The organism is Mesorhizobium sp. B2-5-11 (assembly GCF_006440835.1).
In the GTDB taxonomy this organism is placed as follows: Bacteria; Pseudomonadota; Alphaproteobacteria; order Rhizobiales; family Rhizobiaceae; genus Mesorhizobium.
On record NZ_VFUK01000008.1, the window covers coordinates 222,586 to 278,392 of the forward strand.

Annotated in this window: 58 protein-coding genes and 3 pseudogenes (3 of these 61 only partly in view); 30 read left to right on the plus strand and 31 right to left on the minus strand. The window is 59.8% G+C overall.

Annotated elements, in window-relative coordinates:
- From FJ490_RS24135 to FJ490_RS24195, 12 genes are all read left to right on the plus strand, one after another.
- Positions 1-967: the 3' portion of a cation-translocating P-type ATPase gene (locus tag FJ490_RS24135; RefSeq protein ID WP_140522806.1), read on the plus strand. 1,319 nt of this gene lie to the left of the window's left edge; only the last 967 of its 2,286 coding nucleotides appear in the window; its start codon lies beyond the left edge, outside the window; the stop codon is at positions 965-967.
- Entirely contained in the window at positions 967-1,122 is a 156-nt protein-coding gene (gene ccoS / locus FJ490_RS24140; protein WP_140522808.1) for a cbb3-type cytochrome oxidase assembly protein CcoS, read from the plus strand. The genes FJ490_RS24135 and ccoS overlap by 1 nt, the downstream gene beginning before the upstream one ends.
- A 207-nt stretch (positions 1,123-1,329) precedes the next feature.
- A complete protein-coding gene (nirK, locus tag FJ490_RS24145) occupies positions 1,330-2,436 on the plus strand; it encodes a copper-containing nitrite reductase (protein ID WP_140522810.1) in 1,107 nt (368 codons plus the stop codon).
- 53 nt (positions 2,437-2,489) lie between these two features.
- Positions 2,490-3,359: an SUMF1/EgtB/PvdO family nonheme iron enzyme gene (locus FJ490_RS24150; protein ID WP_140522812.1), complete on the plus strand. Its 870-nt coding sequence runs from the start codon at positions 2,490-2,492 to the stop codon at positions 3,357-3,359.
- Positions 3,360-4,244: 885 nt separating this feature from the next.
- A complete protein-coding gene (locus FJ490_RS24155) occupies positions 4,245-4,622 on the plus strand; it encodes a hypothetical protein (RefSeq protein ID WP_140522814.1) in 378 nt (125 codons plus the stop codon).
- A gap of 122 nt (positions 4,623-4,744) precedes the next feature.
- On the plus strand, positions 4,745-5,002 hold the full coding sequence (locus FJ490_RS32805; protein ID WP_181165394.1) for a hypothetical protein: 258 nt from the start codon (positions 4,745-4,747) through the stop codon (positions 5,000-5,002).
- A gap of 186 nt (positions 5,003-5,188) precedes the next feature.
- On the plus strand, positions 5,189-5,521 hold the full coding sequence (locus tag FJ490_RS24170; protein ID WP_224684583.1) for a DUF982 domain-containing protein: 333 nt from the start codon (positions 5,189-5,191) through the stop codon (positions 5,519-5,521).
- A 308-nt stretch (positions 5,522-5,829) separates the two neighbouring features.
- Positions 5,830-6,540 (plus strand): c-type cytochrome, encoded by a 711-nt coding sequence (locus tag FJ490_RS24175; protein ID WP_140522820.1) that lies wholly within the window; start codon positions 5,830-5,832, stop codon positions 6,538-6,540.
- Positions 6,541-6,549: 9 nt separating this feature from the next.
- A complete protein-coding gene (locus FJ490_RS24180; protein ID WP_140522822.1) occupies positions 6,550-7,827 on the plus strand; it encodes a cytochrome c in 1,278 nt (425 codons plus the stop codon).
- A 202-nt stretch (positions 7,828-8,029) separates the two neighbouring features.
- The gene (locus tag FJ490_RS24185; protein ID WP_140522824.1) at positions 8,030-8,587 is read left to right on the plus strand and encodes a cytochrome C oxidase subunit II; all 558 of its coding nucleotides are present in this window, start codon (positions 8,030-8,032) and stop codon (positions 8,585-8,587) included.
- Positions 8,577-10,199: a b(o/a)3-type cytochrome-c oxidase subunit 1 gene (locus FJ490_RS24190; protein WP_140522826.1), complete on the plus strand. Its 1,623-nt coding sequence runs from the start codon at positions 8,577-8,579 to the stop codon at positions 10,197-10,199. Before FJ490_RS24185 ends, FJ490_RS24190 begins: the two co-directional genes overlap by 11 nt.
- Positions 10,199-11,014, plus strand: a complete 816-nt coding sequence (locus FJ490_RS24195) for a c-type cytochrome (RefSeq protein ID WP_140522828.1) — start codon at positions 10,199-10,201, stop codon at positions 11,012-11,014. The genes FJ490_RS24190 and FJ490_RS24195 overlap by 1 nt, the downstream gene beginning before the upstream one ends.
- Positions 11,015-11,174: 160 nt before the next feature.
- Here the strand turns inward: FJ490_RS24195 and FJ490_RS24200 are convergent, their stop codons facing one another.
- Complete coding sequence (locus FJ490_RS24200; RefSeq protein ID WP_140522830.1) at positions 11,175-12,365, minus strand: NnrS family protein; 1,191 nt, start codon at positions 12,363-12,365, stop codon at positions 11,175-11,177.
- A gap of 262 nt (positions 12,366-12,627) precedes the next feature.
- Here FJ490_RS24200 and FJ490_RS24205 point away from each other — a divergent pair, with 262 nt between their 5' ends.
- Entirely contained in the window at positions 12,628-13,020 is a 393-nt protein-coding gene (locus FJ490_RS24205; protein ID WP_140522832.1) for a hypothetical protein, read from the plus strand.
- A 143-nt stretch (positions 13,021-13,163) separates the two neighbouring features.
- Positions 13,164-13,475, plus strand: a complete 312-nt coding sequence (locus FJ490_RS24210; protein ID WP_140522834.1) for a hypothetical protein — start codon at positions 13,164-13,166, stop codon at positions 13,473-13,475.
- Positions 13,476-13,532: 57 nt separating this feature from the next.
- Here FJ490_RS24210 and FJ490_RS24215 read toward each other — a convergent pair whose 3' ends face one another.
- The 3 genes from FJ490_RS24215 to FJ490_RS24225 are packed head-to-tail and all read right to left on the minus strand — an operon-like array spanning position 13,533 to position 15,959.
- The gene (locus FJ490_RS24215) at positions 13,533-13,787 is read right to left on the minus strand and encodes a DUF2249 domain-containing protein (protein ID WP_140522836.1); all 255 of its coding nucleotides are present in this window, start codon (positions 13,785-13,787) and stop codon (positions 13,533-13,535) included.
- A gap of 37 nt (positions 13,788-13,824) precedes the next feature.
- The gene (locus tag FJ490_RS24220; protein ID WP_140522838.1) at positions 13,825-14,409 is read right to left on the minus strand and encodes a UbiX family flavin prenyltransferase; all 585 of its coding nucleotides are present in this window, start codon (positions 14,407-14,409) and stop codon (positions 13,825-13,827) included.
- Positions 14,406-15,959, minus strand: a complete 1,554-nt coding sequence (locus tag FJ490_RS24225; protein ID WP_348641018.1) for a UbiD family decarboxylase — start codon at positions 15,957-15,959, stop codon at positions 14,406-14,408. The genes FJ490_RS24220 and FJ490_RS24225 overlap by 4 nt, the downstream gene beginning before the upstream one ends.
- Positions 15,960-16,070: 111 nt before the next feature.
- Here FJ490_RS24225 and FJ490_RS24230 point away from each other — a divergent pair, with 111 nt between their 5' ends.
- From FJ490_RS24230 to ric, 7 genes and pseudogenes are all read left to right on the plus strand, one after another.
- Positions 16,071-16,511 carry a hypothetical protein gene (locus tag FJ490_RS24230; protein WP_140522840.1) on the plus strand — a complete coding sequence of 147 codons (441 nt, stop codon included), beginning with the start codon at positions 16,071-16,073 and terminating at the stop codon, positions 16,509-16,511.
- Positions 16,512-16,539: 28 nt separating this feature from the next.
- Positions 16,540-17,088, plus strand: coding sequence for an SCP2 sterol-binding domain-containing protein (locus FJ490_RS24235; protein WP_140522842.1), 549 nt, complete (start codon positions 16,540-16,542; stop codon positions 17,086-17,088).
- An 11-nt stretch (positions 17,089-17,099) separates the two neighbouring features.
- A pseudogene (locus tag FJ490_RS24240) lies at positions 17,100-18,083 on the plus strand (peptidase U32 family protein).
- A gap of 4 nt (positions 18,084-18,087) precedes the next feature.
- Positions 18,088-18,690: a U32 family peptidase gene (locus FJ490_RS24245; RefSeq protein WP_224656235.1), complete on the plus strand. Its 603-nt coding sequence runs from the start codon at positions 18,088-18,090 to the stop codon at positions 18,688-18,690.
- 38 nt (positions 18,691-18,728) lie between these two features.
- The gene (locus tag FJ490_RS33225; protein WP_224656234.1) at positions 18,729-18,986 is read left to right on the plus strand and encodes a hypothetical protein; all 258 of its coding nucleotides are present in this window, start codon (positions 18,729-18,731) and stop codon (positions 18,984-18,986) included.
- Between the two features lie 22 nt (positions 18,987-19,008).
- Positions 19,009-19,538, plus strand: a pseudogene (gene mog, locus FJ490_RS24250) (molybdopterin adenylyltransferase).
- A 647-nt stretch (positions 19,539-20,185) separates the two neighbouring features.
- On the plus strand, positions 20,186-20,881 hold the full coding sequence (ric, locus tag FJ490_RS24255; protein ID WP_140523391.1) for an iron-sulfur cluster repair di-iron protein: 696 nt from the start codon (positions 20,186-20,188) through the stop codon (positions 20,879-20,881).
- Positions 20,882-21,115: 234 nt separating this feature from the next.
- Here ric and FJ490_RS24260 read toward each other — a convergent pair whose 3' ends face one another.
- The 11 genes from FJ490_RS24260 to FJ490_RS24310 all read right to left on the minus strand — a co-directional run bounded on the left by FJ490_RS24260 (position 21,116) and on the right by FJ490_RS24310 (position 34,865).
- Positions 21,116-21,475 (minus strand): hypothetical protein, encoded by a 360-nt coding sequence (locus FJ490_RS24260; protein ID WP_140522844.1) that lies wholly within the window; start codon positions 21,473-21,475, stop codon positions 21,116-21,118.
- A gap of 186 nt (positions 21,476-21,661) precedes the next feature.
- Positions 21,662-24,775: a molybdopterin cofactor-binding domain-containing protein gene (locus tag FJ490_RS24265; RefSeq protein ID WP_140522846.1), complete on the minus strand. Its 3,114-nt coding sequence runs from the start codon at positions 24,773-24,775 to the stop codon at positions 21,662-21,664.
- The gene (locus FJ490_RS24270) at positions 24,772-25,242 is read right to left on the minus strand and encodes a (2Fe-2S)-binding protein (RefSeq protein ID WP_140522848.1); all 471 of its coding nucleotides are present in this window, start codon (positions 25,240-25,242) and stop codon (positions 24,772-24,774) included. The genes FJ490_RS24265 and FJ490_RS24270 overlap by 4 nt, the downstream gene beginning before the upstream one ends.
- 117 nt (positions 25,243-25,359) lie before the next feature.
- On the minus strand, positions 25,360-25,638 hold the full coding sequence (locus FJ490_RS24275; RefSeq protein WP_140522850.1) for a DUF2249 domain-containing protein: 279 nt from the start codon (positions 25,636-25,638) through the stop codon (positions 25,360-25,362).
- A 465-nt stretch (positions 25,639-26,103) separates the two neighbouring features.
- A complete protein-coding gene (locus FJ490_RS24280; protein WP_224656233.1) occupies positions 26,104-26,976 on the minus strand; it encodes an FAD:protein FMN transferase in 873 nt (290 codons plus the stop codon).
- Between the two features lie 133 nt (positions 26,977-27,109).
- Entirely contained in the window at positions 27,110-27,670 is a 561-nt protein-coding gene (locus FJ490_RS24285) for a nitrous oxide reductase accessory protein NosL (RefSeq protein ID WP_224656242.1), read from the minus strand.
- Positions 27,667-28,497, minus strand: a complete 831-nt coding sequence (locus FJ490_RS24290) for an ABC transporter permease (RefSeq protein WP_140522856.1) — start codon at positions 28,495-28,497, stop codon at positions 27,667-27,669. Before FJ490_RS24290 ends, FJ490_RS24285 begins: the two co-directional genes overlap by 4 nt.
- Positions 28,494-29,411 carry an ABC transporter ATP-binding protein gene (locus FJ490_RS24295; protein ID WP_140522858.1) on the minus strand — a complete coding sequence of 306 codons (918 nt, stop codon included), beginning with the start codon at positions 29,409-29,411 and terminating at the stop codon, positions 28,494-28,496. The genes FJ490_RS24290 and FJ490_RS24295 overlap by 4 nt, the downstream gene beginning before the upstream one ends.
- Positions 29,408-30,757, minus strand: coding sequence for a nitrous oxide reductase family maturation protein NosD (locus tag FJ490_RS24300; protein ID WP_140522860.1), 1,350 nt, complete (start codon positions 30,755-30,757; stop codon positions 29,408-29,410). Before FJ490_RS24300 ends, FJ490_RS24295 begins: the two co-directional genes overlap by 4 nt.
- A 37-nt stretch (positions 30,758-30,794) precedes the next feature.
- A complete protein-coding gene (gene nosZ / locus FJ490_RS24305) occupies positions 30,795-32,720 on the minus strand; it encodes a TAT-dependent nitrous-oxide reductase (protein WP_140522862.1) in 1,926 nt (641 codons plus the stop codon).
- A 24-nt stretch (positions 32,721-32,744) separates the two neighbouring features.
- Positions 32,745-34,865: a NosR/NirI family protein gene (locus tag FJ490_RS24310; protein ID WP_224656232.1), complete on the minus strand. Its 2,121-nt coding sequence runs from the start codon at positions 34,863-34,865 to the stop codon at positions 32,745-32,747.
- 339 nt (positions 34,866-35,204) lie between these two features.
- Between FJ490_RS24310 and FJ490_RS24315 the strand changes: the two genes are divergently transcribed.
- The gene (locus FJ490_RS24315; protein WP_140522864.1) at positions 35,205-36,098 is read left to right on the plus strand and encodes a ferritin family protein; all 894 of its coding nucleotides are present in this window, start codon (positions 35,205-35,207) and stop codon (positions 36,096-36,098) included.
- A 143-nt stretch (positions 36,099-36,241) separates the two neighbouring features.
- On the opposite strand, the gene FJ490_RS24320 is transcribed toward FJ490_RS24315, so the two are convergent.
- The gene (locus tag FJ490_RS24320) at positions 36,242-37,447 is read right to left on the minus strand and encodes an NnrS family protein (protein WP_140523397.1); all 1,206 of its coding nucleotides are present in this window, start codon (positions 37,445-37,447) and stop codon (positions 36,242-36,244) included.
- An 84-nt stretch (positions 37,448-37,531) separates the two neighbouring features.
- The gene (locus FJ490_RS24325) at positions 37,532-37,978 is read right to left on the minus strand and encodes a pseudoazurin (protein WP_140522866.1); all 447 of its coding nucleotides are present in this window, start codon (positions 37,976-37,978) and stop codon (positions 37,532-37,534) included.
- Between the two features lie 218 nt (positions 37,979-38,196).
- On the opposite strand from FJ490_RS24325, the gene FJ490_RS24330 reads away from it, so the two are divergent.
- Positions 38,197-38,901, plus strand: a complete 705-nt coding sequence (locus FJ490_RS24330; protein ID WP_140522868.1) for a Crp/Fnr family transcriptional regulator — start codon at positions 38,197-38,199, stop codon at positions 38,899-38,901.
- On the opposite strand, the gene FJ490_RS24335 is transcribed toward FJ490_RS24330, so the two are convergent.
- The 5 genes from FJ490_RS24335 to FJ490_RS32810 form a co-directional block, all read right to left on the minus strand.
- On the minus strand, positions 38,898-39,113 hold the full coding sequence (locus FJ490_RS24335; RefSeq protein WP_140522870.1) for a DUF1858 domain-containing protein: 216 nt from the start codon (positions 39,111-39,113) through the stop codon (positions 38,898-38,900). The two genes, FJ490_RS24330 and FJ490_RS24335, sit on opposite strands and share 4 nt — an antisense overlap.
- Positions 39,114-39,638: 525 nt before the next feature.
- Complete coding sequence (locus tag FJ490_RS24340; protein WP_140522872.1) at positions 39,639-39,965, minus strand: metal-sulfur cluster assembly factor; 327 nt, start codon at positions 39,963-39,965, stop codon at positions 39,639-39,641.
- Positions 39,962-40,501 (minus strand): DUF2249 domain-containing protein, encoded by a 540-nt coding sequence (locus tag FJ490_RS24345; protein ID WP_140522874.1) that lies wholly within the window; start codon positions 40,499-40,501, stop codon positions 39,962-39,964. Before FJ490_RS24345 ends, FJ490_RS24340 begins: the two co-directional genes overlap by 4 nt.
- Positions 40,502-40,512: 11 nt before the next feature.
- A complete protein-coding gene (locus tag FJ490_RS24350) occupies positions 40,513-41,895 on the minus strand; it encodes a hypothetical protein (RefSeq protein ID WP_318013165.1) in 1,383 nt (460 codons plus the stop codon).
- 54 nt (positions 41,896-41,949) lie between these two features.
- Positions 41,950-42,123, minus strand: a complete 174-nt coding sequence (locus FJ490_RS32810; protein WP_181165392.1) for a hypothetical protein — start codon at positions 42,121-42,123, stop codon at positions 41,950-41,952.
- A 744-nt stretch (positions 42,124-42,867) separates the two neighbouring features.
- On the opposite strand from FJ490_RS32810, the gene FJ490_RS24355 reads away from it, so the two are divergent.
- The gene (locus tag FJ490_RS24355) at positions 42,868-43,143 is read left to right on the plus strand and encodes a DUF6522 family protein (protein WP_140522876.1); all 276 of its coding nucleotides are present in this window, start codon (positions 42,868-42,870) and stop codon (positions 43,141-43,143) included.
- 230 nt (positions 43,144-43,373) lie between these two features.
- Here the strand turns inward: FJ490_RS24355 and FJ490_RS24360 are convergent, their stop codons facing one another.
- Both FJ490_RS24360 and FJ490_RS24365 read right to left on the minus strand, forming a co-directional pair.
- Complete coding sequence (locus FJ490_RS24360; RefSeq protein ID WP_140522878.1) at positions 43,374-44,069, minus strand: VIT family protein; 696 nt, start codon at positions 44,067-44,069, stop codon at positions 43,374-43,376.
- A gap of 4 nt (positions 44,070-44,073) precedes the next feature.
- Positions 44,074-44,592 carry a cytochrome b/b6 domain-containing protein gene (locus FJ490_RS24365; RefSeq protein WP_140522880.1) on the minus strand — a complete coding sequence of 173 codons (519 nt, stop codon included), beginning with the start codon at positions 44,590-44,592 and terminating at the stop codon, positions 44,074-44,076.
- Positions 44,593-44,703: 111 nt separating this feature from the next.
- Here FJ490_RS24365 and FJ490_RS24370 point away from each other — a divergent pair, with 111 nt between their 5' ends.
- The 3 genes from FJ490_RS24370 to FJ490_RS24380 are packed head-to-tail and all read left to right on the plus strand — an operon-like array spanning position 44,704 to position 47,805.
- Complete coding sequence (locus FJ490_RS24370) at positions 44,704-45,549, plus strand: FMN-binding protein (RefSeq protein WP_224656231.1); 846 nt, start codon at positions 44,704-44,706, stop codon at positions 45,547-45,549.
- A 25-nt stretch (positions 45,550-45,574) separates the two neighbouring features.
- Positions 45,575-46,297, plus strand: a complete 723-nt coding sequence (locus FJ490_RS24375) for an FAD:protein FMN transferase (RefSeq protein WP_224656230.1) — start codon at positions 45,575-45,577, stop codon at positions 46,295-46,297.
- Positions 46,294-47,805 carry an RnfABCDGE type electron transport complex subunit D gene (locus FJ490_RS24380; protein WP_140522883.1) on the plus strand — a complete coding sequence of 504 codons (1,512 nt, stop codon included), beginning with the start codon at positions 46,294-46,296 and terminating at the stop codon, positions 47,803-47,805. The genes FJ490_RS24375 and FJ490_RS24380 overlap by 4 nt, the downstream gene beginning before the upstream one ends.
- 7 nt (positions 47,806-47,812) lie before the next feature.
- Here FJ490_RS24380 and FJ490_RS24385 read toward each other — a convergent pair whose 3' ends face one another.
- Genes FJ490_RS24385 through FJ490_RS24395 form a run of 3 tightly spaced genes read right to left on the minus strand, consistent with a single transcriptional unit; the run spans position 47,813 to position 50,147 of the window.
- Positions 47,813-49,156 (minus strand): HAMP domain-containing sensor histidine kinase, encoded by a 1,344-nt coding sequence (locus tag FJ490_RS24385; protein WP_140522885.1) that lies wholly within the window; start codon positions 49,154-49,156, stop codon positions 47,813-47,815.
- Positions 49,156-49,821, minus strand: a complete 666-nt coding sequence (locus FJ490_RS24390) for a response regulator transcription factor (protein ID WP_140522887.1) — start codon at positions 49,819-49,821, stop codon at positions 49,156-49,158. The genes FJ490_RS24385 and FJ490_RS24390 overlap by 1 nt, the downstream gene beginning before the upstream one ends.
- Positions 49,821-50,147, minus strand: a complete 327-nt coding sequence (locus FJ490_RS24395; protein ID WP_140522889.1) for a PepSY domain-containing protein — start codon at positions 50,145-50,147, stop codon at positions 49,821-49,823. The genes FJ490_RS24390 and FJ490_RS24395 overlap by 1 nt, the downstream gene beginning before the upstream one ends.
- Positions 50,148-50,278: 131 nt before the next feature.
- Here FJ490_RS24395 and FJ490_RS24400 point away from each other — a divergent pair, with 131 nt between their 5' ends.
- From FJ490_RS24400 to FJ490_RS24410, 3 genes are all read left to right on the plus strand, one after another.
- Positions 50,279-50,557, plus strand: coding sequence for a hypothetical protein (locus FJ490_RS24400; protein WP_140522891.1), 279 nt, complete (start codon positions 50,279-50,281; stop codon positions 50,555-50,557).
- Positions 50,558-50,674: 117 nt separating this feature from the next.
- Complete coding sequence (locus FJ490_RS24405) at positions 50,675-51,142, plus strand: DUF2231 domain-containing protein (protein ID WP_140522893.1); 468 nt, start codon at positions 50,675-50,677, stop codon at positions 51,140-51,142.
- A 130-nt stretch (positions 51,143-51,272) separates the two neighbouring features.
- Positions 51,273-51,971: a CBS domain-containing protein gene (locus tag FJ490_RS24410; protein WP_140522895.1), complete on the plus strand. Its 699-nt coding sequence runs from the start codon at positions 51,273-51,275 to the stop codon at positions 51,969-51,971.
- Between the two features lie 289 nt (positions 51,972-52,260).
- Here the strand turns inward: FJ490_RS24410 and FJ490_RS24415 are convergent, their stop codons facing one another.
- A complete protein-coding gene (locus tag FJ490_RS24415) occupies positions 52,261-52,530 on the minus strand; it encodes a DUF6455 family protein (RefSeq protein WP_140522897.1) in 270 nt (89 codons plus the stop codon).
- A gap of 94 nt (positions 52,531-52,624) precedes the next feature.
- A pseudogene (locus FJ490_RS33230) lies at positions 52,625-53,057 on the minus strand (NUDIX hydrolase).
- A gap of 43 nt (positions 53,058-53,100) precedes the next feature.
- Positions 53,101-55,807, minus strand: partial view of a magnesium-translocating P-type ATPase gene (gene mgtA, locus FJ490_RS24425; RefSeq protein ID WP_140522899.1) — the 3' portion only. 8 nt of this gene lie beyond the right edge of the window; the window shows 2,707 of its 2,715 coding nt (coding positions 9-2,715); its start codon lies beyond the right edge, outside the window — the gene reads right to left on this strand; it ends in the stop codon at positions 53,101-53,103.
- Positions 55,746-55,807 carry the end of a universal stress protein gene (locus FJ490_RS24430; RefSeq protein WP_140522901.1) on the minus strand. It continues 751 nt past the right edge of the window, so only the last 62 of its 813 coding nucleotides appear in the window; its start codon lies beyond the right edge, outside the window; it ends in the stop codon at positions 55,746-55,748. Before FJ490_RS24430 ends, mgtA begins: the two co-directional genes overlap by 70 nt.

Here is a 55,807-nt window from a genome sequence, read left to right on the forward strand (position 1 = left end):
CCTGGCGACAATCGACACGACGGTGTTCGACAAGACCGGCACGTTGACCCTTGGCCGGCCCCGGCTGGTCAACGCTTCGTCGATCGATCCAGGCATGCTGGCGATCGCAGCCGACTTGGCCGCACATTCCCGTCATCCATTTTCAAAGGCCATAGCCGGCTTTGCCATTTCGAGCCGGCAGCACAAATTCGATGCGGTGACCGAGCAACCAGGTTTCGGGATCGAAGCCACCGACGCCGGAACCATCTGGCGTTTGGGTCGACGCGGATGGGCCGGCTGGAAGGCTCGCACTGGCGGCGAAGGCAAATACGGCTACGGCGGAACGGTGCTGACGAAAAATGGCATGATTGCCGCATCCTTCGTTTTCGAGGATGCGCTGCGCGCCCACGCCAGAGCGGCCGTCCAACGGTTGGACGATGCCGGGGTATCGGTGGAAATGCTGTCGGGCGATACCGCTAAAGCCTGCGCCGAGGTTGCGGACGTGCTGGGTGTCGATAACTTCGTTCCCTGCCTGCTGCCGTCCGGCAAGGTCGAACGCATCGAGAGTCTGGCGAGAGATGGGCACAAGGTTCTGATGGTTGGCGACGGGCTCAACGATACGCCGGCGCTGAGCGCGGCCCATGTCTCGATCGCACCGGCCAGCGCCGCCGATATCGGCCGGAATGCAGCGGATTTCGTTTTCCTGCGCGAAAGTCTTCTGGCCGTGCCTCTCGCGCTGGACATCTCGCGGAAGGCAGGAAGCCTGATCCGGCAAAACATCGCCATCGCGATCGTCTATAATGCGGTCGCGGTACCGATCGCCATCCTTGGCCACGTTACGCCCTTGATAGCGGCGATCGCCATGTCCGCCTCATCGCTGCTTGTCATCGGCAATGCGCTGCGACTGCGATCGTCGAAACCAATCTCACCGGCCAGCGATATTCGCCACGATAGGCTGTCCAACTCCAACGAACGGGTCGGACCGTAATGACCACACTGACCTACCTCATACCTGTCGCGCTGTTTCTTGGAGCGCTTGGCCTGGGGGGCTTCCTGTGGGCTTTGAAAACTGGCCAGTACGAAGATCTCGACGGAGCCGCCGAACGGATTCTGATCGATACGGAAGATAAAAGCGGCCGCTGATATTCAAGAAGTGGCCCGTGACGGCGCATCCTTGCAGAAAACGGCGACGCCAAAATTCTCCACTTCAAATAGTGACACATAAGATCGCTGCGTTCCGAGCTGTTGTTTCCGCGATTAACATCACCAATTTGCGCCAACGCAAAGAAACGCTAGGTCAGGTCAGGTAGTTTCTCCTCATCCACAATGGTCGAGAGACAGGAGATTGACATGATTACGCGACGCGAAGCCCTCTTCGGAGCAGCGTTTGGCGCTGCCGCCGTTGCGGCGCTGCCCGCATTGTCGGCAACGGTTACAAAGGCAGAGGTGCGGGGGCTGCCCCGCGAAAAGATCATGCTCGTTGCGCCGCCTTTTGTGCATTCGCATGACCAGATTGCCAAGGGCGGACCGAAGATCGTCGAGTTCACCATGACAATCGAAGAAAAGCCGATCGTCATTGATGCCGACGGCACAAAGCTCAACGCGATGACCTACAACGGCTCGATCCCCGGCCCGCTGATGGTCGTGCACCAGGACGACTACCTCGAGCTGACGCTCATCAATCCTGAAACCAATTCGCTTGCCCACAACATCGACTTCCACGCCGCAACCGGCGCTCTGGGTGGCGGCGAGCTCACGCTGATCAACCCCGGCGAACAGGTGACCCTGCGCTTCAAGGCGACGCGGACGGGAACGTTTATCTATCACTGCGCCCCTGGCGGCGCGATGATCCCCTGGCATGTCGTGTCTGGGATGAACGGCGCGGTCATGGTGCTGCCGCGCGACGGCTTGAGGAACGACAAGGGCGAACCGGTCAAGTACGACAAGATCTTCTACGTGGGCGAGAGTGACTTCTATATCCCGCGCGACGAGAAGGGCAACTTCAAGAGCTACGAATCCGCCGGCGACGCCTACGATGACACCGTCAAGGTGATGCGCGGGCTCATTCCCACGCATGTGGTGTTCAACGGCAAGGTCGGATCGCTCACCGGCGACAACGCCATGAAGTCGAAGGTCGGCGAAACCGTGCTGATCGTCCACTCACAGGCCAACCGCGATACGCGGCCGCATCTGATCGGCGGCCATGGCGATTACGTCTGGGAACAGGGTAAATTCGCCAACCCGCCGGCCAAGGATCTGGAAACCTGGTTCATTCGTGGTGGTTCCGCGGGCTCGGCGCTCTACACCTTCCTGCAGCCGGGCGTCTACGCCTACGTCAATCACAATCTGATCGAGGCCGTGGAGCTCGGAGCGACCGCTCACTTCAAGGTCGAGGGCGATTGGAACGACGACCTCATGACGCAGGTGGAAGCGCCCAAACCCGTCGCCATGAACTGAACGGCCCTCGCATTTGCCCGGACAGTGATCCTGTCCGGGCTTGGACAAGAACTATGTCGGCTTTCATCCTGAAGCTCGTGCCAATGGCCGTGGTGGCCGCAGCGGTAGCGGTAGGACTCTCGATACAGGCCGCCGATGGCCAGCGACAGCCCCACGCCATTGCCACAACGGTTAGCCTGTTCCCCGGTTCGATCACCTATCCGATGCCCGGCGAGTTCCTGAAGAACGGACGACCGCAAACCAATCCCAAGGTCGAGCAGCAACTCAACGGTCCGCTTGAGATCATGACTTATCAGGTCAGCGCAGCCGACTATACGGATTGCGTGTCGGCTGGGGCCTGTCGGCCGGCGGAGGAGACCCGCTCAATCCCGCATGACGCACCCGCAACGACAGTGAGCTATCTCGACGCCGTTGCCTACGCCCGGTGGTATTCAGAAGCAACAGGTGACCAATGGCGGCTGCCCACCGACGAGGAATGGGCATTTGCGGCAGCTGAGCGGTTTGCAGGCGAATTCGAAGGTGTCGAAAACGATGCCAACAACCCTGCCAGGCGTTGGCTCACCAGCTACCAGGCAGAGCTTGACCTCAATCGCAAACCGGACCCGTTGCCCAGGAGCCGGGGTTCCTTTGGTGTGAATTCGCGTGGCTTGGCCGACTTTTCCGGCAACGTGTGGGAGTGGACTTCGACCTGTTATGTCCGCACGACGCTGGCCGAAGACGGAAGCGGGGTTGTGAGCGCGGTCGACAATTGTGGCGTCCATGTCCTTGAAGGCCTTCACAGAGCCTATATGTCGAATTTCGTAAGTGACGGAAAAAGCGGAGGCTGCGCCGTCGGCTTGCCCCCCGACAATCTGGGATTCAGACTGGTGCGAGGGCATCGTGGATGGGCCAACCGTTTCCTTAGCTATCTCGGCATTACCTGACAGTCAGGAGCAAGTGCTGCGTTCTGGTTTCGTCGGTCGATTGCTGCTCCGGGCTCACGGTGTCTTTGGCCTCATCTATGCTGTTCGATAGATCAGGATAAAGCCGGCAAAAGCCGCCATCCGGCCAGCACCCGCCGCTCCAGTTGGGGACGAAGGCGATCAGAATTCCCAGTGATCCCGCAAGAAGGACGGCTACGAAGATGAACAAAGGCGCCATTTCCAGCTTTGAACTCTCGCCCAGTGTGCCCGAGCGCTGGTCATCAGAGCAGGTGTCAAAGCGCCCACCGCACCCGTTCCGAGCGCGCATAGCCCGGCAGCGGTCGGCACCATGGCAGGAAAGAAGATCGGCGCCGAAATGAAGGCAACTTCAACCGGCACGAGGCCCATGCAAGATGGAGGACCAGCGCAGCCCACGGTCGCCACGCCTGGCGGATAGCGGCCACGGCCATAAACAGTCCTGAGGCGCTGTCGTCATGAGCGGTCGACCACGTGCCCAGCGCGACGGCCGAGATGACTATTGCCACGATGTCGAGTTGGGCAAATTGTGTCGGCAGCCGGTCGTGTCTTGGCGGACGAGCCAGTTGCGCGTGAAACTCGGAACGATCCTTCCGCCGATGAACGAGGGTGGTTCACCTTGCGTCAATAGGTGAAAAGCTCGTCCTCTTCGACCTCCATGAGTAAGGAACCACATAAGCGTCCCGAAATTTGCCGAGGATTTGGTGGCCGTCTTGAACGCGGTTGATCGCAAGCGAACGCTTGGCAACGCTTGATTGATCCTTCGCGCTCAAACATTCCCGGCCGCTTTGGTTCGGGTGTTGATTTGCTTTGTGGGGTCCGTTCAACAGGGAGTAAATAAATCCTTTCGAGGGGGAGGAAGCCCCATGCTTGCAGCGCATACAGACATCGCGCGCGGCCATCGAAGCCACCTTCCTGCTGCGGCATCGCTCCTTTGCTGAAAGAGCCGCATTTCGGCGCGATATTAATCATACCCGAAGCGTAACCACGGCATCACACGACCTTCTGAGACGGCTTCACCAGTCCCAGAACGATGACACCGTCCGACCTTGGGAAGATGCAGACCCGGCTCCCCTTACCATCTCAGCGTTCGATGCCGATATTCTCCGCGCTGTGTTCCGAGATTTGGTCTCGGGAACGAACGCGCCCGAGTGTCAATGGCGCGATCTGGCTAAGAGCCTGGTACTCGAATACGTCGGGTGCGTGCCGGTCGAAGTTGGCTTGGTGGATTGGATCATCAGCAAGTAGTTGTCCCTGCCGGCGTCAGTTTAGCCTGAATGACGAAGCTCAGGGCTCTCGGGCGCTTTCTGGCCTTGGGAACCATCCAGGGCACCCGGAGTTCGGTGCTGAACTACTCGTGCAGACCGACCATGGCAGAACTCGACAAAGCCCGGCAGCAGGCCATAGCCCACCTTGTTCGCCGGTGGATCAAGACAGAGGCGTTCCGCCGCCACCTTCGCCAGTTGCTGGGGCTGCGGATAGACCACGATCTCCCCCAGGAGCATCGGTCCCTGCTCGAAGAACTGAGACGGAAATACAGCGAATGGTCTCATGGCCCCAAGGTACGAACGGAAAAGAGACCCCAAGGGGTGGACGGTGGTCGACCAAAAGACCGGGAAACCCGCTGAACCCGAGGGTCACCCAGCGGTCGGCCTTGAGGTCACCTTACGCGACGGACCTCGTGATGCTCCTGAACGCCTCTGAACTCAAACGCAGGCTCTCCTATCGGAGCGTCAGCTGATGGCCACCTTGATGGCCACCCACTGGTTCACCCCACCGGTCCCGTCAGCGGCAACCCGTCAGGCATGACGTACATGGTCAGCAGCGTAGAGGCTGCCGCCGAGCATCTCCTTCAGTGGAGTAAGCGTGGCCCTAAGTGGAAACAAGCGGTGCGCGCTTGCTGGGCCGCTCTGGCTGGCCAAGCGACACCTCAGGAAGGCTCGAGAGTGCTTCAAGCTGGCTGCTATCGAGGAGGGGAAATTCCGAGGTGCCCCATTAGGGGGCTGACTGAGCAAGGAAGGCCCGCTGCCGGAGGGACGGACAACGGGCCTCAAGCGGCTGCATCCTCGGGGAATCGAACACTCTGCAAAAGCAACCTGTACGGCGCAGAATGGTTCCGCATGGAGTTGCCGGTTCAAGCGGGTTAGTATGAGCTAGGATCCTTCGGTCTGGCTGACAATACGCGTCGATGCCCCAGAAATCGCCTGGAGAAACCCCAAGCTGCCCCGCCCGTTTCCGACCCCGCGTTTCTGCCAAACACTGCGGTTCAGGCTACCTTTCCGGCTCAAGCTCCATCTGCTTCGTCTCGTCCTCTCCAACGCGCTCCTCGACCCGTTTGCGGCAATTTCCGTGGCCCATCAGCTCATGTCTGTGAAAACAAGCGAGTTGCCGCTGCGGGGGTTCCATATCCTTGCTGTCTTGGTTATGGTCTCAGCCAGGCCGATGGAGCTTAGGTATGAGCAACCCAATTCCGCTCGCTGTTGTTGCGTCTCTGTTGCTCACCTCCGTCTCCGCACTTTCGCAAGACAATCCGCCAAACAACGCTCCAGACACAATGGAAGCTCGCGTGCAGGCCTGCACCATTTGTCATGGCGACAAAGGCAAGGGCACCAGCGACGTCTATTTCCCGCGACTGGCGGGCAAGCCATCCGGATATCTCTATAATCAGTTGCTCGCGTTCAGAGCGGGACGGCGCCATTATCCGCCGATGAACTACTTGCTCGAATTCCTGCCGCAGTCCTATCTCAAGAAGATGGCGGACTATTTTGCCGACCAACGGCCGGCCTTGCCTGTTGCCGCGCCCCCCGACGTCTCGCAAGACGCTTTGATGCATGGCAAGGAACTGGTGACACATGGTGACTCAGCGCGCTCCATACCTGCGTGCGCGAGCTGTCACGGCCCTTCGCTTACGGGCATGGAGCCTGCAATTCCCGGCCTTCTTGGTCTGCGCCCAGCCTATGTAAGCGCTCAGCTCGGCGCCTGGCGCTACGGGACCCGGACGGCGACTGCTCCTGATTGCATGCAAGTCGTGGCAGGGCACCTTACGGAAGATGATGTGAGATCCGTGGCGGCGTGGCTGTCTTCCCTGCCGGCCCCGCCGAATGCCGCGCCAGCCCCGAAAGGCACCTTCACATTGCCCTTCGATTGTGGAAGCCAGCCGAACTGAGAGGACGCTATGCTGAAGCCCAAAGTTCTCGTCGGCCTCCTGGCGTTTTCAGGCGCGGTTTCGTTTGCCGCCCTCAAGCTGGACGACGCCGCCTGGGCGCAAGAACGGACATTGACAAACCCGGCGGCCACTATTCTCAAAGGCGAGTATCTGGCACGTGCCGGAGATTGCATCGCCTGCCATACGGCGCCCGAAGGCAAGTTGTTTTCAGGCGGCCGCGCCATGCTCACCCCCTTCGGCACACTCTACACTTCCAACATCACACCGGATCCTGAGACCGGTATCGGCCAATGGACGGCCGACGAGTTTTACAGGATGATGCATACCGGGCGTTCACGGGATGGGGGATTGATCTATCCGGCAATGCCGTTCGCCTCCTACACCAAGGTGACCCGGGAAGACAGCGACGCGATTTACGCCTATCTCAAGTCTGTCGAAGCGGTGAAACAGCGAAACCGGCCCCATGACCTCAGTTTTCCATACAACAACCGATCACTAATCCTTGGCTGGCGTACCTTGTTCTTTACCGAAGGCGAATATCAGCCCGATCCAAGCAAGTCGCAGGAGTGGAATCGCGGCGCCTACCTCGTCGAGGGGCTCGGGCACTGCGGCATGTGCCATACGCCGATCAACGCCCTTGGAGGCAACTCTCAGTCCGACGCCTTCAAGGGCGGTCTTATCCCGATGCAGAACTGGTATGCCCCATCCCTCACCTCGAACAAGGAAGCGGGGCTCGGCGACTGGAGCATCAAGGACATTTCCGATCTGCTGCGCACCGGGGTCTCGAACAGGGGCGCGGTCTACGGGCCGATGGCCGAAGTCGTTTACAACAGCCTCCAGTATCTCAGCGACGAAGACACGCGCGCAATGGCCGTCTACTTGAAGAGCATCGCTCAGGACAGCGCCCCCGATGTCGCTAAACCTTCCGTGCCGCCGAGCGAAGGAAGCCTGCTGATAAGCCTTGGCAAAACGGTGTACGATCAACGATGCGCAAGCTGCCACGGCGCGCGAGGCGAAGGGGCTCCGCCACATTACCCGCCATTGGCCGGCAACCAGTCCATCCAGATGCAGTCGGCGGTGAACGCGATCCGGATGGTACTGAATGGCGGTTATCCTCCCGGCACCGCCGGCAATCCGATGCCGTATGGCATGCCTCCGTTTGCCGGCACTTTGTCAGACAACGAGGTGGCGGCGGTAGTCACTTATGTCCGCACCTCGTGGGGCAATCGGGGAGCAGCGATCAGCCCGTCGGAAGCAAACCAGCTGCGCTCTGCGACATTGAATTGAGGGCCGGATGATCAACTCTGATGAGCCGACAGGCGCAGCCGGATCCGAAAAGGAGGCACTGGAGCGGATATTACGATCGGGCCCAGGCGGAGCTTTTCTCCTCGCCGGTATTACGACCGCCATTGTGCTTGGCATGTGGTTGACGTTCTACCTACTCGTATTCATCCCCCACGCCAATCCTTAGGGCTTCGAGGCTATCCAGATGACCGAGGATCCTGTTGACCATGCCGGGGCTGCGATTCGCGCCGAGAAAAACTGGGCAATAATCGCGGTCTTGATCATCGCCTTCCTCGCCGGCATGGCGGCCTTCGCCGGCATCCATCAGGCGACGATGCCGCAGGCGCGGGTGGAGACCGCTGATCCAACCACGCTTCACATTTCGGGTGAGTTCGTCGAATCCAACCTTGGTAGCGCCATCGAGCCTGACGGTTCAGTAACTGTCCGGGCAATCGGGCAACAATACTCCTTCGCGCCACAGTGCATTCTCGTCCCGACTGACACGACGATAACCATCCGCGCCACCAGTGCAGATGTCATCCACGGCCTTCTTATTCAGGGGACGAACGTCAACACCATGCTCGTCCCCGGCTACATTTCCGTGCAGAACGCCCGCTTCCGCAAGCCGGGCGAGTACCTGATGCCATGCCAGGAATATTGCAGCTTCGGGCACGAAGGAATGTGGGGGAAAGTCAAGGTCATTGACAAAGCCGAGTTCATGACCATGGCAACCAAGCAAGAGAGGGTGAGCTGTGTTAAATAGCCGGCGACTGATACTTGCTCATTTTTGGCTTGCGTTTGCGGTTTTTGGGCTCGCGCTTATCATGGGCGCCTGGCAGATGTTCATTCGAAGCCCGCTTCATACCTGGATCACCAATCCGGAATGGTATTATCGCTCGCTGACGGCCCACGGAACCATTATGGGTTACGTGTTCCCGACGCTCGTGGCCATGGGCTTCGGCTACGCCATTTCCGAAAGCGCGCTCAAGCAACCACTCATCGGACGGCGATGGGCCTGGGCGGGCTTCTGGCTGATCGTGATCGGCGCAGTGACGGCGATGGTTCCCGTGTCGCTTGGCCGCGCATCCGTACTCTACACGTTCTATCCGCCGCTGATTGGGAGCCCATTCTACTATATCGGCGTCGTGCTGGTGGTGCTCGGGTCATGGATATGGGTCGCACTCATGTCCATCAACCTGAGGATCTGGAAGCGAAACAACCCGGACGCGCCGGTGCCTCTCGCCATGTTCGCCAATGTAGCGGGCGCATATCTTTGGGCCTGGACGGCCGTTGGAGCGGCGCTAGAGCTTTTGTTCCAGATTTTGCCGGTAGCGCTCGGCTTGAAATCGACCATAGACGCTGGGTTGGCCCGCGTCTTCTTCTCATGGACGCTTCATGCCATCGTCTATTTCTGGCTGATGCCTACCTATATCGCCTATTACACGATCGTGCCGCGGGCCATTGGCGGGAAGCTCTACAGCGACTCCATGGGCAGGATTGCCTTCATCCTCTTTCTGGTCGTTGCGATGCCCATCGGCATCCATCACGCTTTCGCCGATCCGCAGGTCGGCGCCGGCTTCAAGTTCATCCATTCGGCGTTCACGGCGCTTGTGGCCCTGCCGACCCTGCTGACTGTTTTCACGATCTGCGCATCTGTCGAAATCGCAGGTCGCCTGCGTGGGGGCAGAGGACCACTGGGATGGATCGCTACATTGCCGTGGAACAATCCGATCATGCTGGCAACGGCATTCTCCTTCGTGCTTCTGGGTTTCGGCGGCGCCGGAGGCCTCATTAACATGAGCTATCAGCTCGACACCACGATCCACAACACGCAGTGGATAACCGGCCATTTCCATCTGATCTTCGGCGGCGCGATCGTGATCATGTATTTCGCCATCGCCTACGATCTATGGCCACATCTGACGGGGCGCGCGTTCATCGACTTCCGCCTCATGCGCCTGCAGCTCTGGCTATGGTTTCTGGGCATGATCATTACAACTTTCCCGTGGCATTATGTTGGTATATTAGGCATGCCTCGCCGCATGGCTTACTTCGATTATACCGACCCCGGACTTGCCTCCGAAGCGATGTCAGTGAGCATGTCGGCCTTTGGGGGGCTGATCCTGCTGATCTCCGGCGCGATCTTCATTCTCATCCTCATACGAGGCCAGCGCGCCCCGGCGATGGATGCGGGCGAATATCGCTTCAGCACGGCCGTCCATGCTCCCGTTTCTGTGCCCGCTGCCCTTAACAGCTATGGCCTTTGGCTGGCACTGATGATCGGGCTCACTGTGACCAATTATGGGTTCCCAATCTTGCAACTCGCGTTCAGGCAGGGCACCTCTGTTCCGGCTGTCTACATTGGAGCCCGATAATGTCGACGGAACGCCTCTTCTCAGCGACAAACCCTTGGGTCAGGTTGAGTATTGGTATCACGGCCGCGCTGGTGGTCTTGACAGCCCTTGGCGGCTTCATCCTGCTTCCCTATGCACAGTCTGATCTGAAGCTGGCTGGCTTGTGGGACGCAATATGCAGTGCTGCCGGCATTCCCAAACTGACATCGGGTGCCAGGACCGTTCAGCCCACGTTCAAGACCTCGGACGTCATCATGACGTCAGCCATGCTCGCCAATCCTTCGAACGAGTCGATCAACCGCGGTGCGACGCTCGCTCAGCAATGCGCGATATGCCATGGCCCGACGGGCGTCAGCCGCGCCGATTCGCCCAACCTCGCAGGGCAATACCCAGCCGCCATATACAAACAGCTAAAAGACTTCAAATCGGGCGCGCGCGTGAACGCCGTAATGAGTCCATTCGCGCCTCATCTTGCCGACCAGGACATGATCGACCTCGCGGCCTATTATAATTACCTGCCGCGATTGCCTGCCTATCATCCCTCGCAAAAGGTTCCTGCGCCTCGCATCGTCATCAATGGAGCCCCAATGCGCGGAATTGCGCCTTGCGGCTCGTGTCACGGCAGTTTGGACAACAAGGCCGGCAGTCCGTGGCTCGAAGGCCAGTCGGCCGTCTACATCAAAGCTCAACTGCGCGCTTTCGCAGACGGAGGTCGTCGCAACGATATTAGCCAGCAGATGCGAAATATTGCACGCGCAATGACGGACGATGAAATGGAGCAAGTAGCACAATACTACGCATCTCAACCCCCGGATAAGTATAAGCCGCAACCTTGAAGGCGTTCAGCAGCGTGGGTAGCATCTTCCACTGGACCGAACCGGCGGCCCTATGCTGTCGCAAAAATAACTTCACGAATTGGGTGTGAAGGCAATCGGCAGCGACGGCATGGCACCCTCGGATCAGCTCAATCAGGCGCGCTGCGGCATTGATCGTCGCTTAGGATGTGGAGCGGCAGTCTGGCTTCGTCTTGCGCAGGATGAGCATTCTACGGAATGCTGTGACAAACAGACCGAAGGCGACAACCCACATTGCTCCCGAGAGGTTGGTCAAGCCTGTCCCGTAGTCCGGCAACAGTTCGACGAGGAGGCGCGACAGGCAGCAAGTCGTCATCGCTATGAACGCACCGGTCGTCGGAGCCGAAGACGCGAAGGCGCGGTGGCTATGCTTACGGATCATGCTCGCCATGATAGCGAGGGCCATCGTGCCAATGGCGCCGATCGTCCATGCGTGGACCGCAGCCGCCTGTCCCAGCCACTCCGGTGCTAGAATGTGGATCGCCAGAAGTCCGAAACCCACGATGATCCATCCATATCCTATGTGAAGGGCAAGAGCCGTCGCCGAGGCCGCGCTTCGCCAACCATTCCATTGGGCGGCTCGCATGGTCTGACCGCAGGCGGCGAGCGCGCAGGCAACGCCGGTGAGTTGTGCCTGCGGCGCAACAACCCACAAACCAAGGGCGCATGCCGCAATAGCCGCTGCCGCGTATTCCAAAACGGCAGAACGGTTGACGGAGATTCGACCGCCCGCGCTCTCGACATAGGCCACCGTCAACGCCGGGACGACGCGTCCTCCGATGATCATGACAAGTCCGACGATCGAAGCCAAGGCTAGCCGCAGCGCAAATTCTACTTGGTAGGACGCCGCCGCAAGTATGTTGCCACCACAAAAGGCGAGCAGCAGAAACAATATCTTCAGGTTGCGGCGGTCGCGGCTCGCGATCACCCGTCCCGCCGCAATCAAGAGGAGCGTCAGCACCAAAAACGCATAGAGGGCAAGCCCGGCCGAATGCGACAGAAACAGGAAAGTCCCCCGGCTGCACAGCCATAGGGCGACGAGCAGACGCGTGGTAAGTGGCGAGACTGCGCGTCGTCCTGTCCATCGAGGCAATGCCGTCAACAGAAAGCCAGTCAAAATGGCTGGAACCATCCCGAAAAGAAGCACGTCGCGATGCCAATCGCCGGGAGATATCCCGGTCGGGCCGATGGCCTGTATTCCGAACGTTGACGGCAGCCAGACCGCCGGGCCTACAATCGCGTCCAACCCCGCGATTAGAAAGAATGGCCGAAACGGCGCCGACATCCGCCTCTGCTTCGCGTCGAAAATAAGCACACTCCCGTCGGCGGCCATGCGACAATTCCTCTACAGGGATGACTGACACGACGTCCTCGTGCCGCTTCTCAACTCGCAAGATCGGCGGTCGGAAAAAACTCAATGCGAAGGCAATACCGTCGATGATCGGTCTACGTGTTTGCTCCAGCGCAAACAGGCAGCAAAAATAGTCGCTTATAATCAAAACAATTTTCGAGACCGCGTCTGCCGATTGGCAGGGCGCGCGTCGTCTGTTCGCGTTGCGACCGGCTGCGAAACGTCTGCCCTAGGAGCGAAGAAGATGAAACAAAACGTTCCATTGAGTAGTATTGACGACTGTTCCCGGCGCTTTGCTGGCATGGCCGTTGTCGGCAGGCTGGCAAATTTGATCAAGGACGCCCGGCTCGATTGTGAGTGCCGTTCCAGACTCGACGAGACGCTGGCGCGATTTACGGCTCTGGAAGTGCGGCGCGCGGCACGCGAGCATCTTGCCAACGCCCGCTGTCAACGCGAGCGCATCGAAGCCATTCTCTTCTTCCTGCAGGATCTCGATGAAATGGGCGCAGCCGAACGGGATCGCAGCGTCTACATGGATCTCGCTCTCCTGTTTGACGACATCGCGAGCACCGCAAAGGAGGGTGCATTTTCGATGCGGCAACTCAGTTTATCTGCGGTGCAGACGGGCCATAGGTGATCAGCGGCAAGAACTGGTGAAGGCTTCAGGCGACCCTGCTAACCTGGTTCCGCCGATCGCGGTCCAAAACAGAGCCCGCGGCCACCTCCGACAGGGTGAAACTCAACACATTTCACAACGGAGAAATCGCACTGAAGAAATGCATGATGCCAACAATCGCCATGGTCCTCTTCATCGCCCCGGCGCTTGCGGCGGGAATGCATTCCGGCACTCATGACGGCCATGAACTGATGGTTATCGGTCAGCCGGGCATGGCGGCCAAAATAGATCGTACCATCGCGATCAGCATGGTCGAGAACGAAGATGGATCGATGGCGTTCGATCCGGTTTCAGTCACCGTAAAAAGAGGCGAGACGGTGCGTCTGGCCTTCACCAATGAAGGCGAATACGACCACCTGATACGGGGTCATTATGAGCTTGGAATGAAGGGGGCCCTCACGGTCACTGCCACCTGAGTCTTGAGTGACCAGATCGGTCGATCGGCGTGTGCGACCTCTTCGTAGAGCTCGACATCACTGCGCAGGTTGAGGTCTTCCTATCTCGATCAGCCATTCTGGTGGCCCCGGTCTAAGGCAAAGCCAGATGTGTTCGCCAGCAAAGAACGCTTCGAACTGACGCCTGAGTCTATCAGGATCAAAATCGAGAACGACCACGAATGTCTGACCGGGTTTGAGTCCGTCGAACATTGACAATACAGCGGACTGCTTCCTTTCAGGTGGAAGTTTCCGTACGTCATATGTCGCGCCTTTCGACGTCTGCAAATTCATTGCTATCCTTGCACGTTGAGCCAATCCATCAGGATGATCACGCGGCGGCGACTTTCTTTTCGCCCCAACGCGTGAGCTTGTCGCCCGGGTCAACGCCCGCCCAGCCAATCAGTCGGGCAGCCATCTCGACTACCATTTCCTCGATCGAGGCAAGCTTGACATAGAACGGCGGTACCGGCGGTGCGATGACTGCGCCCATCCGTGCTAGTCTCAACATCGCGTCGAGGTGCCCTTCATGGAGCGGCGCCTCGCGTGGAACAATGACCAGCCGGCGCCTTTCCTTCAGGACGACATCGGCGGCCCTGGTGAGAAGATTGTCGCCTAAACCGTGTGCCATAGCTGCCAAGGTCCGCATCGAACAGGGAACGACGATCATGCCATCCGTTCTGAAAGAGCCGCTGGCGATTGGTGCGGCGAAGTCCTGATAGGAATACGCGCGGTTGGCGACGGAGGTCAGTTGGGCAAGGCCGTCGGTGCCGAGCTCATGTGGGATCGCCAATCGCGCGCCCTTGGAGACGACGAGATGCGTCTCCACCCCGGCCCTGACCAACTGACGTATGGTCTCCAGCGCGAGCACGGAGCCGGATGCACCTGTCACACCGATTATCAGCCGTTTGGTCATTGTTGCCCCTGAGCGGTCGTCTTCGAAACAAACTCGTTCCATCGTTGAGACACCTGCTCCTCGATATGAGTTGACATCGTCAGCTCCTTTCCCCATTCGCGAGAGGTCTCGGACCCAATCTTGCGCGTCGCATCGAACCCGATCTTTCCCCCAAGCCCTTCGAGGGGTGAGGCGAAATCGAGCTGGTCGATAGGGGTTCGGTCCACCTGCATCAGATCGCGCGAGGGATCCATCCGGGTGGCGACCGCCCACATCACGTCCGGCCATGATCGAATGTCGATATCGTCATCCACCACGATGACAATCTTGGTCATCGAAAACTGCGGCAGCAGGGACCAGAACCCCATCATCACGCGCCTGGCCTGTCCGGCATACTTCTTGGCGATCGAGATGACCGCAATCCTGTAGGAGCAGGCTTCCGGCGGAAGCCACACATCAACGATTTCCGGTATCTGCTGGCGCAGGAGTGGCTTGTACACATCGAGCAGTGCCTCGCCGAGAACCGAGGGCTCGTCGGGCGCGCGCCCGGTGAACGTGGTCAGGTAATTTGCCCCGTCGCGAACGCGAACGCGCTTGAGGTTGAATACGGGGTATCGCTCCGGCGTGTTGTAATATCCCGTGTGATCGCCGAAAGGGCCCTCCAGCGCGGTTTCTGTTGAAGAGACGGCACCTTCAAGCACGATTTCCGCACTGGTTGGCACGTGAAGCATGATGCTCTTGCAGGGCGCCAATCCGACTCGGCGATTATTGATCATCCCGGACAGTGCCAGCTCCGACACGCCTTCAGGCGCCGGCATCACCGAGGCGATCAACGTCGCGGGATCTGCCCCGATGACGACCGCCACCGGCATCTCAAGCCCCCTCGCCTGCCATATGCGATGGTGGGCTGCTCCACCTCGCATGGGCAGCCATCTTACGATGGCACGATCACGGGCTAGCACCTGCATCCGGTATATGCCCAGATTGTATGTGCTCGGGTCGTCCTCGCCAGGCGGGCGAGTAATGACCACTGGCCATGTTATGAGTGGGCCTGCGTCTCCCGGCCAACAAGTCTGGATGGGAAGAAGCGAAAAATCCGGATCGGCGTCGCGCCACTCTCTGGGCGGGGAGACGATCTTCGGCCGCGCCACGAGTGCACCCCGCGCCGCAGGCAACATCTGTCGGGCCTGACGAAGGTTCTGTGGAGCCTGAGGCGATCTCATCCACGCAAGGAGCGCGCCGAGGGTTTCCAGACCGTGAAGGTCGGTGCCAAGGCCCCAGGCTACACGTTCCCGGGTGCCGAAAAGATTTGCGACGACGGGAAAGGCTGACTTGACGCCGCGATCGTCGACAGGCGCCGTAACGCGGAGCGCTGGGCCTTTCGAGGCAATCACCCGCCTGTGTATCTCGGTCAGTTCGAGCCGTGTCGAGACAGGGATGCCAACCTCACGAAGCTGCCCGTTCCGATCGAGGAACGAAAGGAATGAGCCAAGATCTGAAAACAAGGGAAGGCAGCGGTGATGCATAGCGAAATCCGGCCCGACCGGTTCGTCGGCGATCGATTTTGCCATCAGGGCTGACGAAGAACTTTGCGCTAGCGCAAAGAGCGAACGATCCGTCCCCGCTATTTTTCCCTTCTCACATCATTTCCGAGGAAGGCGATCGAGCCAAAAGGATTTCACATGGCAGGCAATCTCATTAGCGAAACTGTCGAAGCTTTGCGGTCCGTAATTTCCCTTCTCGCGGATCGCCGGCAGAGCATGGCAGCGACAAGGGACTTTTGGGCAATGGGTTTGGATGAGTGTACAGGCATCCTGAATGGCATCGGTTTGTCACGAAGCGAATTCGATGAAGCCATGCGGCTACCCTACGCTTCGCAAGACCTGCTTTCTTCCGCGATGCGTTCGATTGACATCGATCCTGACAGCTTTCAATCGCTGGAAGCCGCGCACCGTTTCATGTCACGCATCTGCATCGCCTGCCAGCATCGCCGCCAGTGTCATGGCCACCTGGCCGCCTTCGATTTCGAAAGCCACTATCAGGATTTCTGTCCCAACAGTGTCAATTTCGCGGACTTGCTGGCAGACGGACGCAGGAAGTCGATGGCCGGAAGGGCCTGCTGAACGAGCTCATGTGGATAGGATGTACTGAATGGTGACGATCAGCACGGAACCGACGTTGCCGGCGGTCATTCGTCATCTTTTCCCACCTTTTGCCGGACTTCCCCTCGGGCCGTTGCTGACGCTATCCTTGCGCTCGATGGCTAGGCGCCAGCCCCGATTGTTCGACCGCCTGGGCGAACATCGAACAGCTTGCGATTTCATCGACCCGGTCGACCTCGCCTTCGCATTTACCGTCGTACCGGACGCAGAGCGTTCGATCGTTCGTGTCGTCAGGAGAAGTGAGGCCGCGACATCAAACGTCCAGATCAGGGGACCTCTTCTGACACTCTTGAGCCTGCTCGACGGCACGCTGGATGGCGATGCGCTTTTCTTCAGCCGGATCATCTCGATCAGCGGCCGCACGGAGGCGGTGCTCGCGCTGAGGAACACAATCGAGGACGCCGAGCTTAGCCCCGCGGACCTACTCGGCCTGCGTGGCTTCCTGGCTCGTCTCGCCAATACGGGCATTCTCGGCGCATTGAGCGTCGCACGCCAAATGGCCAATCGAAATTCCAGACGCGAGGCGCCAGAGGCATGACAAGCGGACGCATGGAACTTGTCTGCCCGGCCGGAACCCCGCCTACATTGAGGGCAGCCGTCCAGGCAGGCGCGGACGCAGTCTATTGCGGATTTCGCGACGAAACGAATGCCCGGAATTTCCCCGGGGCTCAACTTCTCCGGGGAAGAACTGGCCGAGGGCGTCCGCTTCGCGCATAACCACGGCAGCAAGGTTCTCGTCGCCATCAATACATTCGCGCGTGTCAACGATGTTGGCCTGTGGAAAAAGGCAGCGGATACCGCAGCCGAATGCGGCGCAAATGCCATCATCGCGGCGGACATAGCCGTCCTTGATCATGTCGCCAAGAACCATAAACAAATTCGTCTTCATCTGTCGGTACAGGCTGCGGCAGCAACGCCGGAAGCAATCGGATTCTACGCGAAAAGTTTCGGAGTTCGTCGCGTCGTGCTGCCGCGGGTTCTTTCGGTTCAGGAGATCGCGGCGCTCAACCGCGCGATCGACGTGGAGACGAAGCATTCGTGTTCGGCGGCCTTTGCGTGATGATCGAAGGCCGATGCTATCTTTCTTCATACGCGACGGGAAAATCGCCAAATCTGAATGGCGTCTGTTCGCCACCCGAAATGGTGAGTTACGACGACGAGCCTAACGGCACGGCAGCACGGCTTTCAGGGTTCACGATCGACCGCTACGAGTTCGGCGAGCCAGTAGGCTATCCCACTTTGTGCAAGGGCAAATTCAAGGCCGGCGGCAAGACCTCCTATTTGTTCGAGGATCCCGTCAGCCTGAACGCTGGCGGGATGATTGCCGGGCTGAAGGCCGCCGGCGTAACCGCCTTGAAGATCGAAGGACGCCAGCGCGGCAAAGGTTATGTGACGGAAGTGGTCCGCGCCTTCCGGAAGGCCGTTGACGCGGTCGAGCAAGGCGGCGACGCCATTGAGATCGATCGGATTCTTGCTGGCCAGTCGGAAGGTTCCCGGCAGACGGCAGGAGCGTACAGCAAGAAGTGGAGATAGCACCTTGTCCGCAATTGCGTTGACGCTTGGGCCGGTCTTCTTCCACTGGTCGCCCGACCGCCTCACGGACTTCTACCGCAGGATCGCGGACGAGGCTCCGATCGACCGGGTCCATATCGGCGAAGTCGTCTGCGGCAAGCGGATGCCGTTTTCCGACCCCGTATGGCCTGAGATCATCGAACGCCTCGAGCGTGCCGGAAAGGAAGTGGTGCTGTCTACCCTGGCAGCACCGGCGACCGTTCGGGAACGCAGAAGCATCGAGGACCTCTGTGGCGACGATCGGCTGATCGAGATCAACGATGTCACCGCCCTGCCGTCACGCTCCGGCAAGCCTTTCGTGACAGGTCCGTTCCTGAACGTTTATAATGGGTCTTCCGCGCAATTCCTCATTCATCGCGGTGCCAAAACCATATGCCCGCCAGTGGAATTGTCGCTCGCCGCCGTCGGCGCCATGGCCAGCGCATGTCCCGAGGCGGATTTCGAGATTTTCGCCTTCGGTCGGCTGCCGCTCGCGCTTCCGGGCGATGCTATCATGCGCGCATTTACGGCCTTCACAAGGATTCGTGCCAGTTTACCTGCGAGAAAGACCCGGACGGTCTTGCCGTAGACACGCTCGACGACCAGCAGTTCCTCGCGATCAATGGCGTGCAGACGCTCTCCAACCAGGTGCAGGCCTTTTGCCCCGCACCCGCGGATCTCGCCTCCAGAGGCGTCCGGCGCATCCGCCTGTCTCCGCACACGTGCGACATGATCGAGGTGGCAAAGACGTACAGAGCTCTTGCCAATGGGAGAGAGGATCGCGAGGGGGCCCGTTTTATTCTCTCGTGCCTCGATCTGCCCGGCACGCTCGTCGATGGATACGCCCATGCCAAGCCCGGATGGCAAGCGACCGCTTCGATCTGAAGGTGGATCTCGAACAGAAAAAATGACCCAGATTGCAATCATTACAGTGTCAGAACGTGCAAGCCGCGGCGAATATCAAGATCTTGGCGGGCCTGCCATCGAGCGCTGGCTTCGACGTGTCGTAGCATCGCCTTGCGTCTTCATCCGCCGCATAGTCCCTGACGGCGTGGAAAGTGTCCGGAATGTGCTCATCGAGCTTTGCGACCAATGCGGCGTTGATCTTATCCTGACGACTGGAGGGACCGGTCCATCTCCAAGGGATCTTACCCAGAGGCAATGCAGCAAGTCATCACCAAGGAACTTCCCGGTTTTGGCGAACTCATGCGGCAGGCCAGCATGCGGCAAGTCCGCACAGCCATTCTTTCACGTCAGACTGCGGGAGTCCGCGGCCATCCGCTGATCATAAACCTGCCAGGCAAGCCGGCTTTAATCGACGTATGCTTGAACGCCGTCTTTCCTGCCGTGCCTTACTGTCTCGAACTGATCGGCGCAGCGCCAATCATACCCGAGCGATGTTCGGATGATCCCGTGTCGACAGCGCTTTTAGATTAAGAGCTGCGGACAATCACCTGATCCATCGGATCGTAGCTGCGAGAGGGCGACAACGAGGGAATTCCTGATTGTTTTCTCAAGCGAGTTGCGATGCGTCACACCTGTTTGAGCTTTGAGAAGCAACATTCGACCAGAGTGGCTTGGCGCACCGCGTGTTTGCGATCACATGGCGCAGGCGATCGGCATCGTCGGCCATTGCGACTTTGGCTGGCCGCCGATCAGAGCATAAGCCTGCGGCCTTTGCGCGACGGCCGGATGAAGCGCACCGGATGCCCTCATGCCTCCTGCGGCTGAAACAGCGGAAAACTCTGTTCAATCGCCGAAGACATCGGGCCTATCACGCTAGGCGATCAGGTGCGCACCCCTGCCCGGACACGCAGGATCCGAACTTGATAAATTGCTATGTTCTTTGAGCCAAATGCCCTGAACTCAGCCGCGCCGCACGCACTCAGGCTTCCCGCTGGGAGGCTGACGGCGACAGCTTGGTGATCTGCTCCTCTTTGTTCCAGCGCAAAGACGCGGACCTTTATCTGGGCAATTCATGGTCCAACGGTTGGCACGATTTCGTCCTCGAGACATTGCGTCGCGTCGAATGGGCCCGCTTCAAGTTTCAAAGCCGTTGTGTCGAAAATGCATGGAGCTTCGTCATGAACACCCAATTCCCAGTTCCAGAACTATGGGAACGCACGGTCGGCGACATAGCCGCAACGCTGCCTGGCGCCACCGCCGTTTTCCGCAAATTCAAGATCGACTTCTGCTGCAATGGCGATCTCACCCTCGATGGCGCCGCGCACCGGCGCGGAGTCGATCCCGACGACCTTGAGCGCGCGTTGGAGGCACTTGGTACCGACACTGCGGGTACAGCGGCGCCGGCTGCGATGGACAGCGATGAACTGATCAACCACATCGAAGCCTGCTACCACGAAGCGCACCGGCGCGCTCTGCCCGAGCTCATTGCACTGTCGCGTAAGGTTGAGGCGGTGCATCGCGAACATCCGAAGGTGCCGGCCGGCCTTTCGGATGCGTTACGGCAGTTGCAGAGCGAACTGGAGCAACACATGGCCAAGGAAGAGGCCATTCTGTTTCCAGCAATGCGGCAGTGGGGCAAAGGCAAGTTCGATATCCCGATTTCGGAACTGCGGCACGAGCACGACGACCAAGGCACCTTGCTTCGGCTCCTCGAAAGCCTCACCGGCGACTTCGTCACGCCCGACGGAGCCTGCCGCTCCTGGCAGGCGCTCTACGTCGGCACGGCTCAGTTTGCCGAAGACCTGATGGAACACATCCACTTGGAGAACAACATCCTGTTCCCGCGGTTCGCGGCAACGGAAGGCCGCGTCTAGCCGCCTAACGTCGACGACGACTGCAGCTACGCGGATCGCATAGCGAATCCTCGGCTGATGGTCTTGGTACTGAGGTAGCCACCGTGTTGTCGTCAGCACCAACTCGCTGTGGACCAACGCGCCTTTCCAGTTCGTCCAACCTGTCCCTGATGTCGTTGGCATCGGCCAGGTCTTCGCCCTGCCCTATCCTAGTTTGGCCTGATCTCACGACGGCCAATGGCGTGGCGGAAATGCCTAGTGGCGGTCGCTAAAATAGCTACGGGCTCGCGATAACACTTCCTCAGCGGTGACCGCATCGACAAATTCCACGCCAACGACACGACCCTCGGCCTTCTGACGGCATATGCGCTCGAGCAAGCCGACACAGCTCGATCTATTTCCGATTATAATCCATTTCTTCCGAGCTTCCAGAAAGCCAAGAACCTCCCCGAAGAAATCATCGTCTCGACGTTGGCCTTTCTGACCATCATGCGTCAGCCGCATGTCACCGATGAATTCAGGTTCTCCAGCGACTGACGGCGTTGCAGCGTCTTCAAAAAGGAACACTTTTGCTGTTCGGAATTCCAGCCACACAACAGCGTGATCGATTGACATGCCCTACCCCAGCTATCCTACGAGATATCCGGTGTGGGCGCTTGCCGCGCATTTGATATCGTTCGGCGGCATCGGCAGTGAACAGGCATGGAAGGGATGCACGGCCAGAAAGCGCAGGCGCACCCTAGGCTTCGGACCGAGTGCAATACCACAGTGGCTTAGATGCACCTCCATGACCATTGTCCCTCAACTCAATCCAGCGAGGACTCGCACGGGTATTGGCGGCAAATCTGTCAGTTCAGTGCCCAGGGCATCATTGACGGCGTTGACCACGGCCGCCGCGACCGGGATTGTCGCGATCTCTCCGACGGCTTTGGCGCCGAAGGGGCCGGTCGGCTCACCCTCTTCGGTGAGCAGGACACGCATCGGCGGCATCTCGGAGGCATTGGCCAATGTATAGCGGCTGAAGCTGTCGCCACGCATTCGACCAGTGACAGGGTCGATCGCAACATCCTCGTAAAGGGCATATCCGATACCGATCTGGATTCCCCCATGGAGTTGGCCTTCCACCAGCATGGGGTTGATCGCTCGGCCGACGTCATGGGCGGCTAGATAATCTGTCACGCGTACGCGACCGGCGAGTCCGTCGACCTCCACCTCAGCAAAATGCGCTGCGTATGAGCCTGAATTGGCCTGGGCGCGATAGGTCTCGGTCGCCGTGGGCAGTTCCGCCCCGCGGACCGTCAAGCGGGCAGCGAGTTCTGAAAGCGCCAGGCCCGAGCCGTCCGGGCGGCGCACTGCGCCCGCCTCCAGCCTCAATTCATCAACTTCTGTATTCAATTCCAGGACCGCCGCAGCCCGGATCACTTCCGAGAGTGCCACGCCTGCAAGTCGGATTGCTTCGCCGCAGATATAGGTCATGCGACTGGCCCGTGTGCCGAGATCATATGGACAGCTATCGGTGTCGGCGGGAACGATGGCAATGTCGCACGCCCTAAGACCCAACGTCTCGCCCGTGATCTGCGCAAGCGTCGTGTCGGCCCCACAGCCGAGGTCGTGGAGCGCGCAGACGAGTTCCGCTCGCCCGTCGGGCAGGAGGCTCAACCTCGCCGTCGTTTCCTCGTGGAAACCGGGATAGCAGCCGTTGATGTGAGTGGCCGAGGCTACCCCCACTCCTCGCCGCCACCGGCCTCGTCCGGCATCCGTCTGCCTACGCGCCTGCCAGCCGAAAGCATCGGCCCCGCGTAGCAGACATTCTCTCCCCCGAGCGTTGCCAACGTTGAGCCCTTGCCAAGGTTCAATCGCGTTAGGCTCAACCAGATTCCTCAGCCGCATCGCCACCGGATCCACCCCCAGCCGCCGCGCGGATATATCAAGCGTGATCTCGGCTATTGTGTGGATCTGGGGGGATCCGTAACCGCGAAAAGCGCCTGCCGGGGCGGTGTTGATGTAGACTGCGCGGCCCGTGTAGCGCTCGGCGGGAACGTCATAAAGCCGAACCAGTCTTTGAAGCATCGAACTGGGCAGATAGTTGCCGCCGGTGCAATAAGCGCCGATGTCCACCAGCGTCTCGGTGTCGCGCGCCAGGATTCGGCCGTCGGAGCTAAGCGCGATCCGCATCCGGCCGACAACGCTCGACCGCGTGCGGGTCGCGGTGAAGGTTTCATGCTGGTCGTAGCGGATCATGACAGGCCGCCCTAGTACCAGCGCAAAGAATGCACACAACGGATCGAGAATCGGCTCGGCCTTGCCGCCGAAGGAGTCGCCTATGGGAGTCTTCACTACGCGTATCTGATCTGGTGGCACTCCCAATGCCTGGACGACGACAGCCTGCACTCCAAAAACGCTCTGACACGGCGAAAGGATCAAGATTCGACCGTCGGATTCAGGCTTGGCAATACAGGCGTGAGGTTCAAGGGCACAGTGATGGCTGCGCGGAGTCGTGACATGTGTTTCCACCACCAGGTCAGCCGCCGCAAATCCGGCATCAAGATCGCCATGCGTAAAGCTCTCGTCGGCCACGGGGTTCATGAAAGCCGGGATGCCATCGTCCCGCATCGCTGGCCCGGCGTGACCGAGCGCAGCTTCAGGATCAAATATAGCGGGGAGATCTACATCTTCGACCGCCACCAACCGTGCGGCGTGCCGCGCGATCTCCTCCGTGTCCGCCACCACAGCCGCAACCCGGTCGCCAATATGGCGCACCACCGCCGGGAACATTCGCTCGTCTGCCAGCGCCTCCTGTCCGGCGAACCAGATCGAGCTGTTGTAGTATCGTGGGGGCGTGTTTTCATGCCAGAAGACAGCGTGTACGCCCTCAACCGCCAACGCGGATGCAGCATCGACACAGGCGACGCGGGCATGTGGATGCGGGCTGAAAACGAGCGCGCAGTGCAGCAATCCTTCGACATGCAAATCGGCCGCGAAGCGCAATGCGCCCGTGACCTTTGCCACACCGTCAACGAGCGGCACCCGATGGGAGATCTGGTTCATCCCGCTGCTTCCTCGAAGAGCCGATCCACGTGGGCTGAGCCCCAGGGCCTGCGCGATCAGGTCGAGGCCGAGTCCGGCGATCGCGCGGCGCTTGTATATCTGCGAATTCCGGCCGGGAATGGCCGTATCGACATCGTCGACTAACGCCGCAATGAAGTCGCGCAACGTGGCGGCACCGAGCTTACGGCCCGCGAGCGCCCCCTCTGCCTGGAGCAGTCTGCTAGAAACGGGACCAAGCGCTCCGGCTGCGATCCGCACGACACCGAAATGGTTGCTCTGAAACTCAGCCAGCAGTGCGAGATTGAGGCGCGAGATGGTCATGTCCTGCCGAGATCCGAGCTTGACGAAGGCGCTTCGCGGCAGAAGGCCGCTTGCTGGCAAGATCACTTCCGTAATCAGATGACCGGAGCTTGGAAGGTGTTCGCAGAGCGCGGCCTCGTGTTGTGTCCCGTCGTGCTTGAGCAGCACCAGTCTTGTTCCCGCGGCGACCAACACGGGCATCAAGTCGGCGGCTGGGGCGGCATTGGCGATGTTGCCACCGATGGTGGCCCGGTTGCGGATCTGGACAGACTCGCACTGTGCGGCAGCCTCGCAAAGGGCCGGAATTCGTACTCGCAGCCTGCAATCCGCGGCAAGCACCGCGACAGTGGTGGCACCTCCGATGCGAACATCCGAGCCATCCGTGGAAATGAAGGCCATGCCCGCCACACGGGCGAGATCAACCAGCAGTCCGATTTCGGGGAGCGGACGGCCCGCGATCAGCATGTCCGTCCCTCCGGCGACGAAATGCACCGGCCCCGCTTCCGCGGCGAGCGTCGCCCGCAACTCGGCCATGTCGACGGGCGCTGAGACCGTGAGCGCATTCATCGCCCTGCCCCCTGGCGAGCGGCGGCTGCGGTAGCGACCGCCTGCACGATGGTCTCGAAGCCGGTGCAGCGGCAGATATTGCCTGCTAGTGCATGGCGGATTTCGGCTTCACCTGGGCTGGGATTGGCATGTAAGAGTCCCTGGGCTGCCAGCAGCATTCCCGGCGTGCAGTAGCCGCATTGCACGGCACCCATCTTCAAGAAGGCCTGCTGCAGATCGTTGATGCCGCTCCCACAGAGTCCCTCGATGGTGGTGATCTCGCGCCCCGCGACTTGAAAGGCCAGCATCAGGCAGGAATCAACCGGCTGGCTATCCAGCAGCACCGTGCATGCGCCACACTCGCCTTCGCAACAGCCTTCCTTGACACCCGTCAGGCCAAGGACGTCGCGAAGAAAGCTGCTCAATCGCGAGATTGGCAAGATCTCAGTCTCGATCGCCTGACCGTTAACCTTCAGCGACATTCTCATGGCGAGGAACCTTCCTCGCCTTAGATGTTTCGAATGTTTGACCTAGGCGGCGGCCAGACCAGTCGGTGGCGACGAAAAAGAAACCTTGCAAAGTGCTGCCGGACGTTGGGCTGGTCATCAGCTGCCGCAGCAACAGTCGCAGCCAGACGATTGCGGTCTGCTGATTTCGACGCGCCAGACCTCCGGCCCTCGCTCAAGGTATTCCCAAGCGAATACACCGGGATATCTGGCCTCGATCTGATAGTGCAGAGGTCGTGGGTCGTGGTCGTTGACGATGATGAAAGAAGAACCCTCGACCAACGCGGCCGCTACCCCGAAGATTCGCGGGTGACGATCTATCGGGGCGATGGTCCGCACGTCGATCAAAAGTGTCGATGCAAGTTCTGGGTCTGCCATGTCGATTGGAATTCCCGGCCGCCAGAAACGTTGGAGCCAGGAGACGGCGGCGATGGTCGATCCCGGCGCGAAAATCTACCCCGTGGTCAGTCAGCCTATTTGTCGAAACGCAAACAATTCCGAGAATCCTGGAGGAATTGGGAAATTGCCGCTTGTCGGCATTCCGCAAAGAGCCGTACGGGCGAACGGCTAGCATGACTGACGCTCCGTCCGTCCTGAGAAAATAGATGCCCGTCCTTCGCGGTTGTACCAGTGACCCAACGGCTCCGCGTTCTCGCCGGCAGTGGGAGGCCAGGTACCTGTGCCGACTGACTGGCGATTTCTAAAGGTGAGCCAGTATCGCTTTTTCTCGATTATCTCGCAGTCTTGCGGGAGAAGACTCACTTGGCACCCGATCCTGGCAGAGCCGCCTGACAATGCGGGCAATTGGACTTGTACCTTTGCCGCCCATCCCCACTCCCCGATTTAAGACTTGACGTGCGTCCATAGAGTGTCTTGCGACAGAACATACGCGTCTACGCCATCGAGGCGTCGGACCGCACCGGCAATTGTCTCCACGTCCATCAAGCTGAAGGCGGTCGACAGTGCATCCGCAATCGTGGCAGTCGGCGCGACGACGCTCAGGCTCGCATAGCGTTGGGGAGTGGATCCGGTTCGCGGATCAATAATATGGGTGAACCGGCCGTCTTCATCGAACTGAAAGCCGGCCGGGCTCGAGGTGGCGACGGCGCTGTCCGTCAGCGGCAAGACTTTCAGAATCGAATCGGAATTGAAGGGATCAGTTATGCCAATGCGCCAAGGACGGTCCTCCGGCGCCGATCCGATCGCACGGCCCTCGCCCATGTTGACGAGCGCGTGCTCAACGCCGCCGGCACGCAGCAGATCGACAACCTTATCCGTTGCGTAACCCTGCGCGATGCCGTTGAGCGTGAGCGCCGACCCGGCCATCGGCAATTCTATGCGATCTTCCGAGTAGGCCAATCTGTCGAAGCCGACCCGATCAAGGGCCTCTTGCATGACCCGCCGCGACGGCCCGGCCGCAGTGGCTCCGGGATCGGAAAAGTGGCGTTGATAGGCCAGCCACAATGGCTGCACCGTAGGATCGAAGGCGCGCCCGGTAAGACGCCAGACGTCGTTGCAACGGCGAAGGATTTCGACGAGATCCGTTGCCGGCGAGACCAGGAATCCTTGGCGATTCAATCTCGAAAGGTCCGAATCCTCACGATAGAGGCTGAAAATCCTTTCCAAGCGGCGGACTTCGGCGGCAACTTGGTCAACGAGCCTCAAGGCCAAGGCTCGGTCGGGATGGTTGATCAGCAGCGTTGCCTGGGCGCCCATAGCTTCTCCGCGCCACGAGACGGCCGACGGTGTCGCCAGAGCTTTGCGACCGAGCGGAAGCAAGGCCATTCCAGCAGCCGCAGCAGTTATGCCAATGAATCGACGGCGAGACATATGGGAGATCATGGCGCCCTCAATTGACGTTGTCGGGATCAAGCGATTGCGGGTCCGAGCCCCGATCGGAAACCGTCTCAGACTCCTGCCCCAGAACGTAATCGCGCGGCAGGTCGGTGAAGTTCAGGACCTGGCCACCATGCTCGCTGGCAAAGGCCCGGGCGGATTCGCTGGAGGAGAAAGGCACCGCTTCCGCAGCTCCCATGCCGCCCTTTTTGTCGCTCCCGATGACGAAAAAGGCGTCCTTGGCATTCACCCAGTTGTTGATACCTGGATTATCCCAGTTGGGTGCTTTCGCCATGTCGGACACGTAGACCGCCCGTATGTCCTTGGGTTCCTCTGGCAGCATGGTAAAGGCGATCGTGTCGCGGGCCGAGGAGAACCAGATGGGCTCGTCATACTTGGCAAGGATAACCTGCCCTTTCGGGCCCGGATGTTCGAGGATGTTCATACCGCAATAGCGACCCATCGCATCTTCGGTCATGGCGAACGGCGCCGGCATCTTGTCCGGGCCGCGCTGACAGCCGGCTATGGCTATGAGGCTTCCGGCGAGGAGTCCCAGTCCCAAGCGCATCCTCACAACTCCCTCGTCGAAAATATGAAAGCGGCGGCGGCCATCGGCGCCACCGTCCACGCTGCTAGTGTCGCCACGAGCGACAAGGAACCGAGCCCGACACTCTGGACGGTTCCAGCCATGCCGGATGCCGAACTGATCTCGGCAGTGCCCATGAGATTCAGCAGCCTGTACGCATCGGTCGGATTAAGAAGAAGCAGGGCATTTAGCATGCCGGCGGTCACGAATCGCCCTTGATCGGCTACCAGCAATCCCAGCAACCCCATGTCGTAGATCAGCACAAACAGGAGCCAGATACCGATCGCGATCCCACTCGCGGTTCCGTGGTCGCGTGAGAGCGCGCTCACAAGATAGCCGATCGCCACAAACACGGCTCCGAGCAGCACCGATGAGGCCGTCATTGTTCCGAAGGCGAACCAACTGGCGCCGCCAATCGACTTTCCGGTCGCCGCCAGCGCAATCGCGGCAACGCCATACCCAATGAGGGTCGCAAATGCCAGGATCGCAAGATGGCCAAGGAACTTGCCGAGAAGCACTTGCCAACGCCGCACGGGATAGCTCAGCAACAACGTCATCGTGCCGCGCTCGATCTCGCCGACAATCGCATCATGGGAGATCAGTAAGGCGATGAGCGGAACGATGAATATGGTGAGGCTGGCCAGGCTCACCACGACAACGTCAAGAGCGCCGGCCCCGACATTGCCAGTTGGCGCACTGCCGAGAAACGTCAGGGTTAGCGCGAGCGCCGCCAACAGTGCTGTCGCTGCCACCACCCAGCGGTTTCGCAGCCCTTCGCGGATTTCCTTGACGGCCAGAAGCGCGATCGTACTCATGCTGATGGTCTCCCGCCGAGGAAATGGGCATAAAGTTCATCGAGGCCGGGCGGCACCATCTCGATGTCGTCGAATGGCACTTCGGCGCCGCCTGTCCGGCGCAGGAACGCGATCTTGCTATCGGGGGACGCGTCCAATTCGATGGTATGGCCGTTCACCTGCCGGAGATCCGGCCCATTTCCCATCCAGTCCCTGATGCGCTGGACGCCGCCGTCGGTAGCCCTCATCCGAATGACCGTCGGCAGGCGAGAGATCCGCCGCAATTCATCGAGCGACCCGTCCGCGATCTTCTTGCCTTCGTTCATTATAATGACGCGCGTGGCGTTTCCTTCGAGCTCGTTGAGGGCGTGCGACGACAGAAGGATCGTTGTCCCCGCATCCCGCATTTCACGCACGATCCGATAGAATTGCTGGCGCAGTTCTGGATCGAGGCCGGTGGTCGGCTCGTCCAGCAGAAGAACCCGCGGCGTTCCGATCAGCGCTTGCGCCAATCCCAGCCGCTGCCGCATGCCCTTCGAGTAAGTTCCAATGCGTCGGTCCGCAGCATGCGCAAGACCGATCCGATCCATCAGCTCGTTCACGGAGCGCGGGCTCTCGCCCTTCAATCCAACGTAGAATCGAAGCATTTCGCGGCCAGTCAGAACCGGATTGAACGAAACGTTCTCCGGCAGATAGCCAAGATGTCTGCGAACGGCGGAATTTCCGGCTGACGTATCCTGCCCCAGCACGGTCACGGAACCTGATGTGGGCCGGCTCAGCCCAAGCATGAGCTTGATCAGGGTTGTCTTGCCCGCACCGTTATGTCCAACGAGGGCGACGGTCTCAGCATCACTCAGTGCGAATGAAACGTCATCGACGGCCCTGACCCTGCCAAAGTGCCTGGCAACGGAGTTCAATTGAATGTTGACGCTCATGGGCTCTCCTTCGTGTCAGCCGGCTTCATCAGAGGATGGCTGTCGACGACGCCGCCGGGGAAGACTGCGGGAAATCGGGTCTGCGCCCAGCGGATCACCTGCACCGCGGGGCTGTTGACGAGAACCTTCGCCGCCGGCGCTGTCCAGAGCACTTTGTCGATCATATCGTTTGGTCGGTAGGAGTTGTCGCCGATACCGTCGCCGTTCAGGTCAAAAGCCGGGTTGTCGCTCCAGTAGTTACCTCGGCCGCCGCTCGACCACTCAAGGTAGCGCGTACCGACATATTTCACCTGGTTTCGATTGCGGATGAAGGCGTTACCGGCCATCTCGTTGCCTTCCGAACCGGCCGTAAAATGCACGCCGATCTCGCAACCCTCGAATCGATTGCCGCGAAAGCGGTTCTTGTTTGCATTGTAGATGAACACGCACTTCTCGGGGCCTAGGCGGGTAATGGCCCCTGTCGGAGTCACCACCCTGTCCGCGTCGGCCACAGGAAGTCCGTCCGTGTCGGCGAAACGCTGTCCGTTGCTCGCCCATCTTCCGATCGGCTGCCTTCGGCCGCGAACCACGTTGCCGCTTATTTCTGAGCCATTGGCATAATTGAGCAGCAGCCCGTTGTCGCGGTCGCCGTCGGACAAATTGCCCGTGACCCGCAGCCTACTGGAATACATGATGGCGTAGCCAACAACATTGCCGACTGAAACGTTGTCACTGATCACGCTGTCGTTTGTGTACATGTAATGGATGGCGAACCGCACATCGTGGAAGGTGTTCGCGCTGAATTCATTGTGTTTGCTGGCAGTCGCAAAAATGCCATCGCGTCCAAAGCTGATCTGGTTGCCGACGACCTTGGCGCCTGGCGCGTTCCAGACGGAGACGCCATTTCCAGCCTGGTTCGTCCGCCCTGTGCGCATGCCCTCTATGCGGTTACCCCTAGCGACGGCGCCCGCAGCGCCATGGAGATATATTCCGTAGAGGTTGCCGAGGATCGTGTTTCCCTCGACCATCACGCCCTTGGCCGTCTCTTTCACGAACACGCCGGCGTCCATCGCATCCAAGTCGGACCCAGAACCAACAATCTCCAAATCGCGCACCGCAGCATTCGCGGCCTCGACGGTGATCACGTTGCCCTGGCCATCACCCTCGACGATTGCGCCCGCCTGGCCTTGCAGGGTCACCCGTTTGTTGATGGATACAGGACCGCGATGTCTGCCGACTGCGAGCAACAGCACGTCGCCGGGGGCGGCGGCATCGACGGTCGTTTGAAGGGGCGTCTCATCGGCCGGCACGGCGATTTCCGCCGCCCCGGCATCGTTACCAGGAATGGCGACGAGAAACGCCGCCATTCCCAAAGTTCCGAGGGTGGCCAATCGAGCCATGCTGTCACGCCGCCTGCGGCTCGACGAACATGCGGCCCTGCATCTCCATGTGCATGGCATGACAGAACCAGGAGCAGTAATACCAGTAGACGCCTGCGCGGTCGGCCGTGAACGTCACCGAAGCAGTTGCCTGGGACGCTACTTCCATGTTGATCCCGTAGTTGACGATTGCGAAGCCATGGGTGAGGTCTTCCACCTCATCGATATTGGTGACGTAGACCGTGACCTCGTCGCCTTGCTTGACGGAGAAGCTCTCCAGTCCGAACGCCGGTGCAGCCGACGTCATGTAGACGCGAACCTTGTTTCCGTCGCGGATGACTTCGCTATCCGCCAGCAGGTCAATGCCGTCAGCAACTGCCTGTTTTACCGCGTCAGCGAAGAACGGGTCCGCCCGATCCCATGCGCTGACGGGGTTTATTTTCGACCGGTGAACCAGCGTTGCGTCATGTGGTTCGGCAAAGCTCGGCCCGTCATGGACGAGCGCCATGGTATCCCCCGAGATATCGATGAGCTGGTCGTTCTCAGGCTTGAGCGGGCCGACGTTGAGGAACCGGTCCTTGGAGAACTTGTTGAGGGAGATGAGCCATTTGCCGTCCGCCTCCTTCGTCTGCCCCATCGAGGAATGGTTGTGGCCGGGCTGATAATGGACGTCGAGCTTTTGGCGGATCGGATCGACCTTCTCGCCGGCGAAGGAGCGCTTGGCATCGTCGATATTCCATTTGCAGATCTGGCTGTCGATGAACAAGGTGGTGTAGGCATTGCCCCGGCCATCGAAAGCCGTGTGCAACGGCCCAAGACCGAGCTGGGGTTCGGCCACGACGGCATCGCGGGGCTGGATCTTGTCGTCGAAGAGATCGTCGAACTTGCGCACATCGAAAACCGTGCAGGTGGGCGACAGCTTGCCGTTGGCCACCACATGGATTCCGTCTGGCGCGGTATTGATGCCATGCGGGCTGTTCGGAACGGGAACGTAGCGCGTGTAGGGCGAACCGTGGCGTCCGTCGATGACCGGCACGCCGCCGATTTCCTTGAAATCACCCTTGGCGACGGCTTGCTCGATGCGCTTGAGATTGAAGATGACGACCCAATCCTGCTCTTTCGCCATCGTCTCGGCCAAATTGACACCTTCTTCGGAATTGTAGCAGGTGGCATAACAATATTTGCCCTGGTAGTCGGCATCGACGTTGTCGAGATTGCCGTCGACCATCACCTGCCATGCGACCTTCATTGTCTCCCCGTCAACGGCGGTGAAGATGGCGTGGTACTTCGTCTTGTCGTCGAGGACTTTACCGTCGTTCGGGATCGGCACCCGGTCCTCGCCATTGCAGAAAACGTAGCCTGTCTTCGGATATTTCTGGACGCGCAGCCCGTGCACGGTGTGCTGGTTCGGCAGCTGGATGATCTTGTCGCATTTCATCACGTCGAGGCGGATACGGGCCACGCGGGTATTGGCCTTGTCATTCGCGAACAGGTAGCGGCCGTCATAGGTGCCATCCGTAAACGAGAGGTGCGGGTGATGAAGATCGCCGTTGAGGTAGATGCCGCCCTTGTCCTTCAGGAATTCCTTGGTTTGCGGCAGCAGCCCTTCGGTCAGCACCTTGCGGCTTTCGTTGGTCAGGCCCCATCCGGTCGCGCTGCAGCGGTTGAAGACGGGGATCCGCATCAGTTCGCGCATCGAAGGCGCACCGACAATGCGGACTTCGCCGCTTTGGCCGCTCGAAAAGAACACATAATATTCATCGAGCTCGCCTGGCATGACCTCGAACTTTTGCCCTCCAGACGCAGCGCTCTGTGCCGCAGCCGGCGACACCATGCTTCCGCCCAATGTCAGCGTGCCGCCAATGCCCGATGCGCCGGCGGCCGCCACGATTGCCGACGTACCCAACAGCTGGCGCCTGCTCAGGGTTCTCTTGCGGTCTTCTTCCGACATATTCCGTCTCCTTCTGGTTGAGTCTTAGGTCGTTGAACTGAGAACAGGGCTGCTTTGCTCGATTGGCTTGCCTTTGAAGGCGATCACCGGCTTGGCCGGCCCCTTGCCCCGGCTCGACGGTGACGAGAGCGCCTCGAATTTCTCGCGCTTCAGGCGCACCTGGATCATGTGCGGGCAGCGATGGTCGTCGTGGTAGAGTTCTTGGCAATGCATGCAGTAGATGCATTCATTGACGTTGATCTGGCCCTCTGGATGGATCGCCTGCACGGGGCATTCCTTGGCGCAACGCTGGCAGGGCGAGCCGCACTCGGGATAGCGCTTCAGCCACTCGAACATGCGGATGCGCCCTGGTATGGCGAGTGCGGCGCCGAGCGGACAGAGATAGCGGCAGTAGAAGCGTTCGATGAACAGGCCGGCAACCAGAAGCGCCAGCGCGAAGATCACGAACGGCCATTCGCGGGCGAACTTCAGGATGATCGCGGTTTTGAACGGCTCGACCTCGGCGTAAGTCTCTGCCATTCCCACCGAATAGAGCGAAAGGCCGAAGAGGCCGAGGAAGATGATGTACTTGATTGGCCACAGCCGCTCGTGCAGGCCGAAGGGCAGCGTGATCTGGGGCACTTTCAGCCACTGCGCCAGATTATTGCTTAGCTCCTGGAGCGCACCGAACGGACAAAGCCAGCCGCAAAACGGCCCACGGCCCCAGAAGAGCAGCCCGGCCGCAACCGCACCCCAAAGGATGAAGATGAGGGGTGCCGACAGAAAGAATTCCCAGCTGAAGCCGCTGATCAACGAGTTGAAAAACGTCAGCACATTGACCACGGAGAGCTGGGCATTGGCGTACCATCCAAGCCAGACCAGTGTGAAAAGGAGATAGCCTCGTCGCACCCAACCGAACAGGCGTGGCCGCCGAACCAGCCAGTTCTGGAAGAAGAAGATGGCGGTAAGGACAAGGAGGGCGGCCACGGTGATGGCGAGCGAAACGGTGTCCATCCTCCAAATTTTCATCCAGAGCGGTTCTTGGTCGGGGAAAGTCGCGCCTGGCTCTTCAGCCGACGCAGGTGCCGGCGCGGCCGCTTCCGAAACCGATTTGACGGCCTCCTGCACCGGAGGCTCTTCGATCGTCAGGTAACGGTCGGGAAGAGTATAGCCGACATTGAACGGAAGCACCGCCTTGTCGCGCGCACCAAAGCTACGCTGGGCTAGCAGTTGCAGTTCCCAAGGCCGCGTCAGATCGAGCGAAAATTCCTCCGGTACGGAAAACAATGCTATTTCGCGCAGGCTCGGCGCGCCTTTGGCCGCCAGGTCGCCGAGTCTGGTGTGGTTTCGATCGCGGAACCGGACACCTTGGCCGTCTTGCAGCAGTTCGATCCGATCAAAGATCCCGCCCCGGACATAGCCAGAGCCCTTGAAGGAATAAGCGCCCTCCCCGGCAACAACGATTGCCTGCTGCCCGGGCTTGAGCTTCCTTTGCAGCCGCTCGTAGGCGGCATCTCCCAGAAGGCTGCGACCGATCGTCGGCACACTGACCGCAGCCACATACAAGTCGATGAAGCGATCGCCTGGATTGGCTGTCTCGGGCTTGACGGAAGCTTCTGGATGGCCGGCTTGCGCGAAAGCGTCGGAGACCTCGCCGACGCTGAGGCGGAGGCTGCGAATTGAGCCATCGCCCAGGAGCGAAGCCCAATCGCGGATTTCAGACTTGGATAGGTCCGGTTTCTTAATCAGCCCTGGGGCGACTGGTGAGGTGGACGAACCCGTTGCACCAAGACGGTTGCTCCGGATCAGTTTGACGGCGGAGCGGACGACGCTGTCGCTCATCACCAGAACTGTCACGGTGGCACCGCTGACGATGTCGACCTGCGGAAGTTGTTCTGCCCCAGCAGCGACGCGACTAAGGTCCTTGCCGATCAATAAGTTGAGCGCCGCAACGACCTTTGCCTGCGGTATGCCTATGAGGACGATCGGTTCCTTGTGCTCGACCAGCTTGATTCCGCGGATAATGCCCGCGGGATCAATGCCAACAAGAATTCTGATCGGTTTTCCCGAATATCCAACGGCGCTGGAAAAGTCGGTGTTGAGGTAGGCATATCCGATCTTTCGGTTTCCCGAATAGACTGGCGCCAGCGCCGGGACCCCCTCCATCTCCCCGTATCGGTCGCCTCCCTGGATAAGCTCCCCGGGCTTGGTGTTTGCCAGGTAATCCTTAAGGCTCCCAGCCGCATGGGTGGGAGCGGACAAGACAGTTAGGATTGCAAGGGTTGTAATTGCCCACGCAGCAAGGCGGCGCCAGTTCCTCCAGAGTCGGAAACAAGCGGCCAACATATATCGTGTGGAAATGCTCCCCGGCATTGGCTTCCTTCATCACGTTCTCAAGCTGGGAGCCGGCTGGTTTCGTCCGCCAGCAGCCTCTGGCGCGTGTGTCGGCGGTTTTGGACGGGAGTTCTTTGACGCAGCGCAAACAACTCCCAGGCAGTTGGCTTAGTGTCGGAAAAACTGGCATCGGAGGAAAAAGTCATGTCTCGTTTGGGAGCAGAGCCGGCGGCGCCGGTCAGGTCGATGGCCGAACTTCTGGCAATCGCTTTCGCGATGGAGAAGGAATCTGCTCAAAGGTACTCAGAACTGGCACAACGAATGCGCGATAAGGGTCAGGCGAGACTGGCCGAGGTCTTCGAGCGCCTGGTCAAGGAGGAAACGGGCCATATCGAAAACGTCACTCGCTGGTCCCGGCAATCCAGTGGCAATGATCCGGATCTGAGGCAGCTCCGATGGACGCCGAAAGGTGTTTTCGATGACGAGAACACGGCCGTGGTCTCGCCGGAACTTGTGGACCCCTACCATTCGTTTGCGATGGCAGTGAGAAACGAAGAGCGCGCTTTTGCCTTTTGGTCCTACGTAGCTTCGAACGCACCTTCAACGGAGATCCGCTCCGCTGCCGAGCAGATGGCCAGAGAGGAGTTGGAACATGCCCGTGTTCTGCGGGTCGAACGCCGGCTTGCATTCTCTTCGCGTCGTGAGGCCGACGCGACATTTGCCAGCGCTGGCGACCTTGCAACCATGGAAGAACAGGTCGCGATCCGACTGAAAGCATTTGCGGCGCTTCGCGGGGAACATGACGAGACCGTGCTTAGCGGTCTGGCGGCAGAGGCACGAAAACTTGCGCAACAACTCACGGCCAGTCCGTTTGGAACGAACACGTCTATCAGCGACCGATCGCCGGAATCCTTGGATGCTCTCTGCGAGCTGCTGGCCGAATCCTACCTCAACGCGGGGGAAACCCTTCCCCTCCAGGCCGACCGCGACCGAGCTCAAATGCTGGCAACGACTGCCATTAAGCGCTTGGCTACTTTGAGATATCTCGACGAACAGCCGCTATGATTGTTGGCGCGATCAGTGTGGGTTCAACACCGAAATTCGCCAATTGCGCTGCTCCAACGTGATACAAATTCCGGATTCGTCATACCAAGCGATGTCGACGGCATTCCGTTTGCTTCGATACGGCGCGGTCCAGGTCTCGCGCGTCAAGAAGGCGCCTTGTTCGGCTGCCGCGCACGTAATTTGGGCCGAACGAGCATGCCGCCAAACAGGGCCACATATCCGAGGAAGGCCGCCACCCACAACGTCGCCGACATGTGGAGAAGCATTGCTTGCGCAGGTAGGAACGCGGCGCCGATGCGCAGGACGGCCGCAAGCACGATCGCGACAAAGACCACGCGTGTGCCAATGGTCGCCCGCAATTCGCGCCCTGTATGCCCAAGCGTGGCTCGGGTCATGACGGCGAGCGTCATGCATGCCACCGCTCCTACGCTGAACGCGTGAATGCCCGCCGCCGAAGGGACTGTCTCCGGCACGACGACGGCAAGTCCGGCGAGCAGGAGACCGATCGGCACGAAGGCAAACGCGACGTGCAGGATCAGCACCAGCGGATCACGAAACGTGCGATCACCCGCCCAGCGCACAAGCCGGATAGCGTTGAAGGCCGCCCCGACGATCAGCATCGCGCCTGTCGCGCTGCTTTCGGGAAAGAATGCCCAGGCCGCCAACGCGGTCGCCGACAGTGCGATCGCTGCGATGTCGAATTGGCTGAACGGGGCCGGCAGGCGTCCCTGATTTTCGCGTACCAACCAATTGCGGGTGAAACTGGGAACGATACGTCCGCCTATGATCATGATCAGAACGACGGCAGCCCCGAGTCCGAGCCGGCGGCTGATGTCCGAGACTGCATGGTTGTGCGCTTCGACATGAAACATCACATTGGCCACCAAAAGTACGGCGACCGGCAACAGCACCTTGAGGTTCCGCCAGTTCCGACCCGCGATGATTTCAGTCGCGGCGGCGACCGCGACAGCCACAAGGAAGGCGCAGTCGATTGCGGCTCCAACGAGCCAGCCGGTCTGCGCCGAAAAGAACACGGCGAACCGCCCCGCAAGCCACAACAGGACGAGTGCCAGCAAAGGCAGGCCTTGCACCGGCAGTCGTCCGGTCCAATTCGGGATCGCGGTCAGCAAGAAACCCGTGACGATCGCCGCGAGATAGCCAAACAGCATCTCGTGGACATGCCAGTCTACCGGCAAGAAGGCGCTTGAGGTTTCGATACGACCGTAAAACAACGGCAGCCAGAGCAGGATCGCCCCTCCGGCATACAGCGAGCCGAGCAGGAAGAACGGCCGGAAACCGTAGGAGAGAACCGCCGGATAAGTGCCGGGTCGTGTGCGTGGGATTGCCATCGGATGCATTTCAAAAGGGAACCATAGGCGGACTAACGTCCGCCCGCAGGTCCTTTAGGTCTCTGAACAAGAATTGCCCCACCTTCAGTTGCCTGCTGGAATTGCACCCAACAGCGTCTCGAACACTTTCTTCGCCTTCCCGGACTGCTTAACCGCCGCTGCCTGCGCCAGATTGACCGGCTTGCCGACCACGATCAACGCCACCATGCCCATCCCATAATGAGGCGCGCACTTCACGCCATAGATACCTTCCTTGTCGAGTGTAACGGTGATTTGTTCGCCCGGCTTGCCCTTGAAAGTCTTCGCGCCGTCGGGGATCATGCCGTTGATCGTTTCGGCATCGTGGCCCTTGTCGGTTGGCACGAACGTGATGGTGTCACCAGGCGCTGCCTGGACAAAGTCCGGTTGAAAGACCATTACGCCTTTCTCACCTTTGTTGAGCATCTGGATCTGGTGATCGGCGGCTTGAGCAGCTCCGCTCATTAGCGATGCGGCGGCGAGCGCGGTGGCGATGGTGACTGCGTATCTCATGATTTTACCTTTCTGTGATTTCATATTTGACGGGTTCGCCGTTGGGGAGCTTTTAGACTGACTTCAGCATGCGAACTTTGATGCAACGCAAACAAGGTCGAAGGAAAAGGCCGGGCTTGGTGCCCCTTGCCGTCCGTCGGGAACCCATGACATTGTGTGCTCGACAGAGACACGGATTTGCTGATGCCCATTGCAAGATCTTGGAAGAGGAATTGCCCTTGAGCCGTCTGGATCGGTCGTTGATCTCCGGGCTATCGGCCTTCCAGGGCATGACCCCGACGGATCTTGATTACATGATCGGCCAAGCGCGATCGTTGCGGGTTGTCAAGGATCAACCTATCTTCGAGCAAGAGCAGGAAGCCCACTCCTTCTTCTTGTTGCTCGACGGACATGTGCGTGTCGTTAAGACAACGCCAGACGGCCAAGAAGTGACCGTGCGCTACATTAGTCCTGGTGAACTGATGGGGATTGCCCACGCGTTGGGTCGCAGCACCTATCCGGCCAGCGCAATTGCTGCCGTCGATTGCGTGGCTCTTGCATGGCCAGGTCATCTTTGGCTCAAGTTCGCGGATTCCTTCCCAAGTTTTGGCGCCAATACCTATAAAACCGTTGGCAGCAGGCTGCAGGACGCTCACACGCGCGTGATCGAGATGTCCACCGAACAGGTGGATCAGCGCGTCGCCCATGCGCTGCTCAAGTTAATCAAGCAGACCGGTCGGCAAACCGATGAGGGAATCATGATTGATTTCCCGATATCACGGCAGGACATCGCCGAGATGACAGGAACGACGCTGCACACGGTGAGTCGGCTGCTCTCATCTTGGGAGGAAAAGGGGCTCGTTAAAAGTGGCCGCGAAAAGGTGACCGTGGTGGAACCTCACCGCCTGCTTTTGCTGGCCGAAGGACGGACTGGGAACAACTAGTCCGCTCCGGTTCGCTCGATCGCGGCGTTCAGATCGACACGCAGTGATTCCTCGCCTATCCCGTGCTCACGCGCCGCTTCGGAAATGGTGTGGAACGAGGCAACCGGGCAGCCGACGCAAAGCAGGCGATACTGGAGAACCACTCCGATGGTTGCCGGCCACCTGAGCATTATTTCGTCCATCGTTGCATCGTCGCGAAGTCGGGTCTTCATGCGCGTCGTCCAGGTTTAGGAAGCAATATCTTGCAACCGCTGTTCCAGATGATCGTTGCGCTGAGACAAAGAGGAAGCGCCCTCCCGCGTGTGCCCCCTTCCCAAGCAACGCTGAGATGCGTTTTGGACACCGAGGGCGGGCGCAGGCTGCTTGGTCCATAGGAGTAGGCATGCCACCCCAACAGGAAACTCTGAGCCGATGCTAAGCGCCCGTGTCATAAACATTCCGACGGTCGGGAAAGCGAGCGCGCTTCGCCGTGGCCGAACAGCGTAAGCCCACAAGTGAAACGCGCCACTGCAAGGCCCGGCCTTGCAAGGCAAGCATATGCGCCGCTGGTTGCGGGAACTCCGTAGCAAGGGTCCGGGTCAGAAATCGCGCACACCTTTCAACCATGAAGACGATCAGGACCGATGTCTTCACAACGCCGTGGAGCGCATTTGACCGTCGTAAATCAACGACGTTTCCAGAGCGGCGCACCGTCTATGACGAGGCGTTGCCTTGCAGCCATGCTGTCATGCAATGGGTCACGTTGCGGTCAGGCCAAGACGGCACTTGGCGTCTGTATTCATCATATCAGGTGCCCATGGTGGATCATATGTGAGCCGGATGTCTACCCAATGGATCCCAGGTACTATCCAGGCGGCCGAGCGGACTGCATCCTTGAGGTATCCCGTCGCGGGACAAGCACGGGCCGTGGTCGTCATTTCGATATGCGCTATCCCATCCTGTTCCACCGAAACTTGGTAGATCAATCCGAGATCGACGACATTTTCTCCAAGCTCCGGATCAATGACCATGCGCAGGGATTCACGTATGCCAACCGCTAGTGCCTGGCCTTCCGCTCCGTTCATGATACTCGCCCTCCTGACCCACCAGAGCGGATGACTATGCGATAGTGCCCTTGCGGCTCGAAGGTGCCGCGCCAGCGATGCCCACGTACCTGCAACTCATCGAATAAAAAAACTGGTTCGCGCGGCAGCAGCACTGCCATCGTCTGACCAAGTGCCAAGGTCTTGACCGCTTGCAGCGTTCTGACCATCGGTTCCGGCGGCTCGAGATCGCGATTGTCGAGCTCCATGATTGGTTCTGGCCAGTCGCGTGGCATGTCGTCGGTGCTTGCTGATCGTTCCGACGGTTCCCCTACCTGCTGTGCTGCCCCAACCGGCGTGAAGACAACTTCCCAGTCACCATTGCCAATTTCTTTGGCCGAGGGCTCGAAGCCTCGCGCGCCAAGCACCTGAAACAAGGGAATGGGCTTAAAGGACACAAGCAAGCGCAGGCTTTGACCCGGGCCGAGTGCGGCCACCGCTTCCATGATGGCACTGAAGGGCTCGCCACCTTCGCGAAGGATCGGCCGAACGTCGAGGTCGTAATGCGGGGCACTCATTCGGGTTTCCTCTATAATGGGCGCCAGGAGGGCAGGAAAAGGCGCGGGCGCGATGCTCCCTCGGGCAGGCGCAAGGCTGCGGTAACATTGGCAAGGCGGCGCGCAAGAACGAGTTCCGCGACGATCGCTATCGTAGCAGCTAAGGTCACAGCCGTAGCCATGCGGAACAGACCCGGCACCTCGGTCAGAAGCGCCCCAGTCCCGACCAGCACGCCGGCGTAGAAGAGTGCGAAACTCACCTTGCCGCGCGTTTCGACGACAAGATCCTGGACGCGCGGCGTTGGCTTCCTGCCCATCACCGGTCCGTAGCATTCGAGCCAGGTTAGGAACGGCACGATCTTGTAGAGTTGCGAAAGCCCCAGCCCTGTTAGCCAACCGAAAGCAACGAGATAGACAACTGCGCCTGCATGCTGCGCAAGCGTTCCCGTCGCCAGCAGAGCGAGGAGAAGCACAACCGACAGATAAAGGGCGGAGAAGGCGCCGATCGCCGAACTGCTGTTCAATTCGATCTTGCGTCGCTTGCGGCTGCGATAGAAGAAAACGAGATCGATGGCATAGAACACCGTCGCGGCGGACGCGAGTAAGCAAGCGAGAACGGCAGGCAGCATTATCTCTCCGGAAAGACGTGTCAAAGGCTCTGACGACACAATAAGAAGCAGGGCGGTAGCGCCGGCCCACAAGACCAGATAACCCGTGGTGCGTTCGCTGTCCGGGGAAAGCATAAACATTGGCAGCAAGCGGTAACTCACACCAACGGCCGTGAAGCCGAGCCAGCCGCCAAGGCCTACCATCACGTGAGTGGGAAGAGCCGCTTGCACATCTATGCCAATCCCACCTAGCACCTCGCCGGAGAGCGAGAATGCAAAGGAGGCACCCAAGACGCTGGTGACTGCGATGCTGGCAAGCCCTCCCGCAACGAAGCGCGCGGGCAGTGGCAGTCTGGATGGTCGGACATCCCATAACGTACGTGCGAGCGCCCATCCCACCAATCCGAAGCCAGCCGGAAGGAGAAGCCCGGCAAACGCAAGCGCAGGAACATCAACGTCAATTGCTCCTGATAGGCGCAAGAATCCGGTGACCAGGCAAGTCAGACCGACAATCAGGCACAGCAGCGCCGGCAAGGCCAGAGACTCGCAGCGAAGTGGCCGCGCAACGAGCACCGGGACAAACTGGAACAAGGCTCCGCACATCAGAAGGCTAAGCCAGCCTATTGTGATCATGTGGACGATCATAAGCGTCTCTGGGGCTTCCAAGGCAACAGTCGGAAAACCGTAGCCGGCCATCATCAGCATCTGAGCGGCGACCAAAGACACCAGTGCCGAGGCGAAGTACGCCATGGTCCAGCGCGAAAGAGCCGAGTTGATCATCGCCAGACAGCTATACAATGAAAACATCTGCGATCATGGGACATGTCAGAACTCATTCGCCAAATCGGAGCAGCAGACATTCTACACAAGGGCCATCACCGCTGTGGCACCCAACACGATTGGGGCGAGCCCAGCGATGAGCATGGGCAGCCATGTCTTCTCTGCCTTTGGGCCGCTCGCCGCTTCAGTGCTGAATACGAGGCTTGGGCATCCGTTGATCGCGTCTTCCATCCCTATCTCGAATTGCATGTTCATGTCACTTCCTTGAACTCCCGGTCGCTGAGGCGTCCGTCAAAGCGCTTCGCATTTGCCTCGCAATCCTTTGTTTGCTTCGACGTGCGACCGCTTTAGCAATCCCGCATCGTACGGCAGAAGCGCAATCGTATCCCCCTCGGGCAGCGCGCGAACACATCAGGTCAAAGTCGTCGAACGTCGATTACGAGAAGCTATCCGACATGCCCCAATAGTTCTTTGCGTTCGCGCAAACTGGGGTCGATCCGCGTCTTACTCGGGTTAGTGATCGCCCTGTGGGATTTCGGGTGCCATTCCGGTGCAAGAGCAGTGAGGACGCTGACAAGCGCGATTACGCCTGAGCAGGGAACGATCTCCGCAATCGCAACTGCTTGACCGACAAGACCAAGCCTTCGTAGAGCAATTGCCGCGAGGATGGCCAGAGCAGCTTGGGAGCGCTTTAATCAGTCGTCCAAAGGCAATCACCACAGTCCACAACGTCCCTGGGCAAAGCCGCCCGTCCAGGCCGAAATCCGTCGGGGCGAGCACGGCGACGAGGACGCTTGCGTTAGAGCAAAGAACATCCGATGGGATGCCATAAACTGGAGCTAGCAGTTTGATGGAAGGCCGTCGTTTAGAATCTATCGCGATGCTAATGGACGCAGAACTGCGGTGAGCGGATTCACCTTGCCAGTTGGCCGAGGGCAATCAGCAGGTTGAGAATTATGCAGAACAAGACGCTGCCAGAGATTGCGTGTGGAGGTCTGAATGATCTCGGTTAAATGGGCGGATGCTGCGCCCGAGATCGATGCCGCGGCTGCCGCCAAAGCGATGAAGTTCTCTGTTGAGTATTTCATAAGGCAGATCCAGCGTGGCGGCATCAAAGGGCGGGTTGAGCGAGGGGTTGGTGAGGACGATGGCAAACACCGTTTGGCCTTCCGTTCTCATGATCGTGAGTTGACAATAGTTGTCGGTCCAAACGGTGAGATCATCAGCCAGGAACTAATCGTGGCGACCCCAAAGCGTCGTTGGAGGCGGGCTTGAGCCGTGCCCAGCGCAATTGGAGACATCTGCGAGGCCGTCAATTCCTTCCTTGTAGCACAATGAGGCTGCTGACGTTGGGACCCCGACTGATCTGGCCCACTTCGATCCCGAGCCACTTCGCTTCACGAACAGGTTCCACTGCGCCTCGCACACTGACCATGTAATGATCTGAGCGCTGGTGCTGAAGCGCTAGCCCAAGCCACACAGCGAGATCGAAATAACTAGGCCGGTCAGATGGCAATACCAACGGCGGCGCCGATACCGGCGGTCAGAGCCATTGCCAGCGCGCCCCAGAAGGTGACACGAACCATTGCCCTCAGCACATTGGCGCCGCCGGCTTTGGCCCCGATGGCACCCAGAACCGCCAGGAACAGGAGGGAGGCGACAGACACCGTTGTGGCAAGCCAGGCGGCCGGCGAAATAAGCACCATCGCCAAAGGCATGGCTGCGCCAACCGAAAATGCGGCAGCCGAGGTCAGAGCGGCCTGGATCGGCCTCGCCGTGGTCACCTCGGAGATACCAAGTTCGTCACGTGCGTGGGCGCCGAGCGCGTCCTTCGCCATCAATTGGTCGGCGACCTGCAAGGCCAGGGTTGGCTCGACGCCTCGTCTGACATAGATCTCCGCAAGTTCGTGACGCTCGAAATCTGGCTGCGTGGCCAACTCGCCCTTCTCACGCGCAAGGTCAGCTTGTTCGGTGTCGGACTGCGAACTGACCGAAACATACTCTCCGGCCGCCATCGACATCGCGCCGGCGACCAGTCCGGCCACGCCGGCCACCAGAACATTTGAGGCCGCGGCATTGGCCGCCGCCACACCAACGATCAGGCTGGCCGTCGACACGATTCCGTCATTGGCGCCCAGCACGGCGGCGCGCAGCCAGCCGACGCGCGATACGAGATGGTTTTCACTGTGCAGGCGGCTCATGGCATCACCGCGCGCGCCGTCCAGCAGGCCGGAGCATTCTGACGAGCACATCCGATTTTACGAAGAAATGCTGCCACAGCGCCGCTACGGCATGAAGGCCTACAACGATGATGATCACTGGCTTGGCGAGTTCGTGTATCTCACCCATTGCTCGAATGTTGAAGTACCATGCCAGCGCTCCGGTAATTGGCATCCCGAAAATGAACAGGTAGAGCAGGAAATGGGCGGCAGCGGCGATCCCCTTTAACAGTGCGCTTTCTTCCGACGGTGCTGCCGGCACACCAACCTTGAGACGGACCGCAAGCCGCCAGATCGCCAGTACCAGAACTGCCAAACCGACATAGACATGAATATTCGCGTTTAAGATGTCGCCAGCTGCCGGCTCGGTGCCGCGCGAGAACGCCCGGTAAGCCGGCTTGATGTCCTCACCGATTACAAGCTGCAGGACGATCAGCACCGCGATGGTCCAATGCAGCAATATCTGGGTTCCGGTGTATCCGGCCGGCTCTTTGACAACAGCCATAGGCAGCTACCTTGTTTGAGAGAGCCCTCTTAGCTCAGGCTTTATGTGGATATCTTGATCTATGACAAATCGACTTGATGTCGTCCATGAGCTTTGCCGGGCACTCGCAGCTTGAACTCGGCTGACAGCCAGTTGTCAGCTTGGTCGTGGGATATTGCCTCCGGAGAGCAGATAGGCCGCCCTGCGAGAGTCAACGTGGAAACACCTCCGATGAAACAGATTGCCTTGTCACTTTTCGTGATCGCCGCGTCGGGCGCTTATGTCTGGGATCAGGCCGGCAAGGACCCTGCAAACGATATGCTCGGCGAAGCGCTGCCGGCCGACGCAGCCGAAGCGCCTTCAGCGCAGCCAAAAGAGCCGGCCCCGTTTGCGGCGACCTTGCCGGCGCCCCTCGACCCCCGGTTCAGAACAAGGTTCCCGATTGCCCCGGAAACGACGGCTGGCATAGCAGTGCCCGCCGAACGAACAGATGATCCGGTCAAGCAGACAGTGGTTCCGGTGACCCCACAACCCTCGCGAGCGCTGCTGGCGCAGCCAGTGGCGCCGGCTGCCTCCGATCCTGCGCCATCGGTACCTTCATTTGCCGTCACTCCCGCCGTCTACATACCAGTCCCGCAGCCGAGGCCAGCATATCGGGATGCGCCAGCACGTGTCGTCCGGGTCGACATGAAGATCTATGCCGACGGCGTCTACACCGGCCCTACGGCCGATGCCTACTACGGCATCATCCAGATTCAGGCCCTGATACAGGGCGGGCAGCTTAAGGCGCTGAAGGTATTGAAATACCCATCCGACCGCCGCACCTCCATCAATATCAACAGGCAAGCGCTGCCCATGCTGCGCGACGAAGCGATCAGCGCCCAAAGCGCCAATGTCGACATTATTTCGGGCGCGACCCTGACCAGCAGGGCTTTCATCCAGTCGCTGCGCGGCGCGCTGAAGAAAGCGACGTCGTAGGTCCATGCGCGACACGCGAATTTTGATGGGCATGCCCATAACGGTCGACATCGGTGGCGCCTCGACCGGGGAGCTGATCGACAGGGTCTTTGGCTATTTCGAGAATATCGACCGGCGCTTCAGCACATACCGGGCCGACAGCGAGATCGCGGCCATCAACCGCGGCGACGTTCCGGTCGCCGACTGGAGCGGCGAGATGATGGAAGTGCTCGCTCTCGCCAGACAGACGAAAGACGAGACGGACGGATACTTCGATATTCGCAAGCCCGACGGATCGCTCGATCCTTCCGGCATCGTCAAGGGCTGGGCAATCCGCAATGCGGCAGGCATCGTTCAACGGGCCGGCATCAGCGATTTCTTCATCGAGGCGGGCGGCGATATCCAGTCCTGCGGCAAGAATGCTTCGGGTCAGGATTGGAGCGTCGGTATCCGCAATCCCTTCAATGCTCACGAGATCGTAAAGGTCGTCTATCCCCGCGATCGCGGCGTCGCGACCTCAGGCACCTATGTCCGCGGCCAACACATCTACAACCCGCACGGGATTGGTAATCCAATCCAGGACATCGTCAGCCTGACCGTGATCGGCGCCGATGTGCTCGAAGCCGATCGTTTCGCCACCGCGGCCTTCGCCATGGGTCGGGACGGCATTTTCTTCATCGAGCAGACCCCTGGCCTGGAGGGATATCTCGTCGACGCCAGTGGCCGCGCCACCCCGACAGCCGGGTTCGGAGCCCTTTGCCTGCCATGATCAAGACCATCGACCGATTTCTCGATCACCTGACCATGTACAGGCTGGTCCTCTACTATCTGATGACGCTTGTCGGCGCAGCGTTCGTGCTCGGCTTCGCCAAGCTGGTGCCACATGACCCCATTGCGCTTGGCTTCACGACGGCTCTTGCGCTGGCCGCCTGCTGGATCACCAACAAGGCCTTTGCGCGTGTCTTCGCGGTCCCGGCCAACAACGAGTCCGCCTACATCACCGCGCTCATCCTGGCGCTTATCCTCGATCCGGTGGCGGTCACGGACACAAAGGGGATCGCAGCGGTGGCATTCGCGTCCGTCTGGGCGATTTCATCGAAATTCATTCTCGCCATCGGCCGAAAGCACCTTTTCAACCCGGCTGCGCTGGGCGTGGCGCTGTCCGCGCTGCTGCTCGACCAACCAGCCACCTGGTGGGTGGGCGGCAATCTGCCATTGCTTCCGCTCGTGCTCGTCGGCGGTATGCTCATTGTCCGCAAACTGCGCCGGCTTGACCTTGTCTCGACCTTCCTTGTCGCGGCGCTGGCGACCATCCTGGCAACGACCGATCCGGACCAGTATTGGACGGCGCTCACGCAGACACTGAGTTCCTCGCCCCTGCTGTTCTTTGCCTTCGTGATGCTGACCGAGCCGCTGACCGCGCCGACGATGCGTTGGCCGCGTATCGCCTTTGCCGCGATCGTCGGCTTTCTGTTTGCTCCCGCCATTCATCTCGGCTCGTTCTATTTCACGCCGGAACTGGCGCTGCTTGCCGGCAACCTGTTTGCCTATGCGGCAGGCCCCAAGGGACGCTTCGTGCTGACTCTTGAACGCATCGAGCAGTCGGCCGTCGACAGCTTTGACTTCATCTTCCGCTCGCCGCGCAAGCTCGCCTTCGAGGCCGGTCAGTATCTCGAATGGACGCTTGGTCTCCATCGTGCCGACAATCGCGGCAACCGCCGGTATTTCACGGTCGCCTCGGCGCCGACGGAGGAAACGGTCCGCCTCGGCGTCAAGTTCTATCCGCAATCAAGCGCCTTCAAGCGCGAATTGATGGCCATGAAGCCAGGCAGCACGATTCACGCCGCGCAACTGGCCGGCAATTTCACGTTGCCCGCCCGGCGTGAAATCAAGATCGCTTTCCTGGCCGGGGGCATCGGGATCACGCCATTCCGCTCGATGCTGCAATACCTACTCGACCGCAATGAGCGGCGGCCGATCGTCATCCTCTACGGAACCGAGGGGCAGCAGGACATTGCCTACCGTGACGTGCTCGGTGCCGCAAAACGCGAACTCGGCATCCGAACGTTCCACGCCGTCGCGCGAGGTGGCGAGCGTGGCCAGTATCCTGGCTACATCGACGAGCGCCTGATCCGTCTGGCTATACCGGACCACCTCGAGCGGATTTTCTACATTTCCGGCCCGCAGGCGATGGTCAAGGCGCTGCGCAAGAAGCTGCTGGCCATGGGCGTGCGTCGCTCGAAGATAAGGGTCGACTACTTCCCGGGTTTCGTCTGAAGGACGCTCAACTGTGTCGTCGCAAGGAAATGGCCATAAACAGACCCGGATCGGCGTTGGCCATGGCAAGGCGTCCGCCATAGGCTTCGACGATATCGGATACGATGGCCAGGCCAAGCCCGCTGCTGCCGCCCTTGCTGTCGAGCTGGACACCACGGGACAGAGCGGTCTCCCGATCGGCATCCGGTATGCCAGGACCATCATCGGCGACAGTGACGATTACCTCGTCAGCGGTGGAGGATGCATCGACACGCACTGACGACTTTGCGTAGCGCGCGGCGTTTTCGACCAGATTGCCGAGGATTTCCGACAAGTCGCCTTCATCCATCGGCGCTGTCAGATCCTCCGGGACGGTCATCTTGAATGAAAGCTGCTTGCCGCTTGGCGTGCGCTTGACGACGGCAATGACGCCGGCCGCGACCTGCGATACCCGGCAGGATGCCTCGCCGGAAACGCCGGGCGCGAGGCGGGCGCGCGCGAGCTCCCGCTCGACATGGCGCCGGATCGCTTCTGTGCTCTTCTCGATCTCGTCGGCCAGATCCGTCTCGCCTTTCTTGCGCAAGGCACGGATGTCAGCCGACAGGACCTGGAGCGGCGTCTTGAGGCCGTGCGCCAGATCGGTGGCGCGCGAACGGGCCCGAGCAAGAGCCTTCTCCTGGGCATTGAGAAGACGATTGATTTCGTCAGCGAGCGGCTGCACTTCGCTCGGTGCCACCACATCGAGCCGTGTCGTTCGCTGCGCAATCACGCTTCCGACGGCGGCCCGCAAGGTCTCCAGAGGTGCGAGACCGATCGTGATCTGGATGAAAAACGCGGCCATGAGAACTGCGGCGAGCATCAAGAGAGCCGGAGCAAGATCGCGAACATACTCGCTTACAGACGCCTCGATGGTTCGATGATCCTCCGCCACGACTGCGCGAAAGGACCGACCTCCGGCGTCGATGATTGTACGCTCGACCGCAATGCTGAGTTCTCCGCCAGGTCCCGTGAACTCCTCGACCGTTCGCATCTCACCCGTTGCGCTGCGGGCAGGCAGGACCAGCTTGGCGTCCCACAAAGATCGTGAGCGCTGGAGACCGCCGGTAGCGATGTCTTCGACCTGCCAGTAATAACCGGACAGCGGATTGGCGAAGCGCGGGTCGGTGAGCACCGGGGCTAACACCAGTTGGCCGTTGCTTGTGAAGGTCGTTGCGCCGATCAACTCATTGAGATCGACCGTCAGCTCGCCCACAACGCGCCGCTCGACGTGAAGTTCAAACAGATAGCGCAAGCCGGCGCCGGCTATGGCGAGCGCGACAAGAATCGAGATCGTTGCCGCCAGCCACAGCCTGAAGCGGATCGAGCCGCCCATCAGGCGGGATCATCGGGCATCAGATACCCGAAGCCGCGCCGCGTTTCGATGGCGCCACTCCCGAGCTTGCGACGCAAGCGCGCGACGATCACCTCGATCGTGTTCGGATCGCGGTCGTTCCCTGAATCGTAGAGATGCTCAGCAAGTTCGGTGGGCGCCACCACCCGACCAGCATGATGCATCAGAAACGCCAGGAGCCGGTATTCCAGCGGCGAAAGAGAAATGGGGACGCCACGGAGCGAAATACGCATCTGGCGCGTATCCAGAAGCAACGGCCCGGACCTCAGAACGGGTGCGGCCTGCCCGGCCGAACGACGCAGGATCGCCCGCAATCGGGCGAGCAGTTCTTCCATCTCAAAGGGTTTGGGAAGATAGTCGTCAGCACCGGAATTGATACCGTCCACGCGTTCGGTCCACGTACCTCTTGCCGTCAGGATGAGAACCGGAAACCTGCGCTCATTGGCCCGCCAGCGCTTCAAGACAGTGAGACCATCGAGCTTCGGCAACCCGAGGTCCAGGATCGCAGCATCGTAGTTCTCCACATCGCCTGCGAACCAGGCAGCCTCTCCATCGCGAACGATATCAACCGCCAGACCGGATGCCTTAAGGGCTGTAGCGATATCGGCGGCGATACGGGGCTCGTCCTCGGCAAGGAGGATCTTCATCAGTCCCCCTCCCTTTCGCGCATGATGACACCGGCACCGGCGTCAACATCGACAGTCTTTCGCCGGCCATCGGCGCCGACGACCTGGAATCGATAGACCCATTTGTTGGCCTTGCGGAGGAGGTCAACCGCGACGATGTCGCCTGGAGCCTGCGCGCGAACAATATCGAGGATATTGGAAAGGCCTTTTATCTCACCGTGTTCGTAGAGATCCCGCGCCCTGTCATGATCGCCATCGTCGTCCTCGTCAGCCCGCGCGGCAAGTGGCTGGGCCAGGACAAGCCCGGCCAGGCCCAGGATTGCGAGGCTCTTTAGTTTGACCATCATGAGGGAGGCATGTCGCACGTCGAAGCTTTCAATTTGCTGTCAACCATCCACAGCTGCCGGCAAGCAAAGGCTCGCTATCACGGCATCCTCGCGGCCAATCATGGCCGCGCAGAGAAAAGGATGTCGAAACCATGCGCAATTCCCTGTTCTTACTCGCAGCACTCGGATGCTTCTCGACCTTTGCCCTGCCGGCAGCCGCTGAATCTGAAGAAGGTTCATGCGCAGCGTCATCCTCATCCTCAATTGCCCCTGCCGGCCCAATCGATCTGGAGGCCATCCCCATGCAGGATGCCACCGGTCCCAAGGCGATCAAGGGCGTTGGCGATGACCACGAATGCGACGACAGTCACACTTCCAGTAAGGCCGTTTTCAGCAGCACTGACGAGGACGGCCAGGGGGACGACGACTGATACCGAAAAGCTTATGCCCAGCCCTTGAGCTGGGCGTCCGCTGATCAATTGCGCTATCGCCAAACTTACCCCCTCTATCTGCGCCATCCCTTGGCCACTCCGGAGATTTTCCTTGTCATGATCCCAGTCCAGCATATCCATCCCATGCTCGTGCATTTTCCCATTGTCCTCATCTACACTTTGGCGGCGATCGACCTTGTGGTGCTCGCTCGCGGCAACGCGGTGACCAAGCGTTCTGGCGTGGGGACGGTATCGACCTTTATCGCTCTCGCAGCCGGGGCGTTCGCGATTGGAACCTGGTTCTATGGGGGAATGGCACTCGATCATGCTGAAGCCGCCGGCTTCAGCAGTGACATAGCGGAGATCCACGAGAGCCTGGGAGGTATCACAGCGTTCGCGTTTCTGATCTGGGGCCTAGTGAGGCTCGGCCTTTGGGTGCGGAATCGTGAACTGCGGCTACTGACCATTGCTATTCCTCTGGTCGAAATTGGCGGAGCAATTCTGGTCACGGCGACGGCCTATTATGGTGGACTGCTTGTCTACGAACTTGGCGTGAACGTCGCTAAGACCGCGATCGCTGGTTGACGGGCACGCGCCTGGTTATTTGCAGCCCCAGCTTGGGTCATTTGTCTCGAGGGCAAAATGATTCAAATCAAGGCCCTTCGCTCATGCGGCATCTAAGAAGCCGGGAATGAAATATCTCCGGGGAGCGAGCATGCAAGCCGAAGCCATCATGAGCAAGCCAGTCATCTGCACGGACCCGTCCGCCTCGATCGCCGAGGTGGCCGGGCTGATGCTGTCCAATAAGATCAGCGGCCTGCCTGTTGTTCGCGGCGACGGCACGCTGGTGGGGATTGTCAGCGAGGGCGATTTCCTGCGACGAGGAGAACTGGACACCGAGCAAAAGCGCTCGCGCTGGCTAGAGTTTCTCGTCAGTCCTGGAAAGGCCGCCGACGAATATGTCCACGCCAATGGTCGACGGATCGAGGAGGTGATGTCCAGCGATGTCGTCACGGCGTCTCCCGCCGCGTCGCTCGCCGAGGTCGTCGAACTCATGACGCAACATCACGTCAAACGCATTCCGGTCATCGATGCCGGGAAAGTCGTCGGCATCATCACCCGTTCTGATCTGCTGCGGGCATTGCTCAGCGTCCTTCCGGATGCAGGCCGTTCGGTCATCGATGACGAGCAGATTCGCCACAACGTCGCTGGCGAGCTTGCAAAGCACAAATGGACCGGCAAAGACCTGATCCACGTGATGGTGAACAAGGGCGTGGTGATATTGAGCGGTGTCATCTTCGACGAACGTGAGCGCCAGGCAGCCTTTGTGGCAGCCGAAAACGTTGCCGGCGTAAAGGCTGTCAGGGATGGTCTCTTCTGCGCCGATCCGTTGTCCGTGGTGCTTGTTTCGTAGCGGCGGGACGATCCCGACGAACTTGCCACTGCAAGCCGCGGGTCCACGATCAATCTCGCTCGACAGCGAATTGTCGAGAATGAGAACATCACCAGCCGATTACCATGCCAAACGGGTTTGGATGCTCGCCTGAAGATGTGGCCACCAGCTGAAGAGGTCCGTGCTATCAAGCCCGCCAGGGCGATCCATGGAGTCCGGAGCCTACGCATCCGGTTGCGCTGGACCTCCAAGACGTACGGTCTTTCCAGAGGTTGAGTGACCCTCCATCCAGCTCGAGGCGTCGACGGTTCTAACGTTGACCGGCGGCGTGTTGCAGCCGTGCGATAAGATCACGGTTGCGGCAATAGTCTGGCGGATTATCGGCTTGCTGGTGTTCGTCGAGCCAGGTCGAGCATTCGTCCTGATGCCCACACGAGCGGCATCGGTCCACTGCCCGGTTGGTGACGGCGGCATGATCCGGCACCGATTTCAATTGTTTGTCGACGCCAAGCTTCTGCATCATGCGGCCCATCAGGGCGGTCCTGGCGTCGACTGAAACCAGATAATCGAGAAATGTCATGCTGATCACTCCTGCCTAGCGACCATCATTGTCATGTCGGCGGCCGCAATCATTGATCTCGATCAACAGCAGGCGTCGTTGCTAATCCCTGAGGCTAAACGGGAGGGCTTGGGCTCTGAGCTGAAGCGACAAGGCGGTCGAGAAAACGCCGTTGGCCGACTACCAACTTGTCCCGGGCCAAGGCTAGATCCAGCCATTCACCGCGGTCGACGTCGACAAACAATTGTCCCCGGCCACTGCGTGGTGGCCACTCCATAGCAGACAGATTGCTGCGCATCATCGCGGTGTCGAAATCACCCTCGAGCGCTGGGTTTGCCTTCTCGCTGGCGCTACTCACCCAAATTCAGCAGTGGGCCCTTGAGCTCCCAGCCTGTCTCTTCGGTGAACTCGCGCCGCGCCGTCCCCGCTAGGATTATACTCGCCCTTGCAATCGACCAGGCCCCAAGATCTCGCTTTTGCCAGAATGGGCCGCCTGGATGAACGAGCAGCACCTGCAGCCCCTTGTCCAATCTGCGATAAGGCAAAATGCCGGCGCTCTTTTCACGATGGTTTCAAGCCTCTCCACCCAGCCTATAATGTCGGGTACGCAGAATGAGACTTGGTGGCTCTGCCAATAGGTTGCCCCGGCCTCTTCGGGTGCGACTGCGGCTCCTCCTGGCCGAAGAACCCGCGCTTTGTCGCCTCTGAGGCCCATAGATAGAGCGCGGTGATAGCGACAAGTCCGGCAAGTATAGGCAGCGGCAAGGGCACGAAACCGAACCAGTCTGCGAACGGCAGATACGGAATCATGATCGCGACAAACCCGACGCCCAGTGTCAGCCAGGCGAGCAAGGGGCTCGGACGGCTCGCCCAAAAAGCGCGGTGCGTACGAACGATGAGCACGATTGCAAGCTCGGTCAGCAACGATTCGACAAACCAGGCTGTCTGGAATGCAGCCTCTGTGGCATGGGCGAAGAGCAGCAGGAACGCGAAGGTTGCGAAATCGAACAGCGAACTGACCAGGCCAAAGCTGATCATGAATCGCCTCACGAAACGGATGTCCCAGTGGCGCGGCCTGTGCAGCTGATCTGCGTCAACGTTGTCACTTGCGATGGCGAGTGAGGGCACGTCGGAAAGGAAATTGTTGAGCAGGATCTGCTTTGCCAGAAGTGGCAGGAAAGGCAGGAATAGCGAGGCGACCGCCATACTTATCATGTTGCCGAAATTGGCGCTGGTGGTGATGGAGATATATTTCATGGTGTTGGCGAAGGTCTTGCGGCCGTCGTCGACGCCCCGCACCAGCACTCCGAGATCCTGCTTGAGAAGGATGATATCGGCAGCCTCACGCGCGACATCGCATGCGGTGTCGACGGAGACCCCAATATCGGCCTCATGGAGCGCGGGCGCATCATTGATGCCGTCACCCAGATAGCCAACGACATGGCCCCTGCTCCGCAAGGCCTGGACAATGCGTTCTTTCTGGTTGGGATCGATCTCGACGAAGAGGTCAGTGTCCTGCACGGCTGCAAAGAGCGCGCTCTTGGTCAACTTCGACAGATCCTCCCCGGTCATGATCCGATCGCTACGCAAGCCGACCGCTTGAGCAAGATGGGCTGCAACGTAGCGGTTGTCGCCCGTAATGACGTTCACGGCGATGCCCCGGTGGGCGAGTTCGGCAAGCGTGCTCTTTACGCCTTCCTTGGGCGGGTCTAGGAAAAGCAGAAAGCCGGCGAAGGCGAGATCGACCTCGTCCTTCCTGCCATAGGTAGCGTGGCTTTCAAATCGACGCGTCGCTAGCCCCAGAACGCGATATCCTTCCGCGCTCCAGCGTCGAAACATCTTGTCGATCGCCGCGCGGTGCGTGTCTTCGAGAGGTTCCAGGCCTTTCGCTGTGCCGACGAAGCTGCAGGTTTCGAGGACGTTCTGTACTGCGCCTTTCGTGATCAGAAGATCTTCGCCATCCTTGGTTCGCACAACAACGGATAGGCGCTTGCGAATGAAATCATAAGGGATCTCGTCGACCTTGGTGAAAGCGGCCAATGATGCACCCTTGCCCGGCGCACCGGCGATGGCTTCGTCCAGCGGGTTCTTCAGTCCAGTGTGCAGGGTTGCGTTGAGACGTGCCCAAAGCAGGATGTCGGTTGACGGGTTGCCGTCGACATCAAGCCATCCGTCAAGGTGGATCACGCCTTCCGTCAGCGTGCCGGTCTTGTCGGTGCAAAGCACGTCCATGCTGCCCAGATTCTCGATGGCGTCGAGACGGCGCACGATGACGCCATTGGCAGCCATGGCGCGGGCGCCACGAGCAAGTGTTACACTGATAATGGCCGGGAGCAGTTCAGGTGTGAGGCCGACCGCGAGTGCCAGGGAAAACAACAGCGATTCTATCAGCGGACGATGCAGCATCAGATTGGCAAAAAACACGATGATGACAATCGCCAGCATGATCTCGGTCATCAGATAGCCAAACGATCTGATCCCGCGGGCAAAATCCGTTTCCGGGATTTGTCGCTCCAGTGCCGCTGCGATGGAGGCGAATTCGGTGCGCCGGCCGGTCGCTGCCGCAAGCACGGTCGCCGTGCCGCTGCGCACGGACGTACCGGTAAACACCGCATTGTTGCGTTGGGCGACGGACGCATCAGGATCTGATCGCCCCGCCGCCTTCAGGACGGGGAAGGTTTCGCCAGTCAGCACCGCCTCGCTGACATTGAAATCCCGCGCTTCGAGGATGACGCAGTCGGCAGGTATGAGGTTTCCGGCCGATAGCCGGATGAGGTCGCCCGGCACGATTTCTTCGGCAGAAACGGAGGATTCGACGCCATCTCGCAGCACGGTAGCCTTGCGCGAGATACGCTGTTTAAGTGCCTCTGTCGCCCGCGACGCCCCATACTCCTGGGTGAAGCTGAGAACGCAACTTGCCAGCACGATCGCCCCGATGATTGCGGCCTCCTGACCTGCACCGACGAAGGCCGAAACGCTAGCCGCGAAGATCAGGATCAGGACAAGCGGGCTACGGAACTGGCGAACGAACACGCTAAGCGCCGACGCGCCTGACTTCGAGGCCGGCGTATTCGCGCCGTATTTGATGAGCCGCGAGGCGGCATCCGACCCAGCCAGGCCCGATGTGGGCGAAGTTGCCAGACCTCGCACGAGATCTTCGCTGGTGATCGACCAATACGGACTTGCGGCCGCCGCAACGGAATGTTGGTCCACGCCAGAAGACACGATATTCGCCATCAGTATGACAGGAAGCGGTTGATGCTGCTCTCTTCGATCAGCGTGCGGGTGACGCCACCAA

What these genes read in the sequence shown, in the direction of transcription:
- FJ490_RS32810 (WP_181165392.1), bottom strand. Translation starts at nt 42,123, where the DNA reads ATGAACATGCAATTCGAGATAGGGATGGAAGACGCGATCAACGGATGC.
- FJ490_RS24410 (WP_140522895.1), top strand. Translation starts at nt 51,273, where the DNA reads ATGCAAGCCGAAGCCATCATGAGCAAGCCAGTCATCTGCACGGACCCG.
- nosZ (WP_140522862.1), bottom strand. Translation starts at nt 32,720, where the DNA reads ATGTCGGAAGAAGACCGCAAGAGAACCCTGAGCAGGCGCCAGCTGTTG.
- FJ490_RS24355 (WP_140522876.1), top strand. Translation starts at nt 42,868, where the DNA reads ATGATCTCGGTTAAATGGGCGGATGCTGCGCCCGAGATCGATGCCGCG.
- ric (WP_140523391.1), top strand. Translation starts at nt 20,186, where the DNA reads ATGAACACCCAATTCCCAGTTCCAGAACTATGGGAACGCACGGTCGGC.
- FJ490_RS24395 (WP_140522889.1), bottom strand. Translation starts at nt 50,147, where the DNA reads ATGATGGTCAAACTAAAGAGCCTCGCAATCCTGGGCCTGGCCGGGCTT.
- FJ490_RS24215 (WP_140522836.1), bottom strand. Translation starts at nt 13,787, where the DNA reads ATGAATTTGCAGACGTCGAAAGGCGCGACATATGACGTACGGAAACTT.
- FJ490_RS24265 (WP_140522846.1), bottom strand. Translation starts at nt 24,775, where the DNA reads ATGAATGCGCTCACGGTCTCAGCGCCCGTCGACATGGCCGAGTTGCGG.
- FJ490_RS24365 (WP_140522880.1), bottom strand. Translation starts at nt 44,592, where the DNA reads ATGGCTGTTGTCAAAGAGCCGGCCGGATACACCGGAACCCAGATATTG.
- FJ490_RS24300 (WP_140522860.1), bottom strand. Translation starts at nt 30,757, where the DNA reads ATGGCGGCGTTTCTCGTCGCCATTCCTGGTAACGATGCCGGGGCGGCG.
- FJ490_RS24375 (WP_224656230.1), top strand. Translation starts at nt 45,575, where the DNA reads ATGGGCATGCCCATAACGGTCGACATCGGTGGCGCCTCGACCGGGGAG.
- FJ490_RS24295 (WP_140522858.1), bottom strand. Translation starts at nt 29,411, where the DNA reads ATGAGCGTCAACATTCAATTGAACTCCGTTGCCAGGCACTTTGGCAGG.
- FJ490_RS24170 (WP_224684583.1), top strand. Translation starts at nt 5,189, where the DNA reads ATGGTCAGCAGCGTAGAGGCTGCCGCCGAGCATCTCCTTCAGTGGAGT.
- FJ490_RS24360 (WP_140522878.1), bottom strand. Translation starts at nt 44,069, where the DNA reads ATGAGCCGCCTGCACAGTGAAAACCATCTCGTATCGCGCGTCGGCTGG.
- FJ490_RS24230 (WP_140522840.1), top strand. Translation starts at nt 16,071, where the DNA reads ATGGCAGGCAATCTCATTAGCGAAACTGTCGAAGCTTTGCGGTCCGTA.
- FJ490_RS24225 (WP_348641018.1), bottom strand. Translation starts at nt 15,959, where the DNA reads ATGGCAAAATCGATCGCCGACGAACCGGTCGGGCCGGATTTCGCTATG.
- FJ490_RS24220 (WP_140522838.1), bottom strand. Translation starts at nt 14,409, where the DNA reads ATGACCAAACGGCTGATAATCGGTGTGACAGGTGCATCCGGCTCCGTG.
- FJ490_RS24260 (WP_140522844.1), bottom strand. Translation starts at nt 21,475, where the DNA reads ATGTCAATCGATCACGCTGTTGTGTGGCTGGAATTCCGAACAGCAAAA.
- FJ490_RS24415 (WP_140522897.1), bottom strand. Translation starts at nt 52,530, where the DNA reads ATGACATTTCTCGATTATCTGGTTTCAGTCGACGCCAGGACCGCCCTG.
- FJ490_RS24205 (WP_140522832.1), top strand. Translation starts at nt 12,628, where the DNA reads ATGAAACAAAACGTTCCATTGAGTAGTATTGACGACTGTTCCCGGCGC.
- FJ490_RS24200 (WP_140522830.1), bottom strand. Translation starts at nt 12,365, where the DNA reads ATGGCCGCCGACGGGAGTGTGCTTATTTTCGACGCGAAGCAGAGGCGG.
- FJ490_RS24320 (WP_140523397.1), bottom strand. Translation starts at nt 37,447, where the DNA reads ATGGCAATCCCACGCACACGACCCGGCACTTATCCGGCGGTTCTCTCC.
- ccoS (WP_140522808.1), top strand. Translation starts at nt 967, where the DNA reads ATGACCACACTGACCTACCTCATACCTGTCGCGCTGTTTCTTGGAGCG.
- FJ490_RS24270 (WP_140522848.1), bottom strand. Translation starts at nt 25,242, where the DNA reads ATGAGAATGTCGCTGAAGGTTAACGGTCAGGCGATCGAGACTGAGATC.
- FJ490_RS24400 (WP_140522891.1), top strand. Translation starts at nt 50,279, where the DNA reads ATGCGCAATTCCCTGTTCTTACTCGCAGCACTCGGATGCTTCTCGACC.
- FJ490_RS24335 (WP_140522870.1), bottom strand. Translation starts at nt 39,113, where the DNA reads ATGAAGACCCGACTTCGCGACGATGCAACGATGGACGAAATAATGCTC.
- FJ490_RS24195 (WP_140522828.1), top strand. Translation starts at nt 10,199, where the DNA reads ATGTCGACGGAACGCCTCTTCTCAGCGACAAACCCTTGGGTCAGGTTG.
- FJ490_RS24235 (WP_140522842.1), top strand. Translation starts at nt 16,540, where the DNA reads ATGGTGACGATCAGCACGGAACCGACGTTGCCGGCGGTCATTCGTCAT.
- FJ490_RS24405 (WP_140522893.1), top strand. Translation starts at nt 50,675, where the DNA reads ATGATCCCAGTCCAGCATATCCATCCCATGCTCGTGCATTTTCCCATT.
- FJ490_RS24210 (WP_140522834.1), top strand. Translation starts at nt 13,164, where the DNA reads ATGATGCCAACAATCGCCATGGTCCTCTTCATCGCCCCGGCGCTTGCG.
- FJ490_RS24275 (WP_140522850.1), bottom strand. Translation starts at nt 25,638, where the DNA reads ATGGCAGACCCAGAACTTGCATCGACACTTTTGATCGACGTGCGGACC.
- FJ490_RS24180 (WP_140522822.1), top strand. Translation starts at nt 6,550, where the DNA reads ATGCTGAAGCCCAAAGTTCTCGTCGGCCTCCTGGCGTTTTCAGGCGCG.
- FJ490_RS24290 (WP_140522856.1), bottom strand. Translation starts at nt 28,497, where the DNA reads ATGAGTACGATCGCGCTTCTGGCCGTCAAGGAAATCCGCGAAGGGCTG.
- FJ490_RS24175 (WP_140522820.1), top strand. Translation starts at nt 5,830, where the DNA reads ATGAGCAACCCAATTCCGCTCGCTGTTGTTGCGTCTCTGTTGCTCACC.
- FJ490_RS24325 (WP_140522866.1), bottom strand. Translation starts at nt 37,978, where the DNA reads ATGAGATACGCAGTCACCATCGCCACCGCGCTCGCCGCCGCATCGCTA.
- FJ490_RS24350 (WP_318013165.1), bottom strand. Translation starts at nt 41,895, where the DNA reads ATGTTTTCATTGTATAGCTGTCTGGCGATGATCAACTCGGCTCTTTCG.
- FJ490_RS24345 (WP_140522874.1), bottom strand. Translation starts at nt 40,501, where the DNA reads ATGAGTGCCCCGCATTACGACCTCGACGTTCGGCCGATCCTTCGCGAA.
- nirK (WP_140522810.1), top strand. Translation starts at nt 1,330, where the DNA reads ATGATTACGCGACGCGAAGCCCTCTTCGGAGCAGCGTTTGGCGCTGCC.
- FJ490_RS24380 (WP_140522883.1), top strand. Translation starts at nt 46,294, where the DNA reads ATGATCAAGACCATCGACCGATTTCTCGATCACCTGACCATGTACAGG.
- FJ490_RS24390 (WP_140522887.1), bottom strand. Translation starts at nt 49,821, where the DNA reads ATGAAGATCCTCCTTGCCGAGGACGAGCCCCGTATCGCCGCCGATATC.
- FJ490_RS24340 (WP_140522872.1), bottom strand. Translation starts at nt 39,965, where the DNA reads ATGAACGGAGCGGAAGGCCAGGCACTAGCGGTTGGCATACGTGAATCC.
- FJ490_RS32805 (WP_181165394.1), top strand. Translation starts at nt 4,745, where the DNA reads ATGGCAGAACTCGACAAAGCCCGGCAGCAGGCCATAGCCCACCTTGTT.
- FJ490_RS24150 (WP_140522812.1), top strand. Translation starts at nt 2,490, where the DNA reads ATGTCGGCTTTCATCCTGAAGCTCGTGCCAATGGCCGTGGTGGCCGCA.
- FJ490_RS24280 (WP_224656233.1), bottom strand. Translation starts at nt 26,976, where the DNA reads ATGGGCGCCCAGGCAACGCTGCTGATCAACCATCCCGACCGAGCCTTG.
- FJ490_RS24185 (WP_140522824.1), top strand. Translation starts at nt 8,030, where the DNA reads ATGACCGAGGATCCTGTTGACCATGCCGGGGCTGCGATTCGCGCCGAG.
- FJ490_RS24310 (WP_224656232.1), bottom strand. Translation starts at nt 34,865, where the DNA reads ATGGAGGGGGTCCCGGCGCTGGCGCCAGTCTATTCGGGAAACCGAAAG.
- FJ490_RS24385 (WP_140522885.1), bottom strand. Translation starts at nt 49,156, where the DNA reads ATGGGCGGCTCGATCCGCTTCAGGCTGTGGCTGGCGGCAACGATCTCG.